The 57,671-nt window shown below is 32.1% G+C and carries 41 protein-coding genes and 4 pseudogenes (2 of these 45 only partly in view); 9 read left to right on the top strand and 36 right to left on the bottom strand.

Features of this window, described 5'->3' with window-relative positions:
* The 9 genes from M4I23_RS12605 to M4I23_RS12565 form a co-directional block, all read right to left on the bottom strand.
* Positions 1–682, bottom strand: the beginning of a protein-coding gene (locus M4I23_RS12605; RefSeq protein ID WP_249754626.1) for a RagB/SusD family nutrient uptake outer membrane protein. 1,151 nt of this gene lie to the left of the window's left edge; 682 of the gene's 1,833 nt are visible here — the first part of the coding sequence; it begins with the start codon at positions 680–682; its stop codon lies off the left edge, out of view.
* Between the two features lie 11 nt (positions 683–693).
* The gene (locus tag M4I23_RS12600) at positions 694–3,846 is read right to left on the bottom strand and encodes a TonB-dependent receptor (RefSeq protein ID WP_249754625.1); all 3,153 of its coding nucleotides are present in this window, start codon (positions 3,844–3,846) and stop codon (positions 694–696) included.
* Between the two features lie 1,030 nt (positions 3,847–4,876).
* Positions 4,877–6,019, bottom strand: a complete 1,143-nt coding sequence (locus tag M4I23_RS12595; RefSeq protein ID WP_249754624.1) for an endo-1,4-beta-xylanase — start codon at positions 6,017–6,019, stop codon at positions 4,877–4,879.
* Positions 6,020–7,348: 1,329 nt separating this feature from the next.
* Positions 7,349–11,479 carry a hybrid sensor histidine kinase/response regulator transcription factor gene (locus M4I23_RS12590; RefSeq protein ID WP_249754623.1) on the bottom strand — a complete coding sequence of 1,377 codons (4,131 nt, stop codon included), beginning with the start codon at positions 11,477–11,479 and terminating at the stop codon, positions 7,349–7,351.
* An 11-nt stretch (positions 11,480–11,490) separates the two neighbouring features.
* Positions 11,491–14,319, bottom strand: coding sequence for a DUF5060 domain-containing protein (locus tag M4I23_RS12585; protein WP_249754622.1), 2,829 nt, complete (start codon positions 14,317–14,319; stop codon positions 11,491–11,493).
* Between the two features lie 126 nt (positions 14,320–14,445).
* Complete coding sequence (gene fsa, locus M4I23_RS12580) at positions 14,446–15,102, bottom strand: fructose-6-phosphate aldolase (RefSeq protein WP_249754621.1); 657 nt, start codon at positions 15,100–15,102, stop codon at positions 14,446–14,448.
* Positions 15,103–15,116: 14 nt separating this feature from the next.
* A complete protein-coding gene (locus M4I23_RS12575) occupies positions 15,117–17,141 on the bottom strand; it encodes a transketolase (RefSeq protein WP_249754620.1) in 2,025 nt (674 codons plus the stop codon).
* A 97-nt stretch (positions 17,142–17,238) separates the two neighbouring features.
* Positions 17,239–18,564 carry a xylose isomerase gene (xylA, locus tag M4I23_RS12570; protein WP_249754619.1) on the bottom strand — a complete coding sequence of 442 codons (1,326 nt, stop codon included), beginning with the start codon at positions 18,562–18,564 and terminating at the stop codon, positions 17,239–17,241.
* A 168-nt stretch (positions 18,565–18,732) separates the two neighbouring features.
* Positions 18,733–20,217, bottom strand: coding sequence for a xylulokinase (locus M4I23_RS12565; protein ID WP_249754618.1), 1,485 nt, complete (start codon positions 20,215–20,217; stop codon positions 18,733–18,735).
* Positions 20,218–20,947: 730 nt separating this feature from the next.
* Between M4I23_RS12565 and M4I23_RS12560 the strand changes: the two genes are divergently transcribed.
* The 6 genes from M4I23_RS12560 (at position 20,948) to M4I23_RS12535 (ending at position 27,282) form a co-directional block, all read left to right on the top strand.
* Entirely contained in the window at positions 20,948–21,520 is a 573-nt protein-coding gene (locus M4I23_RS12560) for an RNA polymerase sigma factor (RefSeq protein WP_249754617.1), read from the top strand.
* Between the two features lie 48 nt (positions 21,521–21,568).
* Positions 21,569–22,009, top strand: coding sequence for a hypothetical protein (locus tag M4I23_RS12555; protein WP_249754616.1), 441 nt, complete (start codon positions 21,569–21,571; stop codon positions 22,007–22,009).
* 6 nt (positions 22,010–22,015) lie between these two features.
* Positions 22,016–22,528 carry a Spy/CpxP family protein refolding chaperone gene (locus M4I23_RS12550; RefSeq protein WP_249754615.1) on the top strand — a complete coding sequence of 171 codons (513 nt, stop codon included), beginning with the start codon at positions 22,016–22,018 and terminating at the stop codon, positions 22,526–22,528.
* A gap of 27 nt (positions 22,529–22,555) precedes the next feature.
* Positions 22,556–23,419 carry an EF-hand domain-containing protein gene (locus M4I23_RS12545; protein WP_249754614.1) on the top strand — a complete coding sequence of 288 codons (864 nt, stop codon included), beginning with the start codon at positions 22,556–22,558 and terminating at the stop codon, positions 23,417–23,419.
* Positions 23,420–23,475: 56 nt separating this feature from the next.
* Positions 23,476–24,264, top strand: coding sequence for a hypothetical protein (locus tag M4I23_RS12540; RefSeq protein WP_158850644.1), 789 nt, complete (start codon positions 23,476–23,478; stop codon positions 24,262–24,264).
* A 318-nt stretch (positions 24,265–24,582) separates the two neighbouring features.
* The gene (locus tag M4I23_RS12535) at positions 24,583–27,282 is read left to right on the top strand and encodes a phosphoenolpyruvate carboxylase (RefSeq protein WP_249754613.1); all 2,700 of its coding nucleotides are present in this window, start codon (positions 24,583–24,585) and stop codon (positions 27,280–27,282) included.
* Positions 27,283–27,845: 563 nt separating this feature from the next.
* Here the strand turns inward: M4I23_RS12535 and M4I23_RS19860 are convergent.
* Positions 27,846–28,133: a transposase gene (locus tag M4I23_RS19860; protein ID WP_306799994.1), complete on the bottom strand. Its 288-nt coding sequence runs from the start codon at positions 28,131–28,133 to the stop codon at positions 27,846–27,848.
* A gap of 362 nt (positions 28,134–28,495) precedes the next feature.
* Here M4I23_RS19860 and M4I23_RS12525 point away from each other — a divergent pair, with 362 nt between their 5' ends.
* Positions 28,496–29,011, top strand: a complete 516-nt coding sequence (locus M4I23_RS12525) for a hypothetical protein (protein ID WP_249754612.1) — start codon at positions 28,496–28,498, stop codon at positions 29,009–29,011.
* A 152-nt stretch (positions 29,012–29,163) separates the two neighbouring features.
* On the opposite strand, the pseudogene M4I23_RS12520 reads toward M4I23_RS12525, so the two are convergent.
* Both M4I23_RS12520 and M4I23_RS12515 read right to left on the bottom strand, forming a co-directional pair.
* A pseudogene (locus tag M4I23_RS12520) lies at positions 29,164–29,271 on the bottom strand (transposase); the annotation flags it as partial.
* A gap of 304 nt (positions 29,272–29,575) precedes the next feature.
* Positions 29,576–30,208 (bottom strand): DUF1266 domain-containing protein, encoded by a 633-nt coding sequence (locus tag M4I23_RS12515; RefSeq protein ID WP_249754611.1) that lies wholly within the window; start codon positions 30,206–30,208, stop codon positions 29,576–29,578.
* 390 nt (positions 30,209–30,598) lie between these two features.
* Between M4I23_RS12515 and M4I23_RS12510 the strand changes: the two genes are divergently transcribed.
* Positions 30,599–31,042, top strand: coding sequence for a hypothetical protein (locus M4I23_RS12510; protein WP_249754610.1), 444 nt, complete (start codon positions 30,599–30,601; stop codon positions 31,040–31,042).
* Positions 31,043–31,149: 107 nt separating this feature from the next.
* Here the strand turns inward: M4I23_RS12510 and M4I23_RS12505 are convergent.
* The 5 genes and pseudogenes from M4I23_RS12505 to M4I23_RS12485 form a co-directional block, all read right to left on the bottom strand.
* Positions 31,150–31,239 (bottom strand): annotated as a pseudogene (locus tag M4I23_RS12505) (transposase); the annotation flags it as partial.
* A gap of 172 nt (positions 31,240–31,411) precedes the next feature.
* Entirely contained in the window at positions 31,412–31,597 is a 186-nt protein-coding gene (locus M4I23_RS12500; RefSeq protein WP_249754609.1) for a hypothetical protein, read from the bottom strand.
* A 216-nt stretch (positions 31,598–31,813) separates the two neighbouring features.
* Positions 31,814–31,973: pseudogene (locus M4I23_RS12495) on the bottom strand (transposase); the annotation flags it as partial.
* Positions 31,974–32,036: 63 nt separating this feature from the next.
* On the bottom strand, positions 32,037–33,896 hold the full coding sequence (locus M4I23_RS12490) for an arylsulfatase (protein ID WP_249754608.1): 1,860 nt from the start codon (positions 33,894–33,896) through the stop codon (positions 32,037–32,039).
* A 377-nt stretch (positions 33,897–34,273) separates the two neighbouring features.
* Positions 34,274–34,453, bottom strand: a complete 180-nt coding sequence (locus tag M4I23_RS12485) for a hypothetical protein (RefSeq protein WP_158850650.1) — start codon at positions 34,451–34,453, stop codon at positions 34,274–34,276.
* A 46-nt stretch (positions 34,454–34,499) separates the two neighbouring features.
* Here M4I23_RS12485 and M4I23_RS12480 point away from each other — a divergent pair.
* A pseudogene (locus tag M4I23_RS12480) lies at positions 34,500–34,685 on the top strand (transposase); the annotation flags it as partial.
* An 87-nt stretch (positions 34,686–34,772) separates the two neighbouring features.
* Here M4I23_RS12480 and M4I23_RS12475 read toward each other — a convergent pair.
* The 19 genes from M4I23_RS12475 to M4I23_RS12385 form a co-directional block, all read right to left on the bottom strand.
* The gene (locus M4I23_RS12475; protein ID WP_158850652.1) at positions 34,773–34,946 is read right to left on the bottom strand and encodes a DUF4982 domain-containing protein; all 174 of its coding nucleotides are present in this window, start codon (positions 34,944–34,946) and stop codon (positions 34,773–34,775) included.
* A 21-nt stretch (positions 34,947–34,967) separates the two neighbouring features.
* Positions 34,968–35,123: a hypothetical protein gene (locus tag M4I23_RS12470; RefSeq protein ID WP_158850654.1), complete on the bottom strand. Its 156-nt coding sequence runs from the start codon at positions 35,121–35,123 to the stop codon at positions 34,968–34,970.
* Between the two features lie 12 nt (positions 35,124–35,135).
* Complete coding sequence (locus M4I23_RS12465) at positions 35,136–36,020, bottom strand: ChaN family lipoprotein (protein ID WP_249754607.1); 885 nt, start codon at positions 36,018–36,020, stop codon at positions 35,136–35,138.
* 39 nt (positions 36,021–36,059) lie between these two features.
* Entirely contained in the window at positions 36,060–37,502 is a 1,443-nt protein-coding gene (locus tag M4I23_RS12460) for a pitrilysin family protein (RefSeq protein ID WP_158850656.1), read from the bottom strand.
* 9 nt (positions 37,503–37,511) lie between these two features.
* Positions 37,512–38,768 carry a pitrilysin family protein gene (locus M4I23_RS12455; RefSeq protein WP_249754606.1) on the bottom strand — a complete coding sequence of 419 codons (1,257 nt, stop codon included), beginning with the start codon at positions 38,766–38,768 and terminating at the stop codon, positions 37,512–37,514.
* A gap of 110 nt (positions 38,769–38,878) precedes the next feature.
* Positions 38,879–40,276 (bottom strand): DUF6850 family outer membrane beta-barrel protein, encoded by a 1,398-nt coding sequence (locus M4I23_RS12450; protein ID WP_249754605.1) that lies wholly within the window; start codon positions 40,274–40,276, stop codon positions 38,879–38,881.
* Between the two features lie 169 nt (positions 40,277–40,445).
* Positions 40,446–41,690, bottom strand: a complete 1,245-nt coding sequence (locus tag M4I23_RS12445; RefSeq protein WP_249754604.1) for a DUF4876 domain-containing protein — start codon at positions 41,688–41,690, stop codon at positions 40,446–40,448.
* Between the two features lie 33 nt (positions 41,691–41,723).
* On the bottom strand, positions 41,724–44,708 hold the full coding sequence (locus tag M4I23_RS12440; RefSeq protein ID WP_249754603.1) for a TonB-dependent receptor: 2,985 nt from the start codon (positions 44,706–44,708) through the stop codon (positions 41,724–41,726).
* A gap of 132 nt (positions 44,709–44,840) precedes the next feature.
* Positions 44,841–46,013 carry a FecR family protein gene (locus M4I23_RS12435; RefSeq protein WP_249754602.1) on the bottom strand — a complete coding sequence of 391 codons (1,173 nt, stop codon included), beginning with the start codon at positions 46,011–46,013 and terminating at the stop codon, positions 44,841–44,843.
* 129 nt (positions 46,014–46,142) lie between these two features.
* Positions 46,143–46,676, bottom strand: a complete 534-nt coding sequence (locus M4I23_RS12430; protein ID WP_199269878.1) for an RNA polymerase sigma-70 factor — start codon at positions 46,674–46,676, stop codon at positions 46,143–46,145.
* A gap of 682 nt (positions 46,677–47,358) precedes the next feature.
* Positions 47,359–47,886 carry an alpha-ribazole phosphatase gene (cobC, locus tag M4I23_RS12425; RefSeq protein ID WP_249754601.1) on the bottom strand — a complete coding sequence of 176 codons (528 nt, stop codon included), beginning with the start codon at positions 47,884–47,886 and terminating at the stop codon, positions 47,359–47,361.
* Positions 47,871–48,674: an adenosylcobinamide-GDP ribazoletransferase gene (locus tag M4I23_RS12420; RefSeq protein WP_249754600.1), complete on the bottom strand. Its 804-nt coding sequence runs from the start codon at positions 48,672–48,674 to the stop codon at positions 47,871–47,873. Before M4I23_RS12420 ends, cobC begins: the two co-directional genes overlap by 16 nt.
* Before the next feature lie 5 nt (positions 48,675–48,679).
* Positions 48,680–49,717: a nicotinate-nucleotide--dimethylbenzimidazole phosphoribosyltransferase gene (gene cobT / locus M4I23_RS12415; RefSeq protein ID WP_249754599.1), complete on the bottom strand. Its 1,038-nt coding sequence runs from the start codon at positions 49,715–49,717 to the stop codon at positions 48,680–48,682.
* Position 49,718: 1 nt separating this feature from the next.
* Entirely contained in the window at positions 49,719–53,465 is a 3,747-nt protein-coding gene (cobN, locus tag M4I23_RS12410) for a cobaltochelatase subunit CobN (RefSeq protein WP_249754598.1), read from the bottom strand.
* A gap of 63 nt (positions 53,466–53,528) precedes the next feature.
* Positions 53,529–54,602 carry a cobalamin biosynthesis protein CobW gene (cobW, locus tag M4I23_RS12405; protein ID WP_249754597.1) on the bottom strand — a complete coding sequence of 358 codons (1,074 nt, stop codon included), beginning with the start codon at positions 54,600–54,602 and terminating at the stop codon, positions 53,529–53,531.
* A 41-nt stretch (positions 54,603–54,643) separates the two neighbouring features.
* Entirely contained in the window at positions 54,644–55,330 is a 687-nt protein-coding gene (locus tag M4I23_RS12400; RefSeq protein WP_249754596.1) for an energy-coupling factor ABC transporter permease, read from the bottom strand.
* A 55-nt stretch (positions 55,331–55,385) separates the two neighbouring features.
* Complete coding sequence (locus M4I23_RS12395) at positions 55,386–55,976, bottom strand: cob(I)yrinic acid a,c-diamide adenosyltransferase (RefSeq protein WP_158850676.1); 591 nt, start codon at positions 55,974–55,976, stop codon at positions 55,386–55,388.
* Positions 55,973–57,289: a cobyrinate a,c-diamide synthase gene (locus M4I23_RS12390; protein ID WP_249754595.1), complete on the bottom strand. Its 1,317-nt coding sequence runs from the start codon at positions 57,287–57,289 to the stop codon at positions 55,973–55,975. The genes M4I23_RS12395 and M4I23_RS12390 overlap by 4 nt, the downstream gene beginning before the upstream one ends.
* A protein-coding gene (locus M4I23_RS12385) for a bifunctional adenosylcobinamide kinase/adenosylcobinamide-phosphate guanylyltransferase (RefSeq protein ID WP_249754594.1) crosses the window boundary here: on the bottom strand, positions 57,286–57,671 show its 3' portion. The gene runs 133 nt beyond the window's last position; only the last 386 of its 519 coding nucleotides appear in the window; its start codon lies beyond the right edge, outside the window — the gene reads right to left on this strand; it ends in the stop codon at positions 57,286–57,288. The genes M4I23_RS12390 and M4I23_RS12385 overlap by 4 nt, the downstream gene beginning before the upstream one ends.

Raw genomic sequence — 57,671 nt, 5'->3', positions numbered from 1 at the left:
CCCAACTTGCATCGTCCCAATCTACAGGAAGCAAAGCAATAGCTTTATCAAAATCAGCATCTATTTTCAATGCCGTTTCAGACCATTCTGCGGGTCTTGGCAACTGCCAATCGTTCTCTAAAACCTGGTCTATATATGGTATAGAACCCCAAAATTTCATAATCTCATGATGAAAAAATGCTCTAAAGAAATAAGACTGTCCCATAATGGCATCCCTTTCTTGTTGAGAAGCATTTACCATTAAAGTTTCGGCATTTTCAATGGCTATGTTAGCTTTTCGTATACCTTTCCAGCTACTTACCCAAACAGAACTTCTATCAAAAGGATAGTCTGAATTAGTATCCTTTGGATTACCGTTACCCGAACCTTGGTTAATCATAAACATACCCCTTTGATTTGCCCATTGACCGTAATCACCCTGATCTACCGAAAAATCGAACATCCAAGTACGGTTATTCACAGATTCTTCGCCATAGTAGCCGTAATACTGCCAAAAAGCTCCAGCATAATCAACCATCATAGCATACATTTCCTCTACCCAACCTTGAGAATTATTAAAATCTTTGAATACCTCATCGATACTTAGGTCGGTTTCAATTGTTTTATCTAAGTATTCTTCACAGGAAACAGTAATTGTTCCTATCAAAAACACCCAGCACATTAATTTATATATTTTTTTCATATTAATCGCTCTTAAAAGTTAATATTTAACCCTAGGTTAATTCTCCTAAACGAAGGATAGCTACCTCTAAAATTACCATCTTCATTGCTCAATCTATCATCTGGAAGCTTCGACCAGAAGGCCAAATTGTTACCGTTTAGATACACTCTGTAACTACTACCTTCTTTGGAACCAAAAGTGTATGCAAATTCCATATTTTGTAATTTTATAAAAGATGCATCATACCATTGTCTATAAGAATCTGTACTGTGTTGTGTGTTATTAAAACCACTAAGAACTTGTTTTCCATCAGGGTTTTCCTTGCTCCAGTAGTCGGAAAGAAAATCAAAGTACAAATGAGATTCTCCAACAAATGTTCTGTCTTGATATGATTTGGTAGCATTGTTAACGCCATAAAATTGAACACTAAAACTAAATTTCTTGTAGTCAGTCCCCAAGGATAAGTTAAAAGTATTCAGAGGACGTTCTGTATACCCAAAAGGTACTTGATCGTAATCTCCACTTACAAATCCATCAAAGTTCCAGTCCTGTTCATCATAGAAACCAGGTCTACGGGCAGTTTGGTTACTTTCTTGAGGATACGAACCATATACATCATCCCAATTCTCCAATAGGTCTCCCCTTATTAATTCACGTGGTTGCCCTATAGAAAACCCAGCCTCTTTTTGATAAGACGGTCTAAGCTTAGGATCTTCCTTATAAATTATCTCATCCTTGGTATAGGTATAGGCGAAATTTCCATTAACACCCCAATTCTCCGTAAGTTGTTGCTTATAATTAATAACCATCTCAACACCTTTTACAGATGTTTTTCCTAGGTTGGCATCTGACGGTTGAAAACCGAAAAAACTTGGAACACTACGGTCATTTGCAGGAATAACGATATTATCACGATCCTCCTTAAAGAAATCCACGTCTAGAGTGAACATATTTTTTAGTACAGCTAATTCAAAACCGATATTCGCTTTTGTCGAGGTCTCCCATTGCAGATTCGGGTTTCCAATTATAGCTTCTTTGTAAAACGTATAAGGAGATTTATCCCATTTGTTACTGTTATTTAAAAAAGCACTTCCTCCACTGCTCCATTGGTCAACATAACCCCATCTACCACCTGAAGAATCATCACCTACGATACCGTAAGAACCACGAATCTTAAGCTTGTTTAGCCAAGTGTCTGTTCCGCTCATAAAACCTTCATTAGTTACCATCCAGCCTAATGCTACCGAAGGAAATAAATCGAACCTAAAACCTGGCCCGTATTTCTCCGATCCGTTATAAGCTCCGTTCACATCAATAAAATAACGGCTATCATAGTTATAGGTAGCTCGGGCTACCCAATCTTCTCTATATCTCGGGAACTCATTTCCTATAGCATACTCTTCTCTATTCATTAAAGCCAATAGGCCTACGGTATGTTTATCTCCAAAAACACGATCGTAATTTAAAGAAAGCTGATAGAACAAACGTCGACTAGAATTATTATCATTAATAGTCAAACCGTTCCTAGTCCATGGCTGAACCACATAATCAAATTGATTTTCACCTGAAGGTGTCACGTAATAAAAGGTTCCATCATCATTATAAATCTTGAAAACCACATTATCATCTGCATCAACTTTAGGATCATCAATTCCCTCATTACCTCTAAAGTTGTTATCAAAAGACAACGAACCTCTTAAACTTAAACCTTCTGTAATGAAGTCTAATTTTTGTTGTAAGATAAAATCGGTATTTACCTGTACCCTATGTTCATTGACATCGCTTCTTGCTGTCAAAGAAACCGCAGGATTAAGAACATCGTATCTATTAGGGTCTGCACGCCCATAAGAACCATCAGGATATAAGGGATAAAACAAATCTGGTGCCAATTCGTAAATACTGTTATTAAGTAATGATCTATCAACACTTGTACCACCTTGCACCCCATAATACCCAGAAAGGTTTACGGAAAGACGAGTAGATTTGGTTACATCAAAATCTATATTACTTCTAAAATTAAAACGATCATAAGAAAAATCGGTATTATAACCTCTACCACTATCAAAGGCGTTTGCGTCATAAATATCCCCTACGTGGTTATAGTTAATAGCCCCAAAGTATTTTACAGTTTCGGTACCACCTCTAATAGAAAGATCAACCTTATAATCCATGGCAAAATCCTTTTGTGTAGTATCTATCCAATCTACATTGGGATACACATACTTATCAGTATCATTAATTGGATTTCTATACCTATCTGCAATTGACTCGGGTACATAAAATTTCCAAGCCCCCTCATTAGTCGAGAGAGAACGCTCAATAGACTCGTTGGCCACCTTTATACCATTATAAGAATCGTATTTTTCGGGTAATTTCGATGGCTCTTTCAAAGTTGAACTGGCCGTTAAAGAAAGTTGTGCCTTACCAATTTTACCCCGTTTTGTAGTGATAAGGATAACCCCATTGGCTCCTTTTACACCAAATACAGCGGTAGCCGAAGCATCTTTTAATACAGAGATACTCTCCACATCATTGGAGTTGACATCGTTCATACTACGCTCAATACCATCTACCAAAATAAGTGGCTGCCCACTACCGTTCCAGCTACTCTTTCCACGAATAAAAATATCAGGAGACTCTTCTCCTGGGCGTCCCGTAGAAGAAATAGTAGAGACACCGGGCAAACGCCCAGTAAGCGCCTGTCCTACCGTAGATACCCCACCAGACTTCAGTAGCTTATCTCCTGAGACCTGCACGATGGACCCTACCACACTTTCTTTCTTTTGTTTACCATAACCGACTACGACAACTTCTCCAAGTCCAAAAACTTCGGACTCCAAAACGATATTAATTTCCGTTTTGCCGTTAACCGCAATTTTTTGGGTAACAAAGCCCAAATAGCTAACAATTAAGATAGCGTCAGGTTTTACATTCAGAACAAATTCACCATCAAAATCGGTCATTGAACCATTAGTAGTGCCCTGTTCTATAATATTAGCTCCGATAACTGGGTAACTTGTTTCTGCTTCGGTTACTGTTCCTCTAACGGTAATAGTTTGTTGAGGTTTCTCGTTGGCCCATATGGTAAAATGGGACATAAAAATGAGTAATACAAAGAGCCTCATTTCCTTGCCTACATTAAGACCGAAAATGGGCTGTTTTTCGTAAAGGATTTGTTTTTTCATACATTTAAATCTTTTTTAGTCACTTAAGTTTGTAAGTTTTGGTTAATAGTTGATACTTGTTTTTACTAGCCAAATTTATCCGTAGTCTTTCTACTTGTCACGGCTTAAATCTAACTAATACATAATTTCATTGTTTTTACTTCATAATATTAAATTGATTACTAAAAAAAAACGTACAGTTATAAATTTACTTTAGTACGCCGCTAACTTGCACTGTAATGTTAAGAAAAGGTTAAACAAATAAAAGCCAGAAATGAAGCAGATACTGCAATGAATGTTGCGACAATTCGGTAAATTTCGATTATAAGACATTAAATTTCAATATGCGCAACATACGTTATAGTCTAGAATGTTTGAAAAATTAACAACCAATTAATTCAATATATTATTACTATGATATTCTCTTTTCTTAACACTAAAACTATTAAGATCTAGCCTAAAAATGAGAAAGTAGCAAATCAAAGTATCTGATGAGCCTCATTTCACTTTATATTTGATTGTAATTTTGAAACCAAAAACAAATTAATAGCTTAAACGATAAATCACAGGAGTATGATTTTGTTGATATAATTAGTTTTAAACACACTGCTAAAATATTATTAAAGAAATTAACCTATTACACTTAAAGGGATATAAGATAATAAGCTTTAAAACTCCTATTGGGAACTTTAATTAACAGTTAATCGACGGATTCTGAAAAGAATGAAAACTTAGTGGTTTGCCAAGATCTAAAACAAAAACTCCCACTTTACACGAAATAGCAAGACTAGCATGTTGGAAAGTATTAGACAAATTACACTAGGACTGTAGGTAAATTAGCTTCTTAAAAGCTCCATACATCCTAAATTTATATAAAAAAAAGGAGTAAATAACATCTGTTATAACTCCTTTTTTCAAACTAAACTAAACTAAACTAAACTAAATAAGATTTTAGAGGAACTAAAGTTCCATCTTCATTATATATTATTTCTGCTAATTTAACAGATCGGAAATGTGTGACTCCTTTGGATAATGAAAAGTCATGTTTTTTTTATTTATTTTTTAAGGCTAATACATTATAGTAAGCTTTTTTAGGATTGAAATCTCTATCGAATAATAATGGATGATTCGTCCTACCGCTTATAGGCCAATAGTTTAACCACGATTGTCCATCATTAACACCCCAAAACGTAACTCTATCAATTTTATCTTTGTGTTTTAAAAAAAGTTTAAAAATAGCTTCATATCTATTTGCCATTTGTGTAGCTGCGGCAACGGATAGTTTTTCTGGGTACGGATTCATTTTCGGATCATTTTCATACTGCTCATAATTTTGTTCTACGGCAGCACCATCTAAATCCCAAGGATTTGGTAAAGCAGTAATATCTAACTCCGTGAAACTAACCTTTACGCCTAATGCGGCATAAGCAAGAATACTGTTTTCTATATCTTTTAAAGACGGACCTTCTAAGCTCCAGTGAGCTTGCATACCAACACCATCTATTTTAAGACCTTGTGCTTGTAGATCTTTTACAAGTCTTACTACACCACCTCTTTTTTCTGGTTTCCAAAGGTTGTAATCATTATAAACTAATTTCGCATCAGGATCTGCTTCAGCTGCTAATTTAAAGGCTAGCGATATAAAGTTATCGCCCATCACCTTATAAAAATTAGAAGTTCTAAAACTACCGTCTTCATTTAAGGCTTCATTTACCACATCCCAGGTATCTATTTTGCCTTTATACCTTTTTACAATAGTATTTATATGGTGTTCTATATTTTTTACCATGGTGAGACTATCCTTTACATCTTGCATCCATGGTGCCAACTGGCTGTGCCAAATTAAGGTATGACCAACAACATGCATATTATTTTTTTCTCCGAGTGCCACATATTTATCGGCAACATCAAAATAAAATGTGTCTTTTTGCGGATGAATTTGTTCCCACTTCATTTCATTTTCAGGACTTATAGTATTAAATTCTCTTTCTATAAGGTTTATAGACAATGTGTCTTTTTCTTCTATTTGAGATTTGTTTAGAGCCGCTCCAATAAGAAAATCACTTTTAAAAGCATCTTTCAATGAAGTGTCTTTGCTTTGAGTATTACTAATTTCTTTTACTTCGTTTTTACAGCTTGATACCCATAAAATAAGGGCAGAAACTAAAAGGATTTTTTTTATTCTGTGGGTCATATGTTTTTGATTTAAAAAATATTTTATGGATTAAAATTTTAATACTTAAAATGATTTCAATAAAATTACTTTGTTAATTGAATTGGAAGTAAAACAAAATGAACAAATCATAAAACAATTGTTGCATTTCAATATGTTTATTGGAGGTTCAAGAATGTTTAAACAGAAGCAATCGTAATTTTGCTTGATTCCGGTGAAGTTGTATGATCTATAGTGGTTTTATTATTGCATCCTGTTAATGCTTTGCAAATTATGAACAGTACAATGACTCCCAATTTAAACTTCATATTAAATAATTTTAGTTATCAGTTAATTATTTATTCTATTAATAACACTCTTTTTACTAAAAAAGATTTGGAACTTGCATTGGTAGCACAATTAAAACCAGGTTGTTTTATCACCTACCCTTAGAAATATATTTCCAATTTCTAGTATTTATTCTCTTTAAGAATTAACCCAGGCATACTGTTCGGCATCTATTTTAGTCTTTAAGGTTTTAGTCTCTTCAGCAGTGTCCAAAAGGTTAAACCTAGTCCCATACATCTTTTACCCTCTTCTATAAATTGCTAGTGTTTAGCTCTAGCCTCACCTGAAACTCCTATGCTCATTTCAAAAATTAAATCAGGATTCCATGTTACCCCATACCTATAGTTTGTGGAAAAATGGTTACTTCTGCAAATCTAGCCACACCATATAAACAATCGTTCCTCCACTGGAGTAGCATATATTAATTAAGCTATTTTTTCTTTTAAAGTTAAATGCAATACCAAATCATTAAAATATTCTTCTGTTAAAAGCGATTCATCTTGAAATTGAAAAGCAACTTTTTTTTTTAGAGTTACATGATGCAAATATTACAACAAAAGCTATTTTATAATATTTAATGTTCAATATATTAAGTTTAGTTGTTAGCATATATAATTTCCGTTTAAAAGAAACTGAAAATCATAACCAAAATGAAAAGCATAAAACAGACCAGTACAATTTCTGCTAAAAGTTTTAATAGGGTTTTGCGGCGCTTCATTTTGAAATTCAATAATTATGAAATCAAATATACTTGACGGATCACTTTTTTGATAGAACGCATTAAACAAACAATGAGAATTTTGTTGCGATTACCCATGTAAATCAGTGTTTTAAAACATTTTACACAATGAATGCAACATTTATTATAAAACAACCACTAGGCTAAAAAATTTATATCCATAAAAGAAGGAAGCTGTTAATATTAGAATTGAATCCTTATGTAGGATACTATAAACATACAAACAATGCTTATAACAGCAGTTTCCTTATATTTTTATTAATTAATTTGAAGTTCTAATCCGTTTATAACTCGTCGTCTTTTACCTTAACTTCAGTAGGAAGAATTCCGAAATGTGACTTAAAACATTTTGTAAAATATGAAGGAGACGAAAATCCAACTTTATAGCATACTTCACTAATATTAGAATTCTCTGTTTCAAGAATTTGTTTAGCCTTCTGGATACGTGTTTTTCGTAAAAACTCATTTACTGTTTGGCCAGTAAGCGATTTTATTTTTCGATAAAGCTGACTTCTACTTAAGTTTAATTTTGATGCTAAAACCTCAACACTTAAATCGGAATCACTCATATTTTCACTAATATAGCTTAATATTTTTTGCATAAACTCTTTATCAATGGATGTTACGGACTTTTCCTTTCCGTTAACACCTCCAAAATACTTATCAAGTATTAATTTTCTACTCGTTATTAATTGTGCCAAACGCAATTTTAGCAAACGCATATCAAATGGTTTCACCATATAAGCATCGGCACCAAAACCAATACCTTCTAAACGGTCGTCTATTCTGGTTTTAGCAGTTAACATTAATAGCGGAATATGACTCGTTTTTATATCGGTTTTTATTTGTTTACAAAACTCAAACCCATCCATTTCAGGCATAATAACATCGGTTAATATAATATCTGGTATAGATTGTTTTGCAATTTCCAACCCTTCTTTTCCGTTTTTTGCAACTAATATTTTGTAATGATTTTTTAATTCACTTTTTAAATATTTTCTAAGTTCTACACTATCTTCTACAATAAGCAAGGTGCTCGACCTAGTTTCGATTACCGAGTCTTCATCCGTTTCAACAGATTCTACAGCATAATTTAAAATGAACTTTTCCTTTTTAATACTTTCTAAAATAACCTGAGGCGCAAGTTCTTCTTTTGTAAAATGCGTATTACCAGCAGGAAGTAAAATTCTAAATGCGGTACCTTTACCTACTTCACTTTCAACTTCAACTTTTCCCTTATGCAGTTTAATAAAACTTTGCACAACCTCTAATCCAATACCTGTGCTGCCGTAATAGCCCTTGTTAAGGTTTTCAATTTGATAAAAGCGTTCGAAAATTTTATTTATTTCATCCTTATCTAAACCTGGACCCGTACCCGATATTCTAATTTCTAATGCTTTACGTGGTTCTTTTTCATCTATTAAAGGAAATAAAACCAAATCGTCTGTATATAAAACACCTGCATTAATAGCTCCACCATCCGGTGTTACTTTTATAGCGTTAGACATTATATTGAAGATAATTTTTTCTAACATACTCGCATCTGCCCATATTGGTAAATCGGGCACATCGGAATCCATAGAAAGATAAATATTTCGGTTAGAAGTTTCTTCTTTAAAAAAGGCCACCACATCTTTTGTTAAACTAACAAGGTTAAATTCCGACGCTCTAATATTAACTTTATCGAGTTCTAACTTTCTAAAATCCATAAGCTCATTTACCATTCTGTAAAGCCTGTCCGTATTTCGATAAATAACATCTAGTTTATCTTTAACCATAAAAGGAAGGCTCAAACGTGTATCTCTCAAAATGTCTTGCAGCGGGTTAATTATTAATGTAAGAGGCGTTCTAAACTCGTGAGAAATATTAGTGAAAAACTGAATTTTCTTATCATTTAATTGATCTTCTTGCGAGTGCTGAATACGTTCATGTTTAATAGCCTGCTTCTCTTTTATTCTGCTTTGAGTCATTCTCGTTAAAAGATAACCTCCCATAAAGAACAAAGCAATGTAGCACACCATCACAACATGTGTTTTCCACCAAGGTGTTAACATGGTTATTTTTAGCTCTAGTGGCGTTTCACTCCAAACACCATCATTATTTGCCGCTTTTAACTTAAAAACATACTCACCATAATCGAGGTTTGTGTAGGTGGCGCTTTGTAAATCACCAACATAATTCCAAGATTCCTCGAACCCCTCTAAATAATAAGCGTATTGATTTTTTTCTGGTCTTGTGTAATTAATTCCTGTATATTCTATGGTAAATACCGTTTGCTCGTAATTAAACTCTAAACTTTCAGTTTCAGTAATAACCTTAGTTAGCAGGCTGTTTTCTTGATTTGGAACGACATATTTATTAAAAATTTTTAATCCTGTTAAATACAATGAAGGCACACTAGAATTAACCTCTAATTTTTCTGGATTGAAATAATCTATGCCTTTATAATTGCCAAAATAAAGAACGCCATCTTCATCTTTTAAGTTGGCGTTGAAATTAAAATCGTTGGATAGTAATCCATCGTTAGACGAATAGCTTGTTACTTCATTAGTTTGAATATTTAATTTAGAAATTCCCGAATTACCAGTTACCCATATATCACCTACATTATCTTCAATAATTCCGGTTACATTTTCTTCTAGAAATCCTGTAGTTTTGTTATACCATTTAAATTCGTTTGTTTCTTTATTATATCTACAAAGCCCTGCTCCACGTGTCCCTATCCAAATATATTGGTTAGAACATTGGTATAACGATAAAATATGATTGGCACTTTTTTGATTATTAAGCCCTTCCGACATCTGTTTCTCTAATGAAGTAAGCTGTACTTCGCTATTTTCACCTTTAATTATTTTGAAAAGTCCGACGGTAGTACCAAACCAAATAATATTATCTTTATCTACCAAAATTTTTCTAACATCTGTAGTTGAAATGCTTTCAAATGCACCAGAATTATAGTTTTTAAGCACATTTATTTCCGGGTTATAAGTATAGATGCCGGAGTAAAATGAGCCTATCCAAATAATACCATCCTGATCTTCTGTTATGGATAAAATAGCGTTTGAAATTAGCTTTTTTTTTGAATTTTCTACATTAATATTTTCAAATTTATGCTCTCCTTTTTTAAGCACATAAAAACCATTATCCCAACTTCCTGCCCAAAGATTTTCTTTACTATCAATAAAAACGGTTTGTATATAATTACTAGTTAATCCCGAATAATGCTCGGTATTAGATAAATTTATATGGCTAAATTTTAAACTCTTAGCATCTATAACATCGATGCCTCCACCATCCATAGATACCCACAGCTTATCGTTTCTATCTTTAACTATACCAGTTACAGAGCCCGTTTGTAATGAATTTACATTACTTGTTAAACTTTCTATATTGCCAAATTTATCAAAGAGCTTATCGCTTACGGCAACACCACCATTATAGTAACCAAGCCAAATCCGTTCTTCCTTATCTAAAAACAAAGACCAAATAGAGTTTGAAAGAATACTTTTTTCATCTCTTTTATTATATAAATATCTCTTTATAAGTTCTCCATTAGAATTAATATGAAAAAGTCCATCATTCTCAGAGCCAATTAATATGGAATTATCTGGCAACTGAATCATTGCAAGTATACGCTTGTTAGTTATTTCAAAATTTGAATATTCAGTAATAGTATCGTCTTCTAATTGATACTTAAAAACACCGTTTCCATATGTTCCTGCCCATAAATGATTATTTCTATTACGCTTTAATGTTTGTATAGGTAGATTAAAATTTATGTTGCTGTTATTATAAGGTTTTCTAATTTTATTATTCGAATAATCTAGTATCCGAAGCCCTACACTTGTTCCTAAAAACACCGTTTTATTGCAAATTTCGATAGCATTTATAGCAGGGTATCTATCTGTACCCATAGCCCTAACTGCTTTTCGGGTTTCTAAATTCATCAGAAATAAACCCAAATCTCTTGTTCCTATTAAAAGATTGCCACGATTATCTTCTTTAATACTTAACACTGAAATACCAATCTCGCCGGTATCATCAACAGGTATTTTTTCAAACTGATCTAAATCTCTATTGTAGAGGTTCAGTCCATCTTCCGTACCAACCCATAATCGATTGTTTTTATCTAAATAAGATGAAAAAACAAGATTGCTGCGTAGTGATGTTGAATCTTCAACTTTAAATTTATATGATGTATAGTCAATACCATCAAACTTATATAAGCCAGATCCGTTAGTACAAATCCACATAAACCCATGATGATCTTGGGTAATAGAATAAATACCTACTTTAGAAATACCTTCCCTGATATTAACAAAATTAAAATCTTGAGTAGGTGTTTGTGCCCAAAAATTTAGGGATAAGAGAAAGCTGAAAAATATGAAAAGATTAGAGCATCTTTTTAGCTGCATATTATTACAATTTATTTAGGGCTATAATTAACATCGTTTGTTAAAATAATTCGATCCATTTTTAGCCCATCTTCGCGCATAGAGAACGATAAAATAGATTCCCCTTTTTCTAAATCTAAAAATATAGTTTTTGGCGTACCACAATGATTATCTGTTACACGCTGTGCCGACGACCATGTCCATTTATCTTTACCTTTGCACCATTGCATACGCGCTCCGCTTTCTGGCCAAGTGTTGTTTACCCCAACATGTAAGCCATTATCTTCCGTACCATTAGAATAAACGCTTGCCCAAACATAATATCGACCTGGTGTATTTATTTTTATTTTATATGAAACAATACCACCAATACCAGGTAACGGGAAAAAGTTTTCACCTTTAATTAAAACATCGTCATGTATAACGCGAGTATCCGGAAAGGCCTCAATATATTTATTAGAGCTTGCGGTTTTACTTTGGTCTGTTTTCTCTTTAGCCGTTTTAATAATCCACGCTCTGTTTGTTCCGTTTTTTGAATTATAATGAAAATCCTCTGCCTCAATTTCTAACACCCCATCTTTTTCAGTAAAAGGAGTTTCAGATAGCAACATATCGTTAGTTACCATGCCGTCTGGCGTTAAAACAAGACGACTCCATCGTCCTCTAGACCATGCAGTTTCATCCTTTTCTGGTATTTTTTTATTCGTTACTGCCTTAGACGCTATTTGAATAATATCGTTTTCTGCAATAAAAAACTTACCGAATTCGTGTCGTGCTTCATGAAATGTTGTATCTGTTTCGGGGTTGGTTAAATTGCTAATAACGTTACCGTTCTTTAAAATAACGTATTCCGATTCCCCATCATTCTCAGCCATAGAAATAAACGCCAAGTTATACAAACCCGATATCCCGCTAAATCTAGTACTTGCATAAGCAAACTTAGATCGTTGTACTTTATCTGCAGCATTAATAGCAAAAACGCCATTAGCTTTATCTTTGTAATAAACTGCGTTGTTATTAGCTTCGTCTATTTTAAAATCTGTTAAAGCGTTTAAGGTTACTATTGCTTTTTTAGTTTCCAAAGCTACTTTTGTTACCTTACTTTTTAAGGTTAATAAAGCCACCCAATCTTTTTGTTTACTTGGAGGAAAACCAATGCCTACCTTTTGACCACCTTGTATTTTTTTAATAGTTCCGTTTTGTAATGCTTCGCCTCTTCTTGGGTTATACCATTTTACTTGAAACGTATTTCTAGAACCAAATAAATTGATTTTTGTTTCTTTCACTTCAGGTAAATAAATAGCATAAGTATGATCATTTTTAGCAAAAACAAAGTCACCTACATTATCAGTTAAACCATCGGCCGATTGCATTTCTGCAAAAGGTAAATACTTCTGAAAAAATTCTAAAGCATATCTTGTTTGATTCCAAACGGCATCTCTAGAACGCCAATCTTCACATTTTAAATCGTTGTGATCAAATTTATACCCAAAATACCACTCTACACCAGCACCACCGGCCATTAAATTTGCCCATAACACTTTATGTCTAATATCATCATGATTAGAATCATCCTTATCTGGTTTTGCACCAGTATCGGCAGGACCAATTTCATCTTGATTTACAACCCAATTTCTTCCTTTTTTTTGAGATTCGTCTATCCATTTTTTTGTTATTTCGTGAATTAAATCGGGTTCATGCGTTTGCAAGGAAGGCCCATCTAAAAAGGGATAACCCAATAACGGATTTAAAAACAAATCTTGATCTTTTGGTTGAGAATGTGTATGCAGAACCACTAAACTCTGGTAAGGATCATGGCTTTTAATATACTTAGCCATAGCTTTTCTGTCGCTATCATTTTGACCTTTTGGAGACCAATGTACAGGGCCATTTTCTTCTCCTAAATTCCATGTTATTGCTAAATGATGAGAAAATCTTGCTATTAATTCTCTGTAATACAATTTTCTTTGTACACCAAGTTCGCCAATATCCAGTAACAGTTCGTTTTCTGTTTCTTGAGTTACAATATGCAGCATTAAACCTAACTTATCCATGTGATCAAAAACAATTTCCCATTGGTCTAATTTACTACAATCAAAGCGGTAACGTTCATTCTCGTCAATCCATGGCCAAACATCTTTTCCATCGCCTTGCACATTCATGGTTAGAAAATAAACCGAATTCATGCCTTTTGAGGCTAAATAATTTAATGCGCCAATAATGTTTTTTCCCTTTCCATTTTGCCACGTTGGATTTCCATTTTTCCAATCTTTGAAATGAGGTTGATATCTGTGCTTATCAGGTGTTTGATCGAACTCATAATATCCTAAAAAGTTTTCAGGACTATCCGTACCTCCCTTTAAAAAGGCTTCTTTAGTTTCTGCATAGTGCAAATATCTATCACCTGTATATTGCAATCTTCCTTTTGCTTCTTCATCCGAATTAGTAATTTCAAAATCACCTTTTAAACCATCAAAAGCAACCGGTTCTCCAGCATCCTTTTTATCATCTATAGCTATATTTTTTCCTTTTCTAAAGGAAACTTCGTATGTCCATACGCCAACTTCATCTGGCATAAATCTAACTTGCCAAACCTGACCACTTTTTGCACTTGTTTCTGAAGCATTGCCATCTGTAGCGTAAAAACCAGGAACGGTATACGTCTTGTTTTGGCTTTTAAAAACAACATTAAGTCTGTAATTTAAAAAGGGATTATCTTCTTGGCTTTCATTAAAAGTGTCGCCATTAAAGCTTAAAGTTATTTTTTGCCATTTTTTAAGTGTGCCTTCTACTTTCACGTCTTTATATTGTGAAAAAGCTAATTGGGATATCAGAAAAAATAGCAGTGCAAAAATTCTCATTATATTCAGTTTTGGTTGGTTAATCCCTTGTTGATTGTAAAAATTTCGGAGAATTAAATAAAATTCTCCGAAATCTACTTTACTTTTTATTCATTCTTTAAAAGTATATTTTATTTTTATTACATCCTACGCATTACCTTTTTTATAGTCTTCTAAAAATTTTGCCAAACCACTATCTGTTAAAGGATGTTTTAATAAACCAGTGATTGAAGACAAAGGTCCTGTCATAACATCACTACCGATTTTAGCACAATTAATAACATGCATGGTGTTTCTTACTGATGCCGATAAAATTTGTGTTTCAAATCCGTAATTGTCATAAATTAACCTTATTTCGCTAATTAAGTTTAATCCATCTGTAGAAATATCATCTAAACGTCCTAAAAAAGGCGATACATATGTTGCACCTGCTTTTGCTGCTAACAAAGCTTGTCCAGCCGAAAAGACTAAAGTGACATTTGTTCTAATTCCTTTATCCGAAAAATATTTGCAAGCTTTTACACCGTCTGCTATCATTGGTAACTTGACTACGATTTGAGGATGCAGAGCAGCTAAAGCCTCTCCTTCTTTTACCATGCCTTCATAATCGGTTGCAATAACCTCTGCTGAGACGTCTCCTTCAACAATATTACAAATATCTACATAATGCTTTAAAATATTTTCAGCTCCTGTTATGCCTTCTTTTGCCATTAATGATGGGTTTGTTGTTACACCATCTAAAACACCTAAAGCTTGAGCTTCTGCTATATCACTTAAATTTGCTGTGTCAATAAAAAATTTCATTTTTTCTAATTTTATTATTTTAATAATTCTGTAACTTGTTTAAAAACGTTCTCTCCTGTAAATCCGAATTTCTCATCTAATACAGTGGCTGGTGCCGAATATCCAAAATGCTCCAAACCAAAAACTTTTCCGTTGTTACCAACTAATCCTTCTAAATTAACCGGTAAACCCGCTGTTAATCCAAATTTAGGTTTACTGATTGGAATAATACTTTCCTGATATGCTTTTGATTGCAATCTAAAAACACCTTCCGAAGGAACAGATACTACTTTCGCTTTTATGTTTTCCCTTTCCTTTAATAACTTAGCACCTTCAATTAAAGTGGCAACCTCTGAACCATTAGCTATTAAAACGACATCTGGATTTTCAACCTCTAAAACGGTATAACCTCCTTTTTTAGCTTTTAATGCTTGGTCGTATCTTGAAGTTGTTGCTGGAAGATCTTTTATCCCTTGGCGCGATAAAATCAATCCTGTTGGAGTTTTATCATTTTCCATCGCCATTTTCCAAGCCACATTTGTTTCTGCAGAATCTGCAGGACGTAATGCCGTAAAAGAAGGATTTCCACTATGATTTTTCAATTTCTCTAACAACCTAATTTGAGCTTCTTGTTCCACGGGTTGATGTGTTGGACCATCTTCACCTACTCTAAAAGCATCGTGTGTCCAAACATATTTTACAGGTAATTCTTGAATGGCACTCATTCTAATAGCTGGTTTCATATAATCTGAAAACACAAAAAATGTGGCAACTACTGGAATAACACCACCATGTAAAGCTATACCATTTGCAATGGCAGCCATTGTTAATTCAGCAACTCCTGCTTGTAAAAATGCTCCTGAAAAATCGTTCTTTTGTATAGCATGTGTATGCTTTAAAAACCCATCGGTTTTATCTGAGTTAGATAAATCGGCTGAAGACACAATCATATTCTCTACATTTTGCGCTAAATATCCTAATACATTTGCTGAAGCAGCCCTTGTCGCCAATCCTGGTTTGTTCACTACAGATTCAAAATCCAATTTAGGTAATTTTCCTGCTAAAAAACCATCTAATTTAATTGATAATTCAGTGTTTGATGCTCTCCAAGTTGCTATTTCTTCTTTTTTTACTGCTGCTGCTGCTTTTTTATTTTCTAAAAGTGTTGCGTAAAAAGCTTCAACATCCGTGTATTTCCCAAAAGAATCATTTACATCTGCCCCTAAGTTTTTTAAAGTTTCCTTAAAATCGGCTCCTGTATGCCCAATGGGTTGTCCGTGTAATTCACAATGACCTTCCCACATAGCACCTGTTTCGGTAACACAACCTTTACCCATAATTGTTTTACCAATTATTAAGGTTGGTTTGTCTTGCTCGTTATTAGCATCTTTTAAAGCTTTTCTAATTTCATCATGATTGTGACCATCAATAGTAACCACTTTCCACCCCCAAGCTTCGTATTTTTTTGCAGTATCTTCTGAAGTAACTTCTTCTGTCATTGTAGACAATTGCACATCATTCGCATCATAAAACATGATAAAATTGTTTAAGCCTAAATGCCCAGCAATTCGTCCTGCACCTTGAGAAATTTCTTCTTGAACGCCTCCATCTGAAATAAATCCGTAAACTTTATGATTCATCCAAGAGCCAAAACGCGCCCCTAAAAACTTTGCGGCAATAGCTGCTCCAACGCCCATGGTATGCCCCTGACCTAAAGGCCCTGACGTATTTTCAATACCTCTTTCAACATCAACCTCTGGATGGCCTGGAGTTACTGATCCCCATTGTCTGAAATTTTTTAAATCTTCTTTTTTATAATTACCCAATAAATAATATTGCGCATATAATAATGTGGATAGATGCCCCGCGTCCATAAAGAAACGATCTCTAAATGGCCAAGCCATATCACTAGGGTCAAAATTTAGAAATTCTGAATATAAAATATGCATAAAGTCAGCGCCTCCCATTGGCCCACCTGGATGTCCAGAATTTGCCTGCTCAACCATTGAAATGGCTAATGCTCTGATATTATCTGCTGCTCTTAAATTAATGTCATTCATGTTTTGTTATTTATAAAATATTATAATTTACCTTGAATTAATTGTATAATAAATTATGATAGAAAAATTTCACTAATTTTACCACAATCTATTCGTTTTAAATATATTGATTAATGATGTTTTCGAACAATTCTTGTTTACCACTCTGTAATTTCAATTCGCCGTTCTCTTGAGCAATCTTATATAAATCTTGAAGATTTAATTTCCCTCTTTCAAAATCTTTTCCTTTACCAGCATCAAAACTACTGTAACGTGCTGTTCTTAATTTATCGTAAGCTGAAGAAGTAATAATTTTGTCAGCAGTCAATAACGCTCTTGCAAATGTATCTGCTCCACCAATATGGGCATGGAATACATCTTCCATATCTGTTGAGTTTCTTCTTATTTTAGCATCGAAATTAACACCACCACCTTGTAAACCACCAGATTTTAAGAAAACTAACATGGCCTCTGTAGTTTCTTGAATGTTATTTGGGAACTGATCGGTATCCCATCCGTTTTGGTAATCACCTCTATTAGCATCTAAGCTACCTAACATGCCTGCTTTAGCCGCGGTTTCAATTTCATGCTGAAACGTGTGTTGTGCTAATGTGGCATGATTTACTTCAATATTAATTTTGAAATCTTTATCTAAACCATATTCTTTTAAGAATCCAATAGCGGTTGCAGAATCGAAATCGTACTGGTGTTTTGATGGCTCCATAGGTTTAGGCTCTATAAAGAAATTCCCCTTAAACCCTTGCGCTCTAGCATAATCTCTACACATAGTTAAAAACTGCCCCATGTGGTCTAACTCTCGCCCCATGTCGGTATTTAACAACGACATATAACCTTCTCGACCTCCCCAAAACACATAGTTTTCTCCACCTAACTTTATGGTGGCATCTATAGCTAATTTAACTTGGCCACCTGCTCTAGCAACCACATCGAAATCTGGATTGGTAGAAGCGCCATTCATGTAACGTGGGTTTGAAAAACAGTTGGCTGTTCCCCATAATAATTTAGCACCACTTTCTGCTTGCTTTCCTTTTATATAATCGGTAATGGTTGCTAATCTTTGTTCCGATTCAGTAAAGGTTTTTCCTTCTTGTATTAAATCGAAATCGTGAAAACAAAAATAATCAAAGCCCATTTTACTTATAAATTCGAAGGCGGCATCTGCTTTATCTTTTGCCGCTTGAATAGGGTCTGAAGATTGATCCCATGGAAAATTTTGAGTTCCTGGACCAAATGGGTCTGAACCTTGTCCACAGAACGTATGCCAATACGCTATTGAAAACTTAAAATGATCGCGCATTGTTTTTCCTGCTACTACTTGGTCTGGATTGTAGTATTTAAATGCTAATGGATTATCTGACTCTTTGCCTTCAAATTTAATATCACCTATTCCTTTAAAGTACTCTTTGTTTCCTATTATTGCCATAATTTTTATGTTTACTTGTTAATTTTTAGTTACTATTTGCGTTAGGGATTGAGCAATTTGTTTGAGCTCTTTTTTGTTGTGAGAAGACCTTTTGACTACGCCCAATGTAACATAACAAAAAAGGCGAGTTGTGAAAGCCCGACCATTTTGGTAACGCCCAAATCTTTATTATTTATTTAATATAAGTTCTAATTCATTTTTCCAATTTTGGTAAGCTTTTAAATATGGCTCCTTGTCTTTGAAAGGCATAAAGGTCATAACGTGGTCATTATCCATTATGGATTTACCAAAATCATCAAAATCACCTTTGTGTAAACCTGCTGCTCTTGCTGCCCCGATAGCTCCCGTAGTATTATAAATTTCTATTTCTTGCCCTATTAATGTTGCTACGGTATTTGCAAATATCTCCGAACGGAACAAATTGTCGTTTCCTGCACGAATCACTTTAGCTTTGATACCATCGGATTTCAATATCTCCATACCAAATACAAAGGAAAAGGCGATACCTTCTAGCGCAGCACGACACATATGGCCTTTATGATGGTTATTTAAATTCAAATTAACTATTCTGGTGCCTACTTCTTTATTATTTAGCATGCGTTCTGCACCATTACCAAATGGAATTAAACACACGCCATCAGATCCCACTGGAATTTCTAAAGCCAATGTATTCATAGCTTCATAAGAATTTACTTCCAAATTATTCAGTAACCATCTATACTGAATGCCTGCCCCGTTTATGCATAATAATTTACCTATCCGAGGTGGTTGTCCTTTTTGGTAATTGACATGTGCAAAATTGTTAACTCTTGAGCTTTCTTTAACAGACAAGCTGTCGGTCACGGCATACACGACGCCTGATGTACCACCTGTTGCCGCAACTTCGCCTGGGTTAAAAACATTTAAAGACAAGGCGTTGTTTGGCTGATCTCCTGCTCTATAATAAATGGGAGTTCCTGCTGCAATACCACTTTCTATTTCCCCTTTTTTATCGACCACAGATTGCAATCCAAAAGTTTCCACAATATCCGGAACCAAGGCTTTATCTAGGCCGTAATGTTCTAGTAGAAAATCTGCAACTGAATCTTTTTTGAAATCCCAAAATATCCCTTCGGATAAGCCTGATATAGTCGTATTTATAACATTAGAAAATCTATAAGCTAGATAATCACCCGGCAACATAAATTTATATATGCGCTTATATATTTCTGGCTCATTTTCTTTTACCCATTTCAATTTTGAGGCTGTAAAATTGGATGGTGAGTTTAATAGGTTTTCAGCACATGTATCTTCCCCGATTTCCGAAAAAGCAGTATGTCCTATTTCTACGGCTCTACTATCGCACCAAATTATACTTTTTCGAAGTGGATTTCCTTGCTTATCAATAAGCACCAAACCGTGCATTTGATAAGAAATACCAATACCTTTAATTTGAGTTCTTGTTATATTGTGTTGCTTTTTTAATTTTGTAATGGCTTTACATGCATGATACCACCAATCTTCTGGTTTCTGTTCTGCCCAGCCATTCTTTTCGGCGAACATACTCATCTCTTCTTTGGGCTCTTGTACCACACCTAAACTTTTGCCGTTTGAAATTTGAACTAACGCCACTTTAATTGACGAACTCCCTATGTCTAATCCTAAATAATACAATCGATCGCGTATTAAAAAACTGGATTATTCCAGTTTATATTTTTTAATATAATATTTGTTTTTTTTGGGAATCTTAGCTTAATTTTATTATCTTAAATATCTGTACATCTGTATTAATAATTAGATAACTTTAATTGCTATAAAGACTGGGATAAAATTACATTTAAAGCAAAAACAGACTTGTAACAAAACAAACATTTTATATCACAAATGGTGCAAAAAAAATGTTTTTACACCATTATCATCTTATAATTTTATTTTTGGTTTTAAACTTAATCTTACATTAAACAATTAATAAATTATAGCTGTTTTTCTTCAACAAAACTTTAACGGTCAAACTTAAATTTATTAAGTTTAATGCACTTTTCTATAATTTATAGAAAGTTCTATAGTTGCGGATAAAGAATTTAAATTCTTCATCAAATTGGGGATAAATAATAATTATTTGTCGAATTTTAAGGTGTCCTAAAAAAGGGAAGCCTACAAGATCACTCCAAAAAAGCAGCAAAAAAATGCAATTAAATTGTACAACCAAATAAGATTACATTTACCTTTAGACTATAAAACACCAAATCATGGTATATCAATTATCAGCGTAAAACCAATTTTAACCGCTAGCCATATTTCAGGACAAAACAGTTAAAAAAAACGAATATTATATAATTTATAAAAAAACTCAAAAGTTTACAATTTTATTTGTGTCTAACCAATATAAATGATGTAACAATAAATGACAGATGAAGAATTAATTTCAGGAATAATAGACGGAAATCAACTGTATTTCAAAATAATAGTTGACAAGTACCAATCTCTTGTTTTAAATACTTGCTTTCATTTTACACATAACAAAAATGATGCGGAAGATATTACGCAAGAAGTATTTATTAAAGTATTTGAATCCATAAAAAAATTCAACTATCAATCAAAATTATCAACTTGGTTGTACAGAATAGCCGTTAACAAATCACTCAATTTTATTAGAGACAATAAAAAAAGAAATATTTTTAAAAGTATTGAAAACTTATTTAATAAAAACACTAAATACGAGCAACAAATAGAAGAGCCAACTTCAATAATAGAAGAAGAATCTAACCCTATTAAAGTACAAAGGCTAAACATATTAAGAAATTCAATACAATTACTTCCCGAAAATCAAAAAACTGCTTTTATTCTTCATAAATATGAAGAGGTTCCTTATCAAGAAATAGCCGTAATTATGAATGTTTCATTGGCTTCAGTAGAAGGACTTATTCATAGAGCTAAAATAAATGTTCAAAAAAATATTTTAAATAAAATAAAATAAAGCAAAAGTTTATTCCATAAACAGTGTCTAATAAGTAAAAGCAACACAATGAAAACTCAATTATCAAATAATATATTATTGAAATTCTTTAACAAAGAACTTTCCGCTCAAGAAATGACTCGTGTAGGTAGTATTATAAATAATTCAGATAATTATAAGAGCATAGTAAATGAGTTAAAAGTGACATATAGTTTAACCAATGGAAAGGAAAAACTAGAAGATAATCCATATTTATATATGGAAATCATGAATGAAATCACTGAAAATAAAAGCCAAAAAAGTATTTATAACTCATACTTTGGAAAAAGACTTATTCAACCAATTATAGCAATATCTTTAGTTATACTAACGCTATATTCGGGTTATAATATTGTTAATATAAACAACGAAACAAATAATAAATTTTCTACTTTTAGTAACAAATCAGAAATTTATTTCAATGATTTACAGCTTGAGAAAATTGAAACCATTTTATTAAAAAAAGAATAAAAATAAATGGAAAAAAACACAAAAATATTAACAGGAATAATAGTTCTTTTAACACTACTTAACCTTGCAATAGTAGGAACTATTTTATATAATAAAAGAGGCGTTACGAATTATACGGTACAAGATAACCAGGAACTAGTAATGCCTACCAATCACTTAGGTCGTTTTTTTAGGGAAGCATTAAATCTCTCAAATAAACAACATAGAGCATTTCAGAAAATTAGGCATCAGTATCATGAAAATTCTGATATCATTATTGAAAAAATGGATAAGAATAGAAATGATTTATTAACAGAGTTAGGTAAAGAAAAATCAGATACTATAACTCTTAATAAATTATCAAAAGATTTAGGTTCTCTGCATACTGAATTAAAAAATTTAACCATCCAATATTACCTTAATATGAAAGAAAGTTGTAATGAAAAGCAAAAGGTGAAATTATTTCAAACGTTTAAAGCAATGGTTAATTCAAACGATATTATTTCAATGCCAGAAGAAAAAAATTATAAAAACAATTAGAAAAAAATCATTTAAATAGATAATAAAATGAAAACAACAAAAATTATCACATTAGCATCCTTGGTAACAATATTGTTATTTAGTATCAATTCTTATTCACAAGGTGGTAGAATGGCTAAAGGAATGCAAAACCGAGCTTCTTTTGAAACTTTTGATCTTGATGGAGACGGACAAATTACAGCTTCAGAATTTGAAAAAGTAAGAGAGCAAAGACAAAATGAAAATGCTAAAAATGGTGGTATGATGAGAAACAAATCTACTTCACCATCTTTTGAGACTATTGATTTAAATAGTGACGGTAAACTATCTAAAGATGAATTTGCAAAAAACCAAGCAAATATGATTAATAACAGATCAAATACAAAAAACGGACAAGGAATGACTGGTAGAATGCAAAACCGAGCTTCTTTTGAAACTTTTGATCTTGATGGAGATGGACAAATTACAGCTTCAGAATTTGAAAAAGTAAGAGCACAAAGACAAACTGAAAACGCTAAAAATGGTGGTATGATGAAAAACAAAGCTAGTGCTCCATCGTTTGAAAGTATTGATTTAAATAGTGACGGTAAACTATCTAAAGATGAATTTGCAAAAAACCAAGCAAATATGATTAATAACAGATCAAATACACAAAATGGACAAGGTATGACTGGTAGAATGCAAAACCGAGCTTCTTTTGAAACTTTTGATCTTGATGAAGATGGACAAATTACAGCTTCAGAATTTGAAAAAGTAAGAGCACAAAGACAAACTGAAAATGCTAAAAAAGGTGGTATGATGAGAAACAAAGCTAGTGCTCCATCGTTTGAAAGTATTGATTTGGATAAGGATGGTGTAATTTCACCTTCAGAATTTGCAAAAAATCAAGCAAATAAATTTAAAAATAAATAATTAAAATATCAGGTGTTTTTACTAGCACCTGATATCTTTTCACAAAAAAAAAGAAGATGATAGATTTAATAAAAATAGTATCAATTGCTATAATAGTAAGTATCTTTTTTACTTCGTGTAATAATAGCCAAACAAAAAAAACACAAAATATTGCAATATCCCAACAAGACCTTAAAAACACAAAAGGTTATAAACTTATGGAGAACAAGTGTTACATCTGTCATTTGGAAGTACCCGACCCTGCCAAAATGAACCAAATGATTGCACCTCCAATGTTGCGTATTAAAGAACATTATTCACCAAATTATCAAAATAAAGAAGACTTTATAAAAGCAATTACCAATATTGTAAATAACCCATCTGAAGAAAATACTTTAATGCCTGGGGCTATTAAAAAATTCAACTTAATGCCTAAATTAATTTATAATGAGGATGAGTTAAAATTAATTGCTGAAACAATTTATAAATACGATTTTGGTAATGCTCCAAAAATGAGAATGCAAATGATGGGAGGATTACAATTAAATAATGGAAATAGATGGAAATTAAAATCTGAAACTATTAAAATATTAGATAGCATCACAAACAGTTTACACAGCTTTAAATCTAATGATATTAAGGATTACAACCAATTTGGAAAAGATTTATTTGAACAAGCTAAGTTTATAATGTTAGATAAATCTTATACAGGTGACAAATTTGAACAAATACATAATTTTTTCAATGGTGTAGAAAGTGATATGCATTCATTAATTGAAGAAAAATCAATTAAAAATGCTCAAGCTTTAATTGAAAATATGAAAACAAAATTTAATAATGTTTACAATTACTTTGAAGTCGAATAACCTACTACCAACAAGCTTGTTTTGTACTCGAAAAATGGTAAATTGTTGATGAATTAAAACAAAAATAGTTTGAATGTATAAATAAAGTCAACCTATTTCAATATAATACACTTTTGTTCTTTCTGACTTTTATTTAATTTAATAGAAATCAAATCTAAGATGTATAAAATTTATTGCAAGGTAAAGACTCGTTTTTTATAAATAGTTTTCCTTATGGTTATCGTTTTTTTTGCTATATTGGTTCTTTCAAAACACAGTAAACATTACACAAGTTCCTTTCTCTGCTAAGAGCAATTCAATAAAAAACAGGATTTTAACATGAATAAAAACAATACATTTCAAAAGATTATTAAAGATCGAAACTTTATTATTTATTGTTATGTTGAAATGCTTTCACGAATTAATGAGAATGAAGTAGTTGAACTTATAAAAAACAATAGTTTTTCAGAAATAGACAATGGAAAACTCTCAAGCGATAAGATTATTCAATCCTTGAGTATTTATTTTCAGTTAATGACTATGGTTGAGGAAAATGCGGCTACGCAATACCGCAGAAAAATGGAAAATCAAGAAGAAATTTATTCTATTAGAGGTAGTTGGGCAGAAGCTTTTAAACTTTGGAAAGACCAAGGAATTACAGAAAAAGAAATGCTACAATCAATTTCAGATACCCACGTCATTCCTGTTCTAACTGCCCACCCAACCGAGGCGAAACGTGTTACCGTAATTGAAATTCATAGAGAATTATATTTACTTTTAGTAAAAAGAGAGAATACTTCGTTAAGTAAACTTGAACAAAATAGTATAGAAGAAAACATCATAAACCTTTTAGAGAGATGGTGGAGAACAGGTGAAATATATCTTGAAAAACCACATATTGAAGATGAACGAGCTAATATTATATATTATTTTACCCGAATTTTCCCTGCTGTACTAGAAAGAAGCGATGAACAAATGAAAGGATCTTGGATTGAAGTAGGGCTAAACCCAGATAAAATAAAAAATCCTGATGTTTTCCCTAAAATTAATTTTGGAAATTGGGTAGGTGGAGATAGAGACGGACACCCATTTGTAACTCCAAGTATCACAAAAGAAACTTTAGAATTGTTGCGAAAAAATGCGCTTTCACTTATTAAGAAGCAATTGATTAACGCTGCAATAAAATTTTCGGTATCCGCCATCACGAATCCTGTTCCGTACAAGCTGTCAGAAATTATTAAAAACAAATCTAAAGCATTAGGGCTACAAGGAGAAAAAGTACTTAAAAGAAACCCTTATGAACCTTGTAGACAATATATTAATTTACTAATTGTTAAATTAGAAAACACCATTTCTAACAATTTTGCAGATTCTAATTCGTATTACAAATCCAGTAAAGATCTTAAAGAAGATCTTAAATTTTTCAGAGATATTCTTATTGAAAATGGGATGAAAGGTTTGGCAGAAGATTTACTATTCTCTTTGGAGAGAGCAGTAAGTTGTTTTGGCTTTCATTTGGCTTGGTTAGATATAAGACAAAACAGTACATTTCACGACAAAGCTATTTCGCAAATTTTAAAAGCCACAGGTGAAAAAGATTTTGATTTTGAACATTGGAATGAAGAAAAACGAGTAACCTACTTGAACAAACTTTTAGAGAACCACTCTACTATTACCGATATAACAGTTCATTATGGTATAGAAGCGGATAATGTTTTGGATTGTTACCGCGTTATTCGTAATCATATCAACCAATACGGTTCAGAAGGTATCGGTTCATTTATTATCAGTATGACCCGAAAACTTAGTGATTTACTAGCTGTTTACTTCTTGATGAAAGAAACACAGCTGTTAAACACATCTATCAAAGTTGTTCCTCTTTTTGAAACTATTGAGGACTTACATAATGGCCCTGGCATTTTAGACAAGTTTTTACAACATCCCACAACCCTACTTAGAGCTTCAAAAATAGATCATCAGCAAGAAGTTATGCTCGGCTATAGTGATAGCAATAAAGACGGCGGAACTATTGCGAGTAAGTGGAATTTGTATAAAGCGGAACAAAAACTCTCTGAAATTGCGGTGAAAAACAATTTCAGTATATATTTCTTTCATGGCGCAGGTGGAACGATTAGTAGAGGCGGCGGAAAATATCATCGCTTTTTAGAAAGCATGCCTACAAATACGGTAAACGGAACTATAAAAATCACTGTTCAAGGAGAAACGATTGCCCAGTTATTCGGGAATCCCCTTACAGCGACCTACAACCTTAATGCTTTGGCTTCTGGAGTAGCAAAACAAACTATTTTAGACAAACAAAATGTAGACTCTAATAAATTTCCAATTGAAATAATGGACTACTTGTCTAAAAAATCATTTGAGCATTACCGAGATTTAATAGAAACCCCGGGTTTTATCAACTTCTATGGTAAAGCAACTTGTATTGATGTTTTGGAAAAAAGTAAAATAGGCTCAAGACCAGCCAGACGAACAGGAACAAGATCCCTTGATGATCTTAGAGCTATCCCTTGGGTGTTTAGCTGGAATCTTTCTCGAATTACCATAACAGGATGGTATGGACTTGGAAACGCCTTAAAATCTTTAAAAACAGAAAAACCTGAGGCATTTGAAAACTTGAAGACAAGTATAAACAATTGGCCATTCCTTAAGTTTTTAGTGATACAAACCGAAACCAATCTAATACTTTCTAATAAAGAAATGATGGATTTGTATGCTGATTTAGATGAAATTACTGATGAACGAGAAGTATTCATGTCCAAAATCTTAACAGATTATGATAATTGTTTCAGTTTAATAGAAGACCTTTTTGAAGAGCCAGCAACTATTCGAAGAAAAGGTCAATACGATAACATTCTATGGCGAGATGAAAAACTAAAAGTCTTACATCATTTACACATTGATTACATAAAACAATGGCGAGCAATAGAAGGTGAAAGTAGTACCGAAAAAGAGCAGATCCTCACCAAATTATTAAGCATTATAAATTCTTTATCTAGTGGATTGAAAAATACAGGGTAGAATTTTTTACAGTGAATAAAATAATTGATACATAGCAAAAAACATTATATATCTGTTAACCCTTTCTATCGTTAGCACCACTGCGCATACATTTTTTTTTAAAATTAAATCCTAACAAAAAACTCTGTAATAATAACCTTGACATATTCATTAATTATATTGGACAATTTTAAAACTTACATAGATTCGTAAATCTATCTAGGTAATCAATTGCAAACAAAAGTATCTTTTTGCACTAGCATTTAAAATGTGATTGTTTTATAATGACTCGTCTTTATATTGAAAAAACATATAATTTATATAAAAAAAGAGATTATTTTATTCTCATTTAACAATAAAAAAAAATTACTTCATCAAAATTTCACTAATAATAGTGAACACAAAACCGAATACGTTTTGGAACACGATTTAAAATACAGCAGTTTTTAAATAATGGATTATCAGTTATTTACTGATTTTATGAATTCTTAATACTATATGATCGTCTGCAAAATTCTTAGCGCTACTATATTTCCAATCTATAGTTTTCTAACAAAACCACAAACAACAGGGTTATTATCGATTTAGTCTATTTTTTGTTTTATTACAGCAGTACTCCGTAACTCAATAGGTTTGTTATTGTGTTGCCAAAATTGATGTTTTGAGATATTACCTTTTTCTTTTCCAGCTTTTTTAAACATCCATAATAACCATTCTTTTCTACTTTCGGCAGGATTTTCTTCAATCGTTTTTAATATTCTTTTAGATGTATATTTTTTAAAACCTCTCAATAGACTCATTAGGTCTTCCTTAGAATCTCTAAAAACAAAATGCACATGGTTAGGCATAAAGCAATATGTAAATATTTCCATGCCTTTTTCTTTTCTACAATAGTCTATACTTTATACTAGAATATTAAAATATTCTTGCCTTGTAAATACATCTGTCTAATATACTGCGGCAAACGAAACAAAATATGTGGCTGTTAGATTATAAAATTTATGCTTTCTACTCATATCTTAAAAACACAAAAAGCTACCTAATTGAATAGATAGCTTGTCTCATTTTTTTTTGTAGAACTTAATCGGCATGGCACTCGTTACAAACAAGTGCTAGCGAGGAATAATAGTTCGTTTAATAAAATGTTACTTTTAAAACAGTTTTTATTATATTTATGAAATACTTTTTGATTCTATCATTAAACGTGAAAAACAATATTTAAAACTCAAATAAAATGAAAAAAGGGATACAGTTACTAGGAATGTTATCATTAGTATTATTCGTTTCTTGCTCAGGAAGTGATGGAAGAGATGGACTAGATGGTGAAGTTATAGTTGGTAGCACATATGAAATTGACAATATAGATTTCTCTGCAAGCAGCAATGTAGTTCGTTTTACTTTTCCTCAAGAAATTGTAAATGGAGACGCTGTTCTAGTCTATAGACTTGAAGAAATTGTTGATGATTTAGATGTTTGGGAACCTTTACCTACTGCTACCATATTTTTTGATGGCGGCGGATATCTTCAATACCGTTTTAATTACACAATAGGTGATGTAGATATTATTGTTGAAAGTGATGACCTAACTTTAGCAGATGATGAATTTATGCTGAACCAAATTTTTAGAATTGTTGTTATGCCTTCAAATTTGGTTAGCACTATGGATACATCAGATATTAATAATGTGATATATAAATTAGGACTAAATAACGATGAAATTCAAATAATTGATATGAGTATTCAGAATTAAATATTATAAATCTTAAACACAAGGCTCCATTAGATACTCTTCTAATGGATCTTTTTATTTATAGGTACTTGTACATTTATCAAAATTTTAACGACAGATTAATTCTGTGCTACTTAAATTAGGGTAAAAGAAAATTTAAAAAAACTATGATTAAGAATATTAAAATATTCTTGTCTAGTAAATACATCTATCCAATATACAGTAGCAAAAGAAACAAAATAGGTACCTGTTGGATTCTTAAACTTGTATTTTCTACTCATTATTTAAAAATACAAAAGCTATCTAAAATTTTAATGTTGTTTATTTTTGTTATTAAGATATAGGGCATTCGTTACAAAAGAGTGTTAGCGGGGGTAAATATGCGTTGCTTCATGAAATAAAAAATTTTTAATATGCACTTCTGCTATTATAGGTTTTTAAGAAAATATTTTAAATACTACTTTGAAATCCCGCTTATGTATTAAGTTTTATTTAGGCCTAAAATAGAAAAACTATAAAGTATTGCCTTATTAAAGCATCCTTTATAGTTTTTTAGAGTAATATATACTTACCTAAGGTTAAGTACTATTTATTTAGTTGCAACGGTAATATTTTATAAACAGATTTTTCTGCCTTAAAGATATTCTTTGATAATTCTTCAAATGCTTTTTTATCATTATCCTCAGGGTTCCAATCTTCTCTTCCTAAGTTAAAATCGGTATAGTATGCTTCCCAACTAGCATACTTTTGGCGGGCTAACTCTAATGTTTTTAGGCCTATTTCTTTAACTTCTTCCTTATTTAAATATCCAGATGCATACCCCATACAAGCATTATTAATTATTCGTGCATAGTCCCACGATTTATATTTATAATCTCTAGTTTGTAAATCTGTAATAGATTCTAATAAGGTCGATTTATTTGTTATATCCCACATGCTTCTTAACATACGTTGAGCACCAGATTTATCGGTTCTTTCAAAAGGAAATTCATATAATTCTTTATATCCTGCTACAATATCTTCGTCTGTTTTATAATCACTTAGCATATTATTCACTTCAGCTATGCCTCCATAACCATTTGTAAAATAGATACCACCCAACATAAAACTACTTAAAGTTTCATCTTGTAATGGCTTTTTATCGGTTTTAGATCCACAAGAGATTCCTACAACTGCAACTAACATTAAGGCAATACTTTTCAGTTTTAAAATTTTCATTTTTTAATAGTTTATTAACGGTTTATTTCTTACAAATAACGTTAAATTTTACGTCATATCACGTTATTAATCGGCTAATTAATCACTAAATATTTAGAATCATCAGGTATTTCGTCGAAAAAAATGATCTTCAATAAAATAAAATAAAATAAAATACAACTTCCCTTTTTCTAAAACTAAAACCCCTCAAAACTACAAATTATTGATATACAATATTTTAAAAACAAAAAAACTACTTTTAAAGAAATCCATTTTTTTTACACACCTATTGTTGGTTGATATAACAGATTACTCTCTCATCAGGATAAAGATTTTATTACATATATTAGCTCCTGTAAGTTTTTAGAATCACTATAAATATTCAACATAAATTAATAATTAAATATAAATATGATGAGTTTTAAATTACCCGTTTTTTTAGTTTTATTTGTTTTTTACAGCCAATTAAGTATGGCCAAAGCCCGTATTCCAATTCCATATGGTACAGAAGAAAAAATAATAAAACTTGTTGAATTACCCGATACGGAAGATTTTCAATTAGAAGACGGTACCTATTTTGATATAGGAAGTAGATATGTAAAAAGCCATATACTGTGGTTATCTTATAGTAATACAGAGCCTGTAATTGTTGGTTATGCTAACGATGGCGAAAGCTATTTAGATATTACACCAGAGCAATTAACCGAAATTGCTAAAATGGCTAATGTAGAAATACCTACAGAAGGTAGTGTTTCCTTTTTTGATAAAATTGTAGGTAAGATTCTTTTAGGGATTTTAGTACTAATAATTTTATACGGTTTATATAGTAAATATATTAAAAAAGAAGAGGATTAAATTTCAATCTAAACTCTTGTAAAGTATATCACTGCAAGACCTTTAATATACAGCGCAATTCTATCTAGGATTGCGCTTTTTTTATTCTATATATTGATGTTTAACTTTCGTCTTGTAAGTACATCTACCCAATATACTGTTGCAAACGAAACAAAATATGCTGCTGTTGGATTATGAAATTTATACTTTCTACTCATACCTTAAAAATACAAAAGCTACCTAAATGAATAGATAGCTTTTATTTTTAATGCTTTTGTAGTACTTACTCCGTACGGCACTCGTTACAAACGAGCGCTAGCGGGGGTTGTATTCTTGGCTTACTTATATTCTTTACTCGTTACAAATTAGTTGTAGTTAAAAAATCTGATTTTATTCTAAAAAAGTATCATTTTCTCTATAATACTGAATAGCTTTTATAAAATCTTTAATACTTGAGTCTTCTTTTTTTTCTTTTTGAACTATCAAAATATCTTCAAAAGTAGCTGTATCAAAAAATGATTTAACATTTTCATTAACGAAACATTCAGGTATCATACCATTGTTTACTTCAATCATATTTTGATCTTTTGCTTCTTTGCTTGATATTACAAAAAAAACGACTTATTTAAATTATCTGATTTCTCAATATATATTCTTCCTGGTATTGGAAGAATATTTATTTTTTCAATTAATTCATCAATATTTTTATACTTATCCATTATTATTATTTTATCTACATGATGTTCTTCCACCCCTGCTAGCGCTCGTTTGCAACGAGTGCCCGCAAAACTAAGCAAATAACGCCATCCCTTTTTCTTTTCTGCAATAGTCTACACTTTCTACTAGAATATTAAAAATACTCTTGCCTTGTAAATACATCTACCCAATATACTGTGGCGAACGAAACAAAATAAGCTGCTGTTGGATTATGAAATTTATACTTTCTACGCATACCTTAAAAATACAAAAAGCTACCTAAATGAATAGATAGCTTTTTGTGGTACATGATGATTTCCTAATTCACTCTTTCTACATCAACATAAAACGCATTACAAGGCGTTCCATCTTCCATATCAAAATAGGCTACTAATTCAGTTTCACCTTCGGCAACTTCCATTTCAAGTACGGCCGCTTCAAGATTATTATCGACATCAACATCTACTATATTATCACCAATTTTCACATAAGCTTTAGAAAATTTCATAGATTTTCCATCGACAATAGCTTCAGTATGTGAGGTTGCTGGTTTTCCATCCTTTATTTCTGCACCAAGTGCTAATCCACTTTCTGATGGCCATCTTCTTAAATGAAATTTATACTTTCCTCCCTTAACAAAGTTTACGGTAAACGGCGCTGGTTCCATTGGTTTTCCTGCACGAATCATTTGTTGATTCCATGGTGGATAATAATCGATGGTTCTCGCATCATGACAAGTAAGCACATCCATATCGTTTACACCTAAATCTATGACAGAGAATCTGGTTTCTTTAATTACATCGGCCCACCAAGTTTCGTAGAACGCATTCATTTCGGCTACTTTTTCTGGGTGCGCATCCGCAACATTATTTTTTTGACCTGGATCTTCATTAATATTATAGAGTTCTTTCCCTTTTATTAAGCGCCAATTATCATCCATTACACAACTGTTTTTCCCTTTTACTGGCCAAGGAACACGTTGAGTATCTGTAACTAAATAACGTTTTGGAGCATCTTCTTTCCCTAAAAGATACGCACTTAAATCTGTGCCATCCATAGTTTTAGCAGGTTCAAATTTTTGTCCGGTAAGTGCTGTTAACGTTGGTAACATATCTACATGTGCCGCCAAACTGTTTAAGGATTTTCCTCCTGTTAAACCGCCATCTGGCCATCTAACAATGAAAGGTACACGGTGTCCACCTTCGTACTCACTACCCTTTACACCACGCATACCTGCATTATAACCTAATAGTTTATTTGTTTCTTCATCTATACTATAACCTCTAGCCGTTCCATTATCTGTAGTGAAGACAATAATGGTATTATCCGCTATACCAAGAGTTTCTAATTTATTCAATAATTTAGAGAAGTTATCATCTATATTAGAAATCATGCCATAAAAACGCTTTTGCTTTTCGCTAATTGCTGTTTCATCTTTATACATATTATAATATTCTTCTGGAACATTATATGGTCCGTGTGGTGCATTCAAACTTAAATAACAAAAAAATGGCTCGTCCTTTTTGGCTTCAATAAAACTCATAGCTTCATCAAACCAAACATCTGTACAATAGCCTTCTTTTTTTTCAGGAATGCCGTTTCTATAATACGAATCATCAAAATAATCATTATCCCAATAATCTGGCGTCTGCCCTATACCACCACCACCATGGTAAAAGGCTTCATCAAAACCTCTTTCATATGGATGAAAAGGGTGATTATCTCCTAAATGCCACTTACCAAACATTCCTGTTTTGTAACCGTTATCATGAAATACGTTCCCCATAGTGACTTCTTCGCGATTCAATATAGATGCGCCCATAATAGTATGCCAAACCCCATTTCTATTACAATTTCTACCTGTAAGAAGGCCTGCTCTCGTTGGCGCACAAGTAGTTCCCACATGGTAATTTGTTAAACTTACAGCTTCGGTTGCAAATTTATCAATGGTTGGTGTTTTAATAATTGGATTTCCCGTATGTCCTAAATCTCCGTACCCTTGGTCGTCAGTGATTACAAATACAATGTTGGGTTTACTGCTTTTAACTTCTATTTTCTCCTCTTTTTCTTTACAGGAAAAAAGGATAAATGGCATAATCAAAAACAAGATATAAGATAGCCTTTTATAGCTCTTAATTTTATCTGTTTTTTGAAATTCATAAAAATGTGTTTGCTTCATAATAGGTATTTATTTAATAAGGTTTGTTCTCTGTTTTTATCTTAAAATTTTAAGTTGAATTATTTAATCACAATTAGAATCCATAGTAACATCATTATACAATTATATTCTCCTATATCATACTAACTCCGGTATGACAACAAAAAACCAATTCAACTATTTATCGCTCATCCATTTTAATTGAGGCCAACTTTTTGCGCCTTCATTTTCTTTTACTACCTCTTTTATAATTCTCTCATTCAAAATAATTTGTGCTAATTATCTTTTATATTGTTCAATTAATTTAGTCTCTTTACTTTCTAAATTATTTATCTCCCCAATATCGGTTTTTAAGTTGTATAATTGAAATTTAGGTAAGGTTTTAACAGCTAGTATATTTACTTTTTATTTGTCATACCCATTTTTGATACATCAAGCTGTGGAATACTTATCTTAATAGCAGAGCTAACATCTTTAAAAGAAAAATTACCAACTGCAAGATCTACAAACATAGGATTAGCGAAAAGGCTTACCTCCTCTTTCCCTAAAACACGCACCTTAGCAAAGTATTCATCCATCCTGGAATTACGACATTAGACTAGACGCAAAGTTGAGAGAATTTGTTTGTTAGTTATTAATTTAGCAATTATTAGAAATAAACCGAAACATTGCACATTAGAATTTAAGTAAAAAGCTGTAGAATTAAGTTATGCTAAGCAAGTCTGTGAAGACTTAGATATCTTTCCATCTGTGCTTTATCACTGGCGAAAAGAATCACAAGATTATGGTAATAATAGTTTTCCATATCGAGAAAAGGCAGGTTTTCCAGCAATTTTAACTTCTTTCGTAGCTACAACTTCATTATTTTTATAGGATATTGCTTTTAAGGTTCCTAGTTTATAAATTACATACCAATACTTGGTACTCTACATCGTTTATGTTATTGGTTGTCACTCCAAGAGATTTTCCATCTTGAAATAATTCTACACGATTTCCATTGGTGTACGTATAAACGGTTACTTTTTTTTCTTCTTGACCTTCTAAACTCCAATGAGGAAAAATATGTGCCATCGGTTTTTCTGTCCATTGAGATTAATAGAAACAATAGCCATTTTTTGGAAAACCACATAAATCAATTGGAGCAAAAAATGATGAACGTGCTAGCCATCCATAAGGAATTACTTCTTCAAAATAATCGCTTCCAATGCAAATAAACTGTCCTAAAACAGAACTAATTACTCCTCTCAAGCTTGTATAAAACTATTGTTTTGTTTGCGTCATATTATCAACAACGACAATAATATAATTGGCTATTGTTGTTTTTTCTTCGTCTGTCATTACATCCCATTCCGATTGTGTAACTGTGCTGATAGATTTTAATGTTAAACCAGGTTTTATTTTATTAACCCACCAAATAATACCTTGACCATAATTTGAATGGTAAGATCCTTGGAAGTGAAGTAACAAATTTCCTTTAGTAAAGTTTTTAAGAGAAAAATGCGCCATAGTTGCATCTTTAGCAGCCTGAGCCGTTTGAATATTTAACATATTTGGCGGTATATGCCCTCCCATATTATCTGCCATTTCTGCATAAGCTTTTACGGTAGGGTCAAAATATTTTTCTAGATCTGGACCTATTAAAGCTAATGCCTCTGGACTCAATTCTTTTAATGCACTTATTCCTTTTTTATTCAACACAGATGCATAACGCCTTGGAATGTTGGTAGCAATAAAACGTAAGTTGTTATTTTTTGCAAAATCGACCAAAGGTTTGTAATCAGTTTTATAATTACCCCACATTTGAGTCATTTCTAGTATCATTTTATTTTCCGGATACAGCCCTTGTAAATATTCATTTAAAACCAACTGATTACCACTCTCTAACATTTCCGCACCAAAAAACAATGAATCTTTTTTGATATCAAACAAACTCTTGCTTACTTCTAGTTGTAACCAATGCGAAATAGGATTTGTATGGTATTCACCAAAAAACACCATATCGCTATTAGCAAGATCGACTATCATATCTCCATAATCAGCATGTTTTCCACTATCATTAAATAACTGATAAGCCGGCTTATTTTGTGCCTTTATATTACTGGTTAAGACTAATAATAAGATGAAAATTATTTTAAAATGTTTCATATTTTGCTTCTTGTTTTGTTTTAAGTTTAAGACTATAATTTAATTGATCATTTGCCCGTTTTCATCAAAATAAATAACATCACCAAATTTTTCTAGCGCCCCTTTTAATTCTGATATTTTACCTTTTATTACTATTACACATTTAAAAGGATCTATATATTTTTGAGACATAGCCATAATATCGTCGGTATTTATACTATAAAACTTCTCGACTTTAGTTTGCAAGTAATTATCGGGTAAATTGTATAAATCTTTTTGCATGGCAAATGTAATGTATGGAATAGGAGCAATAGGGTTTAAAGACCGTGTGTACTCACCTATTAAACTGTTTTTAGCTATTTTTAAATCTGAAGCACTCACCTTGCCGTTGCGTAACCTCAGCATTTCTAAAATAATATTTTCTATTGCATAAGCGGTTTGGTTGTTTCTAACACTAGTGTAAACAGAGCCTTGTCCGCCGTTGGCAGAACTACCTACCGAAGACCTAATAAAGTAACAAAGACCCTTTTCTTCTCGTAAATTTTTATATAAATATGATAATTGACTTTCCCCAAAAATTTCATTCAAAACCTGTAGTTTTATATCGTCATCAAAATAGGTGTATGCGTCTTCTAAATTCCATCTAAAAGAAATCTCAGATTGCACCGCATTTGGAACATCTTTTACTATTACTTTTCGACGTTTAATAGTTGTTGTTTTTTTAGTAATAGGTTTTTCTCTTCTATAAAAAACTCCAGATTTCCATGCCCCGAAATAGCGATTCATTAGTGTAGTACATTCTTTTTCGGTAAAATCACCAATAATAACAACTAATGCATTATTTGATACTATTCTGTCCCTTTTATAGTTTTCAACATCGCTAATTGCTAAACCGTTGTATTCTGGTTTTACAGTAGGTGTTGTTTTAGCACTTTGCTTTATAGCTCCAAAAAGTAAAGAATCTATAACCGCCTCAATAGAAAACGTTTTTAAAACATTTTCATTCTGAGATTTATGCTTTCGCTTTGTTAACTCTGCTTCTTTTTTTTCTTTAATTATCTCGGCAGTAATTACAGGGTTTAACAAAGCATCAACATACATATCTAGTAATTGTTCCACATCCTTTTTCATCCCTTTAATTGTGCCTCCATACATATTTGTATTCAGCATTGCTCCTTGGCTACGGATAATAGAATCTATTTCTCCCTTTGGATACTTTTTAGATAATTTACTAGAGTAAGCTGCGTTTAAAACATTTTTTTCCGCCAATTTGGTTTCTTCATTATAACCTGGCAATTCTATATTTACGGAAATTGTAAATTTTGGATAATTTTTTACTGGCGCTAAATAAACACGAAGGCCATTATTAAGTTTAATTGGAATTAATTTCCCCACATTTAAACTTTCGGGTTCATCTGCTTTAGGAGGGAAAGAACGGTCTACTTGAGCCATACTTACAACATGACTACAAAGGATAAAAATAAATATATAAAAAGTTTTCATTTTGATTAACTATTCTGGGTGATAAACAATAACAACACGATTAGATTTATCTAAATATTTTTTAGCAACCCGCTGAATATCATAGACAGTTATTTTATTTAAATGGTTTATAAGATTTCTAATATCGGATGTGTTTTTATGTAAATGATAATAGTTAGTTACTTTGTCTGCAAAGGTTTCTGCATGATAAAAATAATCTACAAAAGCCGATTCAAATTGCCTTTTCACTTGTTTTAATACAGCCGGATCTACCGTTGTGTTTTTCAATAAATTTAATTGAGCTTCAACTTTATCGAGCAAGTATTGCTCACTATTTGCATTTTTAACACTAGCGTTAACACGAAATGTACTTGTTTTTTCCCAAAAATCTGCAGATGCATTTATTCTTTTTATAATTGTATCTTCTTGTACTTTTAATTTATCTTCAAAATAAGAGTAATTAGAATTACCAGACAAAAGCGCTGTAAAAACCTGTACTACAAGAGCATCTGGATCGCTTTGAGGCATTAAAGGATACCCTATTAAAATAGACTCATCTGTTAAACCTTTAACATATATTTCCGTACGTTTTTCTAATCCTGATAGCCTATCAAATTTATGAGGTCTCTTTATTTTTTTACCTTTCGGAATATCTTTAAAATAAAGATTAACCCATTTTTTAGTCTCTTCAATATCAATATTACCCGAAACCACTAAACATGCATTATTAGGAATATAATAAGTTTTAAAAAACGCATCAAAATCTGCCTTAGAAGCTGTGTTTAAATCCTCCATTGAGCCAATCATATTATGCCCATAGGTGTTGTAAGAATAGAGTTTTGACATCATATCAAAATAAGAATTTCCAAGTGGCTTATTATCATAGCGCATACGCCTTTCTTCTTTTACAATCTCTCGTTCTCGGTTAATTCCCTCTTGCGTAATTACGGGATGTAACATTCTTTCAGATTCTACCCAAAGCCCTAGTTTAAACTCGTGCGCTGGTAATAATTGATAGTAATATGTTACATCGTAATTGGTATATGCATTACAGTATCCGCCAGCATTTAAAATGATGTTCTCTAATTTTCCTTGAGGTATGTTTTTTGTTCCATGAAATAAAAGATGTTCATAAAAGTGAGCATAACCCGTATGTTTTACAGATTCATTTTTAGAACCTACATGATATTTAGTACCAACAATTACATTAGGTTCATTTACATCTTTATGAAGAATAACATGTAAACCGTTAGCCAAATCGTATTCTTCAAAATGAATATTATTCATCTTTTGGCTCCATGTAAATGGTGAGACAAGAAAAATAATTAAAATAATTAACGCCTTCATTTTTTAGTTTTAGAAAATATTAAATAAACAGAATTATGATAATAGAAGGATTAAAAATATAATTTTAGCCCTGCCACTAAACTTAAATAATCTTCGTTTTTAGAAAAATAACTTACCTCACTACTTGATAAACTGGTTGCTTTTAAATAATCTCCAGTTATAGAAAACTCTAATTTATTATTGTGTTTAAGAGCAAAATCTACTCCTATTTTGGTATTAACATTAAACGTATCAATATCTGTATAATTAGCGACCTTATTACCTATCCAGTCTACAAAAATATTATTTGCAGCAAAGGGATCGTGTTCCATATCTAATACCAAATGATATAAAACCCCCAGATCTGTAAAAAACGCTGCTTTTTGAGAAAGCTTTTTATTTATCCCTAAAGATATCTCTGGCTCCAAATACTGATAATCAAACTGGTAAGCATAATTCAAATCCAATTGCTTTTTATTATAATAATTTACGCCTATACTTAACTTATTTAAAAACTGATTATAAAATAAAATATTCCCTTCAGTTTTAACACGATAACTTGTGCTCGTAAAATTTTGATTATAGTAAGCTCCATTTTCATCCCATACTTTTGCTTTTCCTTTTAAGTACTCTGCATTTAAACTCAATGCTACAAGCTTATTTGTTTTATAACTATTGTAGTAAATATTTAACCGTTCTCTAAAAAAATTATATTTAGTTAACTCATCATTTTCTTCTACTCTAACAATATTTTTATCTATCCAACGCTCTAGTCCGTAACCAGTAGAACTTTCTATTGACAAATCTGAATTATTATGTTTAAAAAGCCATTGTAATTGTAAGTTTGGTATACTTCGTTTACTTTCAAAACCATTATCAATATTTTTAATGTAAGACCCTAACCCCGTATTTAAATAGTAATTAGCAGTAGCTTCTGTATTGTTTTCAGGAAATTTATTACCAAGTTCAGAATCTGTTTTAAAAAACTCATTGCTTAAAGCTAAACTCAATATGTGCTTTTGGTTTAGTTTATAGCTTAACGCTACCTTAGCTAAAATTTTTAATGCCGTTAGCTCGTTTCTAGTATCTGTTTTTCTAAAATAAAAGTTGGTATCATAATTTAAATACCCACCTAAAGTTAGTTTAGAGTTAATGCTATTAGCGCCACTAACTTCAAAATTATAGTTTTGATGGTTCCATAACCCTGTGGTTTCTTGAAAAAAATAATAAGGAGATCCATACTCCTTTATTCCATAAGTTAGATTATTTTCCACCTCTTCTTTTCGAGAGTTTAGGTATTCCAAGCCACCATATAGAATCCAATTAGTGTTTTCTAAAGGAGCTAAAGATGCTGTTTCCACATACAAACCGTTTTGTTTTTTATATTCTTGTGGATGCCTTAATGCGCCTTCTGAATACAAATATTTTCCTTCTCCATAAGAAAACTTACCAAGGTTTGCTTGATTCAATAATGAAGGTATTTGAAAATATCGATTTTCAAACAATTTAAATTGAAAATCCCTCTCAGCAGCAGATAAATTGCTTACGTTCTCTATTGTTTGTGAAAAAGCACTTAACACACAAAAAAACAAAGAGAATGCAAAACACATTCTCTCTATTTTTAAATGGTTTGTTTTTTTAGTTGTTGTAACCATATTTATCTGGAAAATCTATTGCTTCAAAATCTACCGTTGAATTATTTGTGTCTAACAAAATAGTTCTACCAAAACGTGCACTAGCTACTTCGTCAATTTTTCTTCTAGAACTTAACCCCGTGTAAGAAATTGCTCCATCTGCATTTACATAAGTAAAACCACCATCAACAGAAGCTGGTATACGCTTATAGTCTGCCGCACCAGAATTATCTAAAATATCAACACCATCAACAACCTGATCAATAGAAATTTTCATTAATTTAAAAGTAGATGTCGATCCTGGCTCTGTATAATCTACAATATCCGAATCGCTAAAAACAGCTTCATTACTAACTAAAACTACACTAGCTGAAGCAGTACCTAATCTAAAAAAATTAGTTTCATCAAACATGTAAATATTAGTCATATTTGCAACTGCTGGGTTATCGAATTCAAAAAAAGAATTCCCACTACGACCTTGAGCCTCTAACCAATCTATTGAATAATGTTCTAGCGTAGCGTCTGTATTATCTAACTCTCCATCTGGATTTGCACTTCCTTCTTTATAATCAACAGCATTTAATGCTATTACAATACTTTTACCTGGCTCTACCGGATAATCGGTTCCTACTCCTGGTATTTGGCTCATTACATCTGTGTAAACATAAGTGTCATCTGTTAAAACTGTAGATAATGCGGTATCTCCAGAAACACCAGTATCTCCAAATAAATTTGCGATATACATGCCATCTGCATATAAAGTCTCAGATGAATTATTAAAAATTTCAACAAAAGCATCTTTAAATAAAGTGATGTACCCTGAGCCGGCAGAATACACTTCTTTAATAACTAAACCTCCATCTTGATTAACTGCATTAACCTCAACAATTGCGGTTGTTGTTACTTGTTTCATAACAGTAATATTATTTGCTGTACCACTTAAAGTATAGTCATCTGTGGATTTTGACGCTATTACAGTGTAAGTACCTACTGAAATGTTTGAAAACGTTACCAAACCGTCCGCACTAGTTGTTAAACTTAAAATAGAATTATCTACAGTATGGGTTGCTGTAATTTCTATACCATCTAAAGAAATATCACTAAGACCACTAGCCAATTCTATTTGAACTTGTAAATCTCCTAAATTTGCCACTGCATCATCATCACTACATGCCGTTGATATCCCAATTAACAAAAAAGCTGCTATTAGTTTTGTTAAACCTAATCTTTTTAAAATTGTTTTTTTCATGTTCTTAATTTATTGATTTATATAATTGTTAATTTATTTAATTAATAAGGTGAGATTAAAACCTACTGAAAGCTTAATGTTAAGTCTTCTTTTACTTCCTAAAAACTCGTAAGTTGGATTATACCACGGCGCATTATTTGCGTAGAAACTAAACGAATGTCCTTGTTTAGATTCTTTACGTATTTGTAAATTAAAATTGCTATAGAAAGGTGTTTCTGTGGTGGTAAAGGTATTTTCATCTCTAATTAAATCAGCGAATTCTAAATTCATTCTGTTTGCTTCAGGGATTTCAACATAATTCCCATCGGCATCATAATATGCAAATGGATATAAGCTAGCTCCTATATACTCGCTACTTTCTTTAAAGTTTAATTCTGCAGAAAGGGTTAATACAAATCTCAAAGACGGAATATGTTGTATTAATGTTACCGTACCAAAACTTCTAACGGCTTTTGTTAATGTGTTTTCGTACACCCCGTAACGCACAGAATTATCACCAACAACGTACGCAGATTTATCAATATCAAATCCTTTATCCGTAACCAAACTTTCTAAGTAACTATATCTAAAATTAAATTGAGTATTGGTTGCTTTTATTTTTTCTGGGCTCAATGTAAGCTCAACACCATCGGTAGATGTAAAGGCATTATTTTTCATAACACTTACCGTTCTTGGAATATTACTTACTTCTCCTGTAGATTCAACTACCGGTTGTTCGCCCTCGGGAGCACTTGCTACTTGATAAACAGGTTTTGGAAGTAATATCAATTCTTCTGTTGTGTTAATCCCACGGCGCATATCTTTTTTAAAATAGGTGAAATTGATATTCATGAAGGCTGGGGACCAATCGAATCCTATTTCTTTTAAATCGGAATAATTAGGTTTTAAATGCTCGTTCGTAGGTTGGTAAACATAAGTACTAACTATAGCCAAACGCTCGTCTGGATTTTCGGCGTAATACTGAAAATTAATATAATCAATATAAGATCGACCAGGGTAAAGTTGCACCATAGCCGGCGCTTTATATGATACACCCCAAGCCGCTCGTCCCGTAAAATTATTATATTTTGACAAAAAAGACATACGAGGAGACCACAAATTGTAACGTTCCAACATATTATCATACCTTACTCCTAAATTAAGTTGTTGTTTAGAATTTTCACCTGTACGCTTTATTACAGTTTGATGGTATGCTGAAAATGTTTTAGATGCTGGTATTTTTTCAAAAGTTGTAGATCTACTACCTGCAATATCTTGTGAGTGTGCTATATTACCTGTAGACACCCTACCGCTACCCGTATTATCATCGAAAGTGTATTGCAGTCCAGTTTCAAAATTAAAATCTATAGTTTCTAAATTAAGGTGTTGTTGTGCATCTATTCTGCCATTTACATTAACAGGGCGTCCTTTAATATCTCTAGTTTGATTAAATGCATTTGGTGAATAGGTTGTTGCATAAGTACCACTCTCTAAAGCCTCGATAATTGGAAAAGGGCCATTAATAACATACGTATCATAATACGAATGTTGATTAACTAAACTACCACTAAAATTATAGCTTACTTTCCCTAAAATAGACGATGAAAAATCTCCCGAAAGTGTTGCCTGAAAAGAGGTGCTTTTTACATCTGCTTCGTTTTTATAAACCTCTTCAGGTTCATGACGATTTCCATCATCTGAATGACCAATTCTAAAAGATGTAAAATGATTCCATTCTAAATTTTCAAACACCGGGAGTTTCCATCTCAATCCTAAATTAAAACTTTGATAAAATAATTTTCTTTCCGTAGGAGAACCAGAGGAATAAGCATACGAAAAATCAGAGTTTAAAACACCATAATTATTTAACTCATACCCTTTTGCTATAGATGCCTGATAATTTGTAGAAGACACATTTGTCGAGACGATATAAGGCGATTTACCTACTTTACTTTTCACTAAAATTCCACCAGACGATAAATTCCCATACTTGGGTGATGCCACACCTGCTATAACCTCAACAGATTCTACATTTGCTAATGTTATACTTCTTAAATCTACACCTCCAGCAACATTAGATTTCCCCCCATCTAAGGACGATGCATTTTTTGTTTGCATATTTGCATCTGTACTTATTGCTGCTCCATCCAAAATAATTGCCGTTCCAAATGCATTTACATCAGAAGCTACAGCGCTTCTTAAGTTAGCCTGTTTGGTTGATGTTAAATCGGATTGTTGTGCTTTATTTCCGGGAAGTAAACTTAGCACGTCTGCCAGGTTCATGGCTTGTACTTGCTTCATGGCTTGGCTACCTATTTTATAAGATGAAGTCCCCTCTCTACTCACTGTTTTTGTAGCGGTAACCACTACCGTATCTAAATCTAATAAATCTTCCTTTAGTGTTATATTTATATTCGATAAATCTAATTCTAAGGCTAAATCAATCTCTTTTATTTTATAACCAATAAGGCTTAAATTTAAAAGAAAGTTATTATGAGGCAACTGTAACGAAAACTCACCGTTTTTATTTGTAAATGTCCCAATATTTAACTCGGCAACTATAACATTAACATCAGAAAGCGGTTTATTATTTATATCTAATACACGCCCTTTTATTTCTACTTTATCATAATTTTTTTCTCCAGCTTCTTTGTTATTAACCTCGATAGGTTTCTCTTTAATTAAGATAACATTATCATCCATCATCGTTACATCAACATTCCCTCCCGATAAAGCCAACGTTAAAAGTTTATCAACTTTAATAATTCCTTTTTTCAATTCTACTTTAGGAAAAAACTCAAATAGAGATTGCCTATAAATAAACATGTAGTCGCTAGATTGTTCTTTAATAATTTTAAAAACTTCATCGACGGTAACTACTTGGTCTTCCGTAATATTGATTTTAGCATTTTGAGATAGCGCATTGTTAGAACTAAAGCCAAACATTGTAGCACAAAACAAGAATACAAATATTCGCATAATACAGTTTAAGAGACCTTTTCTTGAAACAGAGCAGGCACTAATTAATTTAAATTTCATTACTTTGTAAATTATTAGTTGATTAAACTTTTTTAGTTGATTAATTATTTAGTGCGGAGAAATAGTCTTGAGCTTGGCGGTTTAAACTATTTCTCCTTTTTTATTACAGTGCTATTAAAAAAATTTAAGCTTTTATTTTATAATTACAGACTTTTTATTAATCTCATAAGAATTAATAATATTGGCTTTCTGAAAAATGGTTAGTATTTTTTCAATACTATAATTCTTCTTTAAGGCTCCTATAAATTTTTGTGTTTCTAAATCTTTTTTCTCGAAAGCAACATCTATATCGTACCATCTAGAAAGCACCATCATGATATCTTTAAGTGTTTTATTTTCAAAATTAAATACACCATCCTTCCATGCTATTTCGTTATAAACATCAACATGAGCTATGGCGAAAACATTGTTTTCTATATTTAAAATCGATTGCTGTTTAGGTATTAAGTTTTCTTTTATCTCACCAGAACTCACTTCTACTTTTCCTTCTACTAAAGTTGTGTAGATATTAACCTCATCTTGATAAGCTTTAATATTAAATTCTGTACCTAACACTTCTACATTTTGTCCCTTACTTATAACCTGGAATTTGGCGCCGTTATGATTGGTACTTGGAGATACATCAAAATATGCCTCACCGTAAACAAGTTCTACCAAACGTGGGTTTCCTTTTATAAAATATACAGGGTATTTTAATTTAGATTCTGAATTTAACCATACATGTGTACCATCTTCAAGCGTAATTTGAAATTGCCCTCCTTTTGGAATACTTAAATAGTTAAAAGAGATTTCCTCTTCTACGACTTGTTTTTTTAGATTTTCTTGATAAACAAGTTCTTCTCCTTCACTTTTTAAGTATTCAGCTTCATACTTTACGCCTTTAACCAATTCTACAACTTCTCCGCTCTCCAAGGTTAATAAAGCCTTATCGATACCTGGTTCTATTTGATTATCGACAATAATAGGTGCGTTTATATTATTACCTAAACTATTTCCTTTTAAAAAGTACGTTGATGATAGCACTCCTAGAACAATTGCTGCTGCTGCCGCATACTGCCAGCGGTACGTTTTTTTAGGCATAACTAGTTTAGATTTTATAATTTGCCAATCTGCTTTACTATCTATTTTTGATTTAAGATGTAATCTCGATTCTATTTTATCTTCTTCTGTAAGTCTTTTTAAAATATCTTCTTTTTCTTCTTCAGAAAACAAATTAGAAGTCTCTAATTCCTTAGCGCTTTTATCTTTCAAAAGAGAAGACGCTATTTGCTTAGATAATATTATGATTTTCTTAAAGTTCATCATTAGTTTCAACCACTATTTATTACTAAGACGACAAAAAAGTAAACTAGGGTTAAAAAAAAATGATTTTTTTTAAATAAAATGTAAAAAATTAACAAATAAGATTATTACTTATTATCGGGTGCCCCATTTTTAATTGGAAGATTGAAAGGCAAAAGCCACTATAAAGAAGTAGTTTTTTAATAAAGGCCTTAAACGTTTGTAAGCTATTTTTTTTTGACCTTTAACCGTATTTACAGATATTTTTAAGTGTTCAGCAATTTCTGCATTTGATAAATCTTTAATACTTAATCTAATTATTTGAGCACATTTGTTGGGTAATGTATTTATAGCTTCTTCTATTCTGGAAGATGTTTCTTCTATAATAACCTCTTTTAAGTAAAAAGACTCTTTATTTAATTGATCTAACTCTTCCACCGGCATATGTTCGGTTGTTTTAACTCTTTTGCTTTTTAAAAAATCTAACGATCTATTTTTAACAGAAGTGTATAAATAAGATTTTATAGCTAGTTCATTATTAAACTCAATTTCATCTTCCCAAACCTTAATAAAAACATCTTGAACTAAGTCTTTGGCTACCTCTAAATCGCTTACATAATTGGTAGAAAAAACACATAGCGAACCATATAAAGAATCGAAAACATCCTTATATTCTTTTATTGACAAAGTATGCCTGTCTTTTATCTTGAACAAGTGCTTTAATTAATTTTTGGTTATCAAATCTAATTAAAAACACCAAAATCTAAAGGCCTTCAATAGCTTTTTATCTTTTGACAAAAAAAACAAAGTTAAAAAAAGCATTTATTCAATTTTAATAATGATTATTTGCTAATTTCAGAATTATTAAAACTAAAAAGGTTAGCATTTTCTTTTTAACTCCCTTCTATTAACAAATTAATTTTTAGAAAATTTGCCCCATATAAGGGTATTATTTAAAAAGGATAAAATTGAAAAACTCGAGATTAAAACTATAAATGCCATTAGAAAACGGAAGCATTATTAACACCTATCTTTTTCTGTTTTACACTCTTTCAATGGCATGCTTGGCAGTTTGCTTGTATGCTTTATTCTACTCGTATATCTCTATTATTACAAATGCACAGAACCCTGCAAACCCATTAATATTTTATTTCAGAATACATTCTAATTAATATTTGGTTCTAAAAAGCATAATCCTACATTGTTCTTAGAAATCAAATTCAGACAATAGAGAGTAAACCTGCTATTGTATCAATAAAAAAGTTCCCTATTCCATTCTTGTTTGGATAAATAACAGCAAAAAAATAAAATAGATTTGATTAACACCTAATTCCTCGAATAAATATAATTATGCAGTTTCTTCACATATCTAAGCGTTATAAACTACCTTCAAAACAGCACCATATTCAATAGTTAGGGAATTAAACGATTTTTTCAACTCTATATTATTAAAGTGTGCCCATAAACTTCTTATAACTCCTGAGTGAGTTACAATGGCTATTTTACTATAATAATTTGGTATTTCTTCTATAAATTCGACTGCTCGACTTTGTTGTTCTTGGTAAGACTCACCTTTATAAGCAGGTTTATTTACCCAATCATCATACCAAGGCTGTATCTCATTATTTGGTATGTCGCTCCATTCTTTAAGCTCCCACGAACCAAAATCGAGTTCCATTAAACGCTTATCTCTTGTAATATCTTGAGAAATTAAATTTGCCAATTGCGTACACCGTTGTAAAGGGCTAGAGTACACTTTATCAAAACTATTAGGAATTGCCCTCAAAACCTTTTCAGCTTCTTTTAGAAAACTATTTTTTAAAGGAATATCACTCTGCCCATAACAAATACCCTTTTCAATATCTGGAGTAGTATGCCTAATTAAATATATTTCCATAAAATAAAAATGCTTAGATAAAATATAATTTCGCTTATTTGTTGAATAGCTCCTAGGCAATCCCCTGTATAACCACCAATCCACTTGTTAAAAAACCTGACAAGAAGCACTCTAACCAGATAGATTGGAAAAAGTAACAAAAACACATAGGGTGTTTGAAATAAAAACAAGGGAAATAAAGCAAACGTAAGTGCTAAAAGAAATGCTGGACTAGTCCACTTTAAACCTTCTGGAGTTATTGATTTTAATTTTGAAGTGCCATCATTTATACGAGCATATTGATGCGTAATCATGACACTAACAGCTAACACTCTACTAATACTATGACCAGCGAGCGAAACAAATAAAATAAAATAATAAGTAGGAATTCCATGTGCCATAGGTAAATCGACCAAAGCTACTAATAATTGAAACTTCAACAAAAGTGCCATTACTAAAGCTATAGCTCCATAAGCACCTATAGTGCTATCCTTCATTATTAAAAGAATTTTTTCTTTATTCCATCCGCCTCCAAAACCATCAACAGTATCTGCCAAACCATCTTCATGAAAAGCTCCTGTTAGTAACAAACTACTAATAAAGGAAACAGTTACCGCTATAGAAACTGGCAAAATAGTAAGTAACAAAATTAATATCACAGCAGAAACCCCACCAACCAACAAACCTATAAGCGGTAAATATTTAACTGACGCTTTAGAATACTCTTTTTTAAATTGAATGCCTTTAGGAATAGGAATTCTCGTATAAAACATTAATGCTGTAAAGAATATTTGGACTTCCCTTTTCATTAATTTTATTTATTAGCCACGTTTACATCATCAAAACTGGCCATTTCGTTTATAAAACTCACTGCAGACTGTACTAAAGGGAAAGCAATGGCAGCTCCCGTGCCTTCTCCTAACCTCAACCCTAAATTCAATAAAGGTTTAGCTTCAAAATGATCTAATATTTTTTGATGTCCTGGCTCTCCAGAGGTATGTGCAAAAACACAATAATCAATAACTTTTGGGTTTAATTTTGAAGCAACCAATAATGCAGATGTTATGATAAATCCATCTATTAATAAAACCATTTTTAATTCAGCGGCTTGCAGCATAGCTCCTGCTATCATGGCTATTTCAAAACCACCAAACGTTTGTAAAATTTCTTCTGTTGATGATACCGAACTGTGCTTTTCTATAACAGCTCTAAGCACTTGCTTTTTATTTACAACGCCATCACTATCTAAACCAGCTCCCATTCCAACACAATCTTCAATTGACATCCCTAACAATTTGCTCATTAACAAAGATGCTGAACTTGTATTTCCAATCCCCATCTCTCCAAAACCAATAATATTAGACCCTTCGGAATAAATTCTAGTGGCTATTTCTGCTCCTTTTTCAATGCACTTTTCACTTTGCTCTTTAGTCATTGCTGGTTGATACAGATAATTGTTTGTTCCTAAATCAATTTTTTCGTCAATTAATCCTGGTAAATTCTTAAAATCATATTTTACACCCGAATCAATTACTTTTAACGCAATGTTATGCTGTTTAGTAAACACATTAATACCTGCGCCACCACTTAAAAAATTATAGACCATTTGCCAAGTAACTTCTTGTGGATTAGGGTTAACAACGCCTTCTTCTGCAATACCATGGTCTGCAGCAAATAAAGCAATAGTTGGCTTGCTTAATTTAGGACTTAAAGTTTGCTGAATAACACCTATTTTTATAGCAATTTCTTCCAACATTCCAAGAGATCCTTTAGGTTTTGTTTTATTATTTACTTTGTGAACTAATTGTTCTAAAATGGCTTTATCTGGTGATTGAATCTTAAATGTTTTCATTTTATTCTGTTATGTTATCGGATTTTTTATAAATTTCTTTTAATTCTTCAATAGTTTCTTCGGATGGGTTTTCCCACATACCTCTTTGAATCGCTTCTAACATACGTTCCGACATATCTTTTAAAGCCCAAGGATTATGCTCTTCTATAAATGCTTTATTTTCGGCATCAAACAAATACGCATCGGTAATTTGCTCGTACATAAAATCTTCTATTAAATTTGTTGTAGCGTCATATGCAAAAAGATAATCCATAGTTGCTGCCATTTCAAAAGCACCTTTATAACCATGGTCTTGCATACCCTTCATCCATTTCGGATTGACGACTCTAGAGCGAAATACTTTTAATAACTCTTCTTTTAATGATTTTACCTTCGGATTTTCAGGACGTGAATGATCTCCAAAATAGGTTTCGGGTTGTGAACCTTTTACAGTATTCACCGCTGCCGTCATTCCTCCTTGAAATTGATAATAATCATCAGAATCTAAAATATCATGTTCTCTATTATCTTGATTCTGCATTACGACTTCAATAGATGATAATCGTTTTTTAAAGGTTTCGTGAGCAGATTTTCCACTGTTATTTTTACCAGAATAGGCATAACCACTCCAGTTAATATAAGCCTGAGCTAAATCGTCAGAAGTAGTCCAGTTTTTTCCATCAATTAAACCTTGTAATCCAGCTCCATAAGCACCCGGTTTAGAACCAAAAACACGATATAAAGCTCTTTCATTAGCTTGTTTCTCGTCCAAACCTTCTTGTTGCCATTGCTTTTTTTCTTCTTCTACACGTTTTTTAATAGGGTTTTGCTCATCCGTTTCATCTAATTCGGCTACTTTTTCAATAGCAGCATTAAAAAGAGAAATTAAATCAGGAAAAGCATCTCTAAAAAATCCAGAAATACGTAGCATAACATCTACTCGTGGTCTTTTCAATTCTAAGGTAGATAATACTTTAAAATCTTTAACTCTTCTGTTGCTTCCTTGCCAAACGGGTTTTACACCAATTAAAGCTAAGGCTTGTGCAATATCATCTCCACTTGTTCGCATTGTTGAGGTTCCCCAAACGGATAAACCGATAGATGTAGGGTATTCACCATTTTCTTGTTGATAACGGTCAATAATATTTTGTGCACTTTTTTGACCTAATTGATACGCAGTTTCTGAAGGAACCGTTCTAACATCCACAGAATAAAAATTACGTCCTGTAGGTAAAATATCGATACGTCCTCTTGTTGGTGCGCCAGAACCTCCTGCAGGAATATATTGTCCGTTTAATCCTTTAATTAAATGCGTAATTTCATTACTTGTTTTTTGTAAAACAGGCAAGGTATGTTGTTGTATGTATTTTATAATTAGTGCTGTTTCAACACCAATTTTATTGATGAGATTTCCATCTAATAATTGACTAACGATATTCTTAGCCTTATTTTCTAATAACTCAACTGCTTGTCCGTAACTTCTGCAATGAATTCCGAATATTTCTTTTTCAAAGCTATCCGAATAAACAACATTTATTGGGTCAAAGTTAAGTTGTAAATCATCGGCTAAAGATTGCGTAATTCCTTTTAAATCTCCTTGTGGTAAACGATGTAAGGCTACAATTAAATCTACTAATTTTTCTTCTATTGGTAACCTTCCTAATATATGTAAACCACCTCTAATTTGAGATTCTTTTAATTCACATAAATACCCATCAATCACTTCTAATAAAGCATCAATATCTTTTCCGTCTTGGTTTAAATCAGATTTAAGGTGACTTTCATTTACAAGATTTTCAATTTTTACTTTAATTAATGAAGCTCTTTTTTTATCAACCAAAGCAGACTCGTAAAACTCATCAATTAATAATTCTAATTTTAATAAATCACCATAATTTTCTGCTCTTGTCATTGGCGGAATTAAATGGTCTAATATAATCGCTTGATTTCTTCTTTTAGCTTGAGTTCCTTCTCCTGGGTCATTAATAATAAAAGGATAAAAATGAGGAATCGGACCTAAAATAGCAGCGGGAAAACAAGTTTCTTTACTTAACGCAACACTTTTTCCGGGCAACCATTCTAAATTCCCATGTTTACCAATATGTACTAAAGCATCTGCTTTAAAATCGTGTTGTAACCAAATATAATAGGCTAAATAGGCTGGTGTAGGTGGTAAATCAGGCGAATGATAACTGGCTTGTAAATCTAAATTATAACCTCTACTAGGTTGAATACTTATCAATATATTTTCAGAAACAAAACCAGGAATTAAAAAATAACCTGCTTTGTAATTAGGTGATTTCTCAGGCTTTCCCCATTGTTTTTCTACTTTCTCACGAAGTTCGTCTGATAATTGATTGTAATAATGATAAAAAATACCAGCATCTAATTTAATGGTACGCCTTTCATTTAATGTGTTTATAGTTTCTAAATCGTTGGTAACAGCATTGGTTAATTTATCTATTAGTTCGTTTGTTGATTTTGGATAATCATCGGCTAAACTATAATTTTCATCAGCTAATTGTGTTAATATTTGTAACGTACTTTGTGGTGTATCTAAACCGACACCATTTGCTAAACGACTATTTTTATTTGGGTAATTTGGTAATACTAATGCTATTTTCTTTTCTGAATTCTTTTTGTGCTGTAAGTTTATCCAAGCTTTAGACATTTGCGCAACAAATTCACATCCTTCAATATTGGGTACATAAGAAACCACTTCTGAATCGGTTAACGAATCTTTTTCTATAGATTCTTTAAATGAAATGACTTTCGATATAATTTTACCATCAACTTCGGGTAAGGCAATATTCATAGCAATATCCGTAGGTGGTAATCCGAAAGAACCTTCTAACCAACTTTCACGATTGCAGCTTCCCATGATGGCTTGTATAACAGGCACATTAAAAACATCAAATAAACTTTGTGTTGTTTCATGAAATCCTTGTACACTAAAACCGGTAGTATTTAAAATTATTTGTGGTTTTTCTATGTGATGTGATTTTAATAAATCGAAAATTTGTTGCTGAATATCATGCTCACGATATCCCGCAGCCATTAGTGCAATTGCAGAAATTTCTTCTGCTTCTAAGGCATCAATAATACTATGTATAGGTGCTAAATTATTGGATAGATAATAACTTCTATAACCAAAAATAATAGCTTGTTTTTTTTCTTTATTTTGAGTTGATGAATTATAAATTCCTTCTTTTGGGTGATACAAAAATAAATCGGGAATGGTTTTAATCGCATTCGGAATTACAACTTCATCTGTAATTCTATTGCTGATTAATTGTAATGCGGCTTCACAATTTTCAAGTCCGCCAGACTGAATGTATTTCCAAATTAAATCGACATCTTTTAACGGAATGTTAGAAGATTGCATCAATTCTAAATCGGGTTTGTTATCACCTGGTAAAAACACCAACTGAATGTTATGCTCTTCACAACATTCAGTAAGTGCTTCACATAGATAATTATAATAGGCTTTTCCTCCTAAAAGTTTTAAAACAACAATTTTAGCAGAAGAAATCACCTCATCAACATAAGTATCTATGGTTAATTCTTGTTTAAAATAACTAAGGTTTGCAAACCGAAAAATTGGTGGGTTTACAACAGAATCATGGATTAGTTTATAGGCATTATTCATCATAAACAAATCGGAATCTGCTGAAGATAAAAAAACAATATCTCCAGGAGATTGATCGATGTAAAAGACGCCTTCATCATTTGGATTCCAGCCGCCTGGTATGGTAGAAATTAAATGCACTTTTTATAATTTTTCATGAAACCTAACTACTTTTTGAACACAATAGAACAGTGAACTATTTATCTAGTGAGAATGAGAATGCCCGTGCTCATGGTCGTGACTATGTGCATGCGTCTTTATTTTGTTCTCTTCTGTAAGTTCTATGTTTTTACCAATAACGACAATACTTGTTTTACGATTTTCAGTAGCTCCCCAAGGTCTTTCAAAATAGTAATCAAAACGAGAACCTACGCCTTGTAAAACCATACGCATGGGCTTGTTAGGAATATTTACAAAACCTTTAATTCTATAAATTTCGTATTGTGCTACAAGTGCTTTTAACTCTTTTACTAAGGCTTTAATATCTGCTGTTTCAGAATATTCTAATAAAACCGTTTTAACATCATCATTATGGTGGTGATGATTTCCGTGTTTATGGTGCTCTTCGTGAATTGAATGACGATTATCTACATCATCCTCAGCAGAAGCTTCAATACCTAACAATAAAGCATTATCTAATTCACCATTTATAACAGGAATAATTTTAGTATTTGGTCTTGCTTTAGCAGTAATTATTTTAGTGATTTCCTCGAATTTCTCGTCATCAACTAAATCTCTTTTACTTACCAAAACTAAATCAGCACAACCTAATTGGTCTAAAAAAAGTTCTTCAATTGGCGTTTCATGATCTAAAGAATCATCTGCTAATCGTTGTGCTTGCACACGTTCTCTATCACAAATTTCTCCAGTAGCAATTCCTACTGCATCCACAACTGTAATCACAGAATCAATAGTAATATGAGGTTTTAAATCTGGCCAGTTAACCGCTTTTACTAAGGGTTTTGGCATCGATAAACCTGATGTTTCTATAACAATATGGTCAATTTCTTCTTTACGTTCTAATAATTGTAACATAGAAGGTAAAAACTCTTCTTGTACCGTACAGCAAATACAACCGTTTGGTAATTGAATTAAGTTACACCCCTCATCACCACAATCAGAAGATGCTATTAGTTGTCCATCTACATCTACTTCTCCAAATTCATTTACCAAAACAGCAATACGCTTTCCATTGGCATTTTTTAGCATATTATGTACTAAGGTCGTTTTTCCAACACCTAAAAATCCGGTAACAATAGTAATTGGTATTTTACTCATTTTTATATTTATTTAAATTTGAAAATTTTCAGGCAGTTAATTTATGCTTGTATAGCATTATAAAGTCTCTTCTCTAAAAAGCTACTTTCTTTAAGTTTACCTGTTAAGTATTTTGCTGCAGCTAATACTCCCAAATCTACCAATGGTTCAATTAACACAACTAACATATAAGCACCACCAAAACTAAGTATGTTTAATAGGTTTTCTACACCAACACCTTGACCATATATTGCCCAAAATGTAACCCAACCAACAATACCTGCTTGATACACTAATGATAGTTTTAAAACTTGTGCGTATTTTAATTTGATGTAAGGTGTGTCTTTTGTTATTGCTTTATCAGCAACATAAGAAAGTGCCATTAATGGAACAAGTAAGGTGGTGATGTTCATTCCATATTGAGGTAAATCAATTTGTGCAAAGAATACGCCTTGAATTAATAACCCTAGTGCGAGTCCGATACTTGCAGGTGCTAGACCAAAAAGTAAAAATAATGTGGAACCCAAAATAAAGTGAACTTCAGAAACCCCTACTGAATAATGTGGTAATACTTGAAAAAATGTAAATACTAAAGCTGTAGTTGCAACAGATTTGACTAAGAAACTCAAAGGATTGGTCTTTTTAATGTTGCTAAAAGATGATTTAGCTACTCCCATAATTGCGACTGCGGCTGTTACGTATGAAAGCCCGATTTTCGCTGAATCTACTATTCCTGGTTCAATGTGCATAATGTTTGTTTTTAAAAATTATTATTTATTAAATTGTTTATATTCTATGTTTACTTTAATCTTTTGTTACTTTTTTCTTTCTTTTATATAAGAATAAGTTCCATTTTTCTTCGGCAACACCGTGCTTGTCCATTTCTGCTCTCGCCATTGTAAAAAACAAATCGGATAGCCTGTTAACATAACTCATGATGTAATCGTGAACACATTCTGGGTCTTCTTGCATTAGTGTAACCAATTGTCTTTCACCTCGTCTTGTTTGCGTTCTACAAACATGGCAAAGCGCCGATATTTCATTACCTCCTGGTAATAAAAAGTAATCTGAAGGAGAAGTAATTTTTTCTTCCATTTCATCCATCCAATTTTCGCAAAAATCAGCACCGTCTTTAGGTTCCGGATTAGGATTTTCTTTTTTAGAATTTGATGGACGTGCTAAATGAGACATCATATTCATCATATCCTTTTGAACACGATGTAAATTAGGCTGCCATTCGTGTTCGTTTCCTAGTTTAGAACGCATTAAGCCAATGGTAGAATTCACCTCATCCAACGTTCCAATACATTCAATTCTTGGAGAGTTTTTAAACTCTCTTTTCCCTCCAAAAACGCCGGTACTACCTTTATCTCCTTTTCTTGTGTAAATCTTCATAGGCTATTATTTATTTCGTTAATTAATTGTGTAAGTTTTTCTGATGTACCCAAATAATGATGCACATAAGAAGCCATTACGTTTTGTTTTTTATAAATTTTTGTAGTTGTATTGCCTGCTCTCGCATTTGTAATTGTTGCGTCAATAGTTGTTTCATTATTATTAATCAGGCTAGAATAATGAAACTCGTGTCCTTTAAAAATACTATCGTTAATAGTAGAAGTACGATATCCTAAATGCAATTTTTTATCTGCAATTGTAGATTCGAAATCGAAGAAATTTACCATTTCAAAAGATTCATTATCTTCAGAAATAATAGATTTCCCTAAATACATCATACCACCACATTCGGCATATATTTGTCCGCCGTTCTTAGCAAATTTGTGAATACTATGGCGCATTATTTTATTAGCGGATAGTTCTTTTAAATAAACCTCAGGATATCCTCCAGGGAAATAGATAAAATCACAATCAGGAATTTCAGCATCGTGAATAGGGCTAAAAAACTGAACAGTCCCTAATTGTTCCATTGCTGTTATATTTTGAGGATATATAAAGTTGAAAGCTTCATCTTTAGCGACCGCAAATTTTATTTTTTCAGTAAGATTTTTTTCTTCGGATGAAATAGGAATACAAACCACATCTTTTGAAGCTTCTAATATTGCTTTCCAATCCATAGTTGTTTCTAAAGCATCAGCAATTTCATCAATCAGAATATCAAATTTTTCTATTTCCTGAATATTTAACCCAAGATGTCTTGATGGAATTTCAATGTTTTTTAAGTTTGATAAATAACCAAAACATTGCACACCAATATCCTCACAAGCTTCTTGCAACATTGTATAATGTCTTTCGGAACCAACACGGTTAAAAACAACGCCCATTACTTTTACTTCTGCATCAAAATTGACAAAACCCTGAATAAGTGGAGCAACAGAATATGCAACCGCTTTGGCATCAATCACCAATAAAACGGGTGTATCTAATTTCTTAGCCATTTCTGCAGTACTACCTTTGTCTTTCTCAGAACCATCAAATAAACCCATTACACCTTCGATGCAATTTACTTGAGAATCTTTACCGTAAAAGTTTAGATTGTTATTAATATCTTCTTGAGACATCATAAACAAATCTAGATTGACACCTATTTGTCCACAAGCCAATTGATGAAACTTTGGGTCTATATAATCCGGACCAACTTTAAAAGGCTGTACCGCTTTTGTTTTACGTTTCAATAAACGCAACAAACCTAAAGTAAGGGTTGTTTTACCTGCGTTGCTACTTGGAGCCGATATGATGAGTTGTTTTATCATCCTTTTGTATGTATTGGAATTCCAGAAACCATAAAGTCTACCTTAGTTGCTTTCTTGGCGATATATTGATTCACCTTTCCCTGTAAGTCTACAAATTGCCGAGTTGCTTTTTCCATAGGTATAACTCCCAAACCAATCTCGTTAGTAATGGCTATTACAATACTATTTTCCTTGCATAATAAATCCCATTCTTTAATTACAAAGTCGTAGCTTAAAGTCGCATCGTATTTAAAATGATCCATAACGTTAGTGATCCAAAGTGTAATACAGTCTACAAACAACACCTTATTAACTGCCGTTATTTTACTAATATCGAGTTCCTCTTCAATGGTTGTCCAATTATCTGTACGCCTTTGTTTGTGGATTTCAATACGTTTACAGT

This window comes from Algibacter sp. L4_22, assembly GCF_023473045.1.
Classification (GTDB): domain Bacteria; phylum Bacteroidota; class Bacteroidia; order Flavobacteriales; family Flavobacteriaceae; genus Algibacter.
Note: the sequence above shows the minus strand (reverse complement) of the source record. Positions and strands in the feature narration are given on the sequence as shown.

Coding starts and splice junctions, on each gene's coding strand:
- M4I23_RS12600 (WP_249754625.1), bottom strand. CDS start 3,846: ATGAAAAAACAAATCCTTTACGAAAAACAGCCCATTTTCGGTCTTAAT.
- M4I23_RS12595 (WP_249754624.1), bottom strand. CDS start 6,019: ATGACCCACAGAATAAAAAAAATCCTTTTAGTTTCTGCCCTTATTTTA.
- M4I23_RS12590 (WP_249754623.1), bottom strand. CDS start 11,479: ATGCAGCTAAAAAGATGCTCTAATCTTTTCATATTTTTCAGCTTTCTC.
- M4I23_RS12585 (WP_249754622.1), bottom strand. CDS start 14,319: ATGAGAATTTTTGCACTGCTATTTTTTCTGATATCCCAATTAGCTTTT.
- fsa (WP_249754621.1), bottom strand. CDS start 15,102: ATGAAATTTTTTATTGACACAGCAAATTTAAGTGATATAGCAGAAGCT.
- M4I23_RS12575 (WP_249754620.1), bottom strand. CDS start 17,141: ATGAATGACATTAATTTAAGAGCAGCAGATAATATCAGAGCATTAGCC.
- xylA (WP_249754619.1), bottom strand. CDS start 18,564: ATGGCAATAATAGGAAACAAAGAGTACTTTAAAGGAATAGGTGATATT.
- M4I23_RS12560 (WP_249754617.1), top strand. CDS start 20,948: ATGACAGATGAAGAATTAATTTCAGGAATAATAGACGGAAATCAACTG.
- M4I23_RS12555 (WP_249754616.1), top strand. CDS start 21,569: ATGAAAACTCAATTATCAAATAATATATTATTGAAATTCTTTAACAAA.
- M4I23_RS12550 (WP_249754615.1), top strand. CDS start 22,016: ATGGAAAAAAACACAAAAATATTAACAGGAATAATAGTTCTTTTAACA.
- M4I23_RS12545 (WP_249754614.1), top strand. CDS start 22,556: ATGAAAACAACAAAAATTATCACATTAGCATCCTTGGTAACAATATTG.
- M4I23_RS12540 (WP_158850644.1), top strand. CDS start 23,476: ATGATAGATTTAATAAAAATAGTATCAATTGCTATAATAGTAAGTATC.
- M4I23_RS12535 (WP_249754613.1), top strand. CDS start 24,583: ATGAATAAAAACAATACATTTCAAAAGATTATTAAAGATCGAAACTTT.
- M4I23_RS19860 (WP_306799994.1), bottom strand. CDS start 28,133: ATGGAAATATTTACATATTGCTTTATGCCTAACCATGTGCATTTTGTT.
- M4I23_RS12525 (WP_249754612.1), top strand. CDS start 28,496: ATGAAAAAAGGGATACAGTTACTAGGAATGTTATCATTAGTATTATTC.
- M4I23_RS12515 (WP_249754611.1), bottom strand. CDS start 30,208: ATGAAAATTTTAAAACTGAAAAGTATTGCCTTAATGTTAGTTGCAGTT.
- M4I23_RS12510 (WP_249754610.1), top strand. CDS start 30,599: ATGATGAGTTTTAAATTACCCGTTTTTTTAGTTTTATTTGTTTTTTAC.
- M4I23_RS12500 (WP_249754609.1), bottom strand. CDS start 31,597: ATGATTGAAGTAAACAATGGTATGATACCTGAATGTTTCGTTAATGAA.
- M4I23_RS12490 (WP_249754608.1), bottom strand. CDS start 33,896: ATGAAGCAAACACATTTTTATGAATTTCAAAAAACAGATAAAATTAAG.
- M4I23_RS12485 (WP_158850650.1), bottom strand. CDS start 34,453: ATGGATGAATACTTTGCTAAGGTGCGTGTTTTAGGGAAAGAGGAGGTA.
- M4I23_RS12475 (WP_158850652.1), bottom strand. CDS start 34,946: ATGGCACATATTTTTCCTCATTGGAGTTTAGAAGGTCAAGAAGAAAAA.
- M4I23_RS12465 (WP_249754607.1), bottom strand. CDS start 36,020: ATGAAACATTTTAAAATAATTTTCATCTTATTATTAGTCTTAACCAGT.
- M4I23_RS12460 (WP_158850656.1), bottom strand. CDS start 37,502: ATGAAAACTTTTTATATATTTATTTTTATCCTTTGTAGTCATGTTGTA.
- M4I23_RS12455 (WP_249754606.1), bottom strand. CDS start 38,768: ATGAATAATATTCATTTTGAAGAATACGATTTGGCTAACGGTTTACAT.
- M4I23_RS12445 (WP_249754604.1), bottom strand. CDS start 41,690: ATGAAAAAAACAATTTTAAAAAGATTAGGTTTAACAAAACTAATAGCA.
- M4I23_RS12440 (WP_249754603.1), bottom strand. CDS start 44,708: ATGAAATTTAAATTAATTAGTGCCTGCTCTGTTTCAAGAAAAGGTCTC.
- M4I23_RS12435 (WP_249754602.1), bottom strand. CDS start 46,013: ATGATGAACTTTAAGAAAATCATAATATTATCTAAGCAAATAGCGTCT.
- cobC (WP_249754601.1), bottom strand. CDS start 47,886: ATGGAAATATATTTAATTAGGCATACTACTCCAGATATTGAAAAGGGT.
- M4I23_RS12420 (WP_249754600.1), bottom strand. CDS start 48,674: ATGAAAAGGGAAGTCCAAATATTCTTTACAGCATTAATGTTTTATACG.
- cobT (WP_249754599.1), bottom strand. CDS start 49,717: ATGAAAACATTTAAGATTCAATCACCAGATAAAGCCATTTTAGAACAA.
- cobW (WP_249754597.1), bottom strand. CDS start 54,602: ATGAGTAAAATACCAATTACTATTGTTACCGGATTTTTAGGTGTTGGA.
- M4I23_RS12400 (WP_249754596.1), bottom strand. CDS start 55,330: ATGCACATTGAACCAGGAATAGTAGATTCAGCGAAAATCGGGCTTTCA.
- M4I23_RS12395 (WP_158850676.1), bottom strand. CDS start 55,976: ATGAAGATTTACACAAGAAAAGGAGATAAAGGTAGTACCGGCGTTTTT.
- M4I23_RS12390 (WP_249754595.1), bottom strand. CDS start 57,289: ATGATAAAACAACTCATCATATCGGCTCCAAGTAGCAACGCAGGTAAA.